This window comes from Xanthomonas sp. BRIP62409, assembly GCF_003992965.1.
Classification (GTDB): domain Bacteria; phylum Pseudomonadota; class Gammaproteobacteria; order Xanthomonadales; family Xanthomonadaceae; genus Xanthomonas; species Xanthomonas euroxanthea.
Window position 1 is genome coordinate 1 of the sequence record NZ_QEZJ01000006.1, and the last position, 40,942, is coordinate 40,942.

35 protein-coding genes, 2 other RNA genes and 1 riboswitch are annotated in these 40,942 nt (G+C 67.0%); of the genes, 21 read left to right on the forward strand and 16 right to left on the reverse strand.

Going from position 1 to position 40,942, the window contains the following annotated elements:
- The first annotated feature begins 88 nt into the window (after positions 1-88).
- The gene (def, locus tag EO170_RS00335; protein ID WP_104585546.1) at positions 89-604 is read left to right on the forward strand and encodes a peptide deformylase; all 516 of its coding nucleotides are present in this window, start codon (positions 89-91) and stop codon (positions 602-604) included.
- Between the two features lie 53 nt (positions 605-657).
- On the opposite strand, the gene ettA is transcribed toward def, so the two are convergent.
- Positions 658-2,319: an energy-dependent translational throttle protein EttA gene (gene ettA, locus EO170_RS00340; RefSeq protein WP_016904669.1), complete on the reverse strand. Its 1,662-nt coding sequence runs from the start codon at positions 2,317-2,319 to the stop codon at positions 658-660.
- 226 nt (positions 2,320-2,545) lie between these two features.
- Between ettA and EO170_RS00345 the strand changes: the two genes are divergently transcribed.
- The 5 genes from EO170_RS00345 to ribD all read left to right on the forward strand — a co-directional run bounded on the left by EO170_RS00345 (position 2,546) and on the right by ribD (position 6,717).
- Positions 2,546-3,070 carry an RcnB family protein gene (locus tag EO170_RS00345; RefSeq protein ID WP_104585544.1) on the forward strand — a complete coding sequence of 175 codons (525 nt, stop codon included), beginning with the start codon at positions 2,546-2,548 and terminating at the stop codon, positions 3,068-3,070.
- Between the two features lie 199 nt (positions 3,071-3,269).
- Complete coding sequence (gene glyA / locus EO170_RS00350) at positions 3,270-4,523, forward strand: serine hydroxymethyltransferase (RefSeq protein WP_104649428.1); 1,254 nt, start codon at positions 3,270-3,272, stop codon at positions 4,521-4,523.
- Positions 4,524-4,625: 102 nt separating this feature from the next.
- The gene (gene nrdR / locus EO170_RS00355; RefSeq protein ID WP_006453216.1) at positions 4,626-5,150 is read left to right on the forward strand and encodes a transcriptional regulator NrdR; all 525 of its coding nucleotides are present in this window, start codon (positions 4,626-4,628) and stop codon (positions 5,148-5,150) included.
- Positions 5,147-5,632, forward strand: coding sequence for a GNAT family N-acetyltransferase (locus EO170_RS00360; protein WP_164739254.1), 486 nt, complete (start codon positions 5,147-5,149; stop codon positions 5,630-5,632). The genes nrdR and EO170_RS00360 overlap by 4 nt, the downstream gene beginning before the upstream one ends.
- A complete protein-coding gene (gene ribD, locus EO170_RS00365) occupies positions 5,623-6,717 on the forward strand; it encodes a bifunctional diaminohydroxyphosphoribosylaminopyrimidine deaminase/5-amino-6-(5-phosphoribosylamino)uracil reductase RibD (RefSeq protein ID WP_126941714.1) in 1,095 nt (364 codons plus the stop codon). The genes EO170_RS00360 and ribD overlap by 10 nt, the downstream gene beginning before the upstream one ends.
- 96 nt (positions 6,718-6,813) lie before the next feature.
- Here ribD and EO170_RS00370 read toward each other — a convergent pair whose 3' ends face one another.
- Entirely contained in the window at positions 6,814-7,437 is a 624-nt protein-coding gene (locus tag EO170_RS00370; RefSeq protein WP_119131829.1) for a hypothetical protein, read from the reverse strand.
- A 218-nt stretch (positions 7,438-7,655) separates the two neighbouring features.
- A riboswitch (FMN riboswitch) is annotated at positions 7,656-7,832 on the forward strand.
- A gap of 162 nt (positions 7,833-7,994) precedes the next feature.
- On the opposite strand from EO170_RS00370, the gene EO170_RS00375 reads away from it, so the two are divergent.
- The 6 genes from EO170_RS00375 (at position 7,995) to EO170_RS00405 (ending at position 13,915) form a co-directional block, all read left to right on the forward strand.
- Positions 7,995-8,597, forward strand: coding sequence for a riboflavin synthase (locus tag EO170_RS00375; protein ID WP_126941750.1), 603 nt, complete (start codon positions 7,995-7,997; stop codon positions 8,595-8,597).
- Complete coding sequence (ribB, locus tag EO170_RS00380) at positions 8,594-9,733, forward strand: 3,4-dihydroxy-2-butanone-4-phosphate synthase (protein ID WP_104585536.1); 1,140 nt, start codon at positions 8,594-8,596, stop codon at positions 9,731-9,733. The genes EO170_RS00375 and ribB overlap by 4 nt, the downstream gene beginning before the upstream one ends.
- Before the next feature lie 253 nt (positions 9,734-9,986).
- Complete coding sequence (ribH, locus tag EO170_RS00385) at positions 9,987-10,451, forward strand: 6,7-dimethyl-8-ribityllumazine synthase (RefSeq protein ID WP_126941716.1); 465 nt, start codon at positions 9,987-9,989, stop codon at positions 10,449-10,451.
- Positions 10,448-10,927 carry a transcription antitermination factor NusB gene (nusB, locus tag EO170_RS00390; RefSeq protein ID WP_104585534.1) on the forward strand — a complete coding sequence of 160 codons (480 nt, stop codon included), beginning with the start codon at positions 10,448-10,450 and terminating at the stop codon, positions 10,925-10,927. The genes ribH and nusB overlap by 4 nt, the downstream gene beginning before the upstream one ends.
- A 110-nt stretch (positions 10,928-11,037) precedes the next feature.
- Entirely contained in the window at positions 11,038-12,012 is a 975-nt protein-coding gene (thiL, locus tag EO170_RS00395; RefSeq protein ID WP_126941718.1) for a thiamine-phosphate kinase, read from the forward strand.
- 322 nt (positions 12,013-12,334) lie between these two features.
- The gene (locus tag EO170_RS00405; protein WP_126941720.1) at positions 12,335-13,915 is read left to right on the forward strand and encodes a CocE/NonD family hydrolase; all 1,581 of its coding nucleotides are present in this window, start codon (positions 12,335-12,337) and stop codon (positions 13,913-13,915) included.
- Positions 13,916-14,625: 710 nt separating this feature from the next.
- On the opposite strand, the gene EO170_RS00415 is transcribed toward EO170_RS00405, so the two are convergent.
- Positions 14,626-15,570, reverse strand: coding sequence for a DegV family protein (locus EO170_RS00415; protein ID WP_126941722.1), 945 nt, complete (start codon positions 15,568-15,570; stop codon positions 14,626-14,628).
- Between the two features lie 469 nt (positions 15,571-16,039).
- Between EO170_RS00415 and EO170_RS00420 the strand changes: the two genes are divergently transcribed.
- A complete protein-coding gene (locus EO170_RS00420; protein WP_126941724.1) occupies positions 16,040-16,855 on the forward strand; it encodes a cellulase in 816 nt (271 codons plus the stop codon).
- Between the two features lie 517 nt (positions 16,856-17,372).
- Here EO170_RS00420 and EO170_RS00425 read toward each other — a convergent pair.
- The 5 genes from EO170_RS00425 to EO170_RS00445 all read right to left on the reverse strand — a co-directional run bounded on the left by EO170_RS00425 (position 17,373) and on the right by EO170_RS00445 (position 21,332).
- Positions 17,373-17,699: a hypothetical protein gene (locus EO170_RS00425; protein WP_180708166.1), complete on the reverse strand. Its 327-nt coding sequence runs from the start codon at positions 17,697-17,699 to the stop codon at positions 17,373-17,375.
- A 144-nt stretch (positions 17,700-17,843) separates the two neighbouring features.
- Complete coding sequence (locus EO170_RS00430; RefSeq protein WP_104583985.1) at positions 17,844-18,260, reverse strand: DUF2809 domain-containing protein; 417 nt, start codon at positions 18,258-18,260, stop codon at positions 17,844-17,846.
- Positions 18,257-18,514: a hypothetical protein gene (locus EO170_RS00435; RefSeq protein WP_126941726.1), complete on the reverse strand. Its 258-nt coding sequence runs from the start codon at positions 18,512-18,514 to the stop codon at positions 18,257-18,259. The genes EO170_RS00430 and EO170_RS00435 overlap by 4 nt, the downstream gene beginning before the upstream one ends.
- Before the next feature lie 140 nt (positions 18,515-18,654).
- Positions 18,655-19,935: an amidohydrolase family protein gene (locus EO170_RS00440; protein ID WP_126941728.1), complete on the reverse strand. Its 1,281-nt coding sequence runs from the start codon at positions 19,933-19,935 to the stop codon at positions 18,655-18,657.
- Entirely contained in the window at positions 19,932-21,332 is a 1,401-nt protein-coding gene (locus EO170_RS00445; protein ID WP_126941730.1) for an amidohydrolase, read from the reverse strand. Before EO170_RS00445 ends, EO170_RS00440 begins: the two co-directional genes overlap by 4 nt.
- Positions 21,333-21,472: 140 nt before the next feature.
- Here EO170_RS00445 and EO170_RS00450 point away from each other — a divergent pair, with 140 nt between their 5' ends.
- Positions 21,473-22,033, forward strand: a complete 561-nt coding sequence (locus EO170_RS00450) for a DUF924 family protein (protein ID WP_126941732.1) — start codon at positions 21,473-21,475, stop codon at positions 22,031-22,033.
- Positions 22,034-22,328: 295 nt separating this feature from the next.
- Here the strand turns inward: EO170_RS00450 and EO170_RS00455 are convergent, their stop codons facing one another.
- Complete coding sequence (locus tag EO170_RS00455; protein ID WP_126941734.1) at positions 22,329-23,198, reverse strand: hypothetical protein; 870 nt, start codon at positions 23,196-23,198, stop codon at positions 22,329-22,331.
- Between the two features lie 219 nt (positions 23,199-23,417).
- The gene (gene grxD / locus EO170_RS00460; RefSeq protein ID WP_115677945.1) at positions 23,418-24,344 is read right to left on the reverse strand and encodes a Grx4 family monothiol glutaredoxin; all 927 of its coding nucleotides are present in this window, start codon (positions 24,342-24,344) and stop codon (positions 23,418-23,420) included.
- 45 nt (positions 24,345-24,389) lie between these two features.
- On the opposite strand from grxD, the gene EO170_RS00465 reads away from it, so the two are divergent.
- From EO170_RS00465 to EO170_RS00475, 3 genes are all read left to right on the forward strand, one after another.
- The gene (locus EO170_RS00465; protein WP_206513955.1) at positions 24,390-25,181 is read left to right on the forward strand and encodes a polysaccharide deacetylase family protein; all 792 of its coding nucleotides are present in this window, start codon (positions 24,390-24,392) and stop codon (positions 25,179-25,181) included.
- A gap of 287 nt (positions 25,182-25,468) precedes the next feature.
- The gene (locus EO170_RS00470) at positions 25,469-27,658 is read left to right on the forward strand and encodes a TonB-dependent siderophore receptor (protein WP_126941738.1); all 2,190 of its coding nucleotides are present in this window, start codon (positions 25,469-25,471) and stop codon (positions 27,656-27,658) included.
- Between the two features lie 486 nt (positions 27,659-28,144).
- Positions 28,145-28,220: non-coding RNA, sX9 sRNA (locus EO170_RS00475), on the forward strand.
- Positions 28,221-28,254: 34 nt separating this feature from the next.
- On the opposite strand, the gene EO170_RS00480 is transcribed toward EO170_RS00475, so the two are convergent.
- The 3 genes from EO170_RS00480 to EO170_RS00490 are packed head-to-tail and all read right to left on the reverse strand — an operon-like array spanning position 28,255 to position 30,878.
- Entirely contained in the window at positions 28,255-28,926 is a 672-nt protein-coding gene (locus EO170_RS00480) for a methyltransferase (RefSeq protein ID WP_104648793.1), read from the reverse strand.
- A gap of 57 nt (positions 28,927-28,983) precedes the next feature.
- On the reverse strand, positions 28,984-29,604 hold the full coding sequence (locus tag EO170_RS00485) for an SGNH/GDSL hydrolase family protein (protein ID WP_126941752.1): 621 nt from the start codon (positions 29,602-29,604) through the stop codon (positions 28,984-28,986).
- 2 nt (positions 29,605-29,606) lie between these two features.
- Positions 29,607-30,878 (reverse strand): pyridoxal phosphate-dependent aminotransferase, encoded by a 1,272-nt coding sequence (locus tag EO170_RS00490; protein WP_126941740.1) that lies wholly within the window; start codon positions 30,876-30,878, stop codon positions 29,607-29,609.
- Between the two features lie 152 nt (positions 30,879-31,030).
- On the opposite strand from EO170_RS00490, the gene rsgA reads away from it, so the two are divergent.
- The 3 genes from rsgA (at position 31,031) to EO170_RS00505 (ending at position 34,306) form a co-directional block, all read left to right on the forward strand.
- Positions 31,031-32,122 (forward strand): ribosome small subunit-dependent GTPase A, encoded by a 1,092-nt coding sequence (rsgA, locus tag EO170_RS00495; RefSeq protein WP_104648796.1) that lies wholly within the window; start codon positions 31,031-31,033, stop codon positions 32,120-32,122.
- Between the two features lie 2 nt (positions 32,123-32,124).
- The gene (locus EO170_RS00500) at positions 32,125-33,387 is read left to right on the forward strand and encodes a flavohemoglobin expression-modulating QEGLA motif protein (protein WP_126941742.1); all 1,263 of its coding nucleotides are present in this window, start codon (positions 32,125-32,127) and stop codon (positions 33,385-33,387) included.
- Positions 33,388-33,625: 238 nt separating this feature from the next.
- Positions 33,626-34,306, forward strand: a complete 681-nt coding sequence (locus EO170_RS00505) for a type 1 glutamine amidotransferase domain-containing protein (RefSeq protein WP_104584000.1) — start codon at positions 33,626-33,628, stop codon at positions 34,304-34,306.
- Positions 34,307-34,374: 68 nt separating this feature from the next.
- Here the strand turns inward: EO170_RS00505 and EO170_RS00510 are convergent.
- The 3 genes from EO170_RS00510 to EO170_RS00525 form a co-directional block, all read right to left on the reverse strand.
- A non-coding RNA gene (locus tag EO170_RS00510) (sX9 sRNA) lies at positions 34,375-34,449 on the reverse strand.
- Between the two features lie 348 nt (positions 34,450-34,797).
- Positions 34,798-36,717, reverse strand: coding sequence for an amylosucrase (locus EO170_RS00520; RefSeq protein ID WP_126941744.1), 1,920 nt, complete (start codon positions 36,715-36,717; stop codon positions 34,798-34,800).
- Between the two features lie 34 nt (positions 36,718-36,751).
- Positions 36,752-39,208 (reverse strand): TonB-dependent receptor, encoded by a 2,457-nt coding sequence (locus EO170_RS00525; RefSeq protein ID WP_164740849.1) that lies wholly within the window; start codon positions 39,206-39,208, stop codon positions 36,752-36,754.
- A 267-nt stretch (positions 39,209-39,475) separates the two neighbouring features.
- Here EO170_RS00525 and EO170_RS00530 point away from each other — a divergent pair, with 267 nt between their 5' ends.
- Entirely contained in the window at positions 39,476-40,795 is a 1,320-nt protein-coding gene (locus EO170_RS00530) for an MFS transporter (protein ID WP_126941748.1), read from the forward strand.
- The last annotated feature ends 147 nt before the right edge of the window (positions 40,796-40,942 follow it).

Below are 40,942 nucleotides of genomic sequence, written 5' to 3' on the forward strand. Positions count from 1 at the left end.
CCCCAATCCCCATTCCCCAATCCCCAACCTCACCTGCCCCTACCGCACAGGTCCTAGAATCGCCACAACGTTTCCCCGGAGCAGCCAGATGATTCGCGAGATTATCCGCATGGGCGACAAACGCCTGCTGCGCGTGGCGCCACCGGTGACCAACCTGGGCAGCGCCGAGCTGCGCACGCTGGTGGCCGACATGTTCGAGACCATGGACGATGCGCGCGGCGTCGGCCTGGCCGCACCGCAGATCGCCGTGGATCTGCAGTTGATGGTGTTCGGCTTCGAAGCCAGCGATCGCTATCCCGAGGCGCCGGCAGTGCCGCGCACCGCATTGGCCAATGCACAGATCGAACCGCTGTCGGAGGAGATGGAAAACGGCTGGGAGGGATGCCTGTCCATTCCCGGCCTGCGTGCCGTCATTCCGCGCTATCGCGTCATTCGCTACCGCGGCTTCGCGCCGGACGGCAGCCCGATCGAGCGCGAGGCCGAAGGCTTCCACGCACGCGTGGTGCAGCACGAATACGACCATCTGGTCGGCCGCCTGTACCCCTCGCGGATCGAGAACTTCGCCACCTTCGGTTTCGAGGACGTGCTGTCCTACGAGCTGTGATCGCACCGCGGCATCGCATGTGACAAGGGCGCCTTGCGGCGCCCTTGTCGTGCTTACTTGAGCGCCTTGAAGCGCAGACGCTTGGGACCGGCGTCATCGCCCATGCGGCGGCGCTTGTCTTCTTCGTACTCGCGGTAGTTGCCCTGGAAGAACTCCACGTGCGACTCGCCTTCGAACGACAGGATGTGCGTGGCGATGCGATCCAGGAACCAGCGATCATGCGAGATCACGAAGGTATTGCCCGGGAACTCCAGCAATGCATCTTCCAGCGCACGCAGCGTTTCGATGTCCAGGTCGTTGGACGGTTCGTCGAGCAGCAGCACGTTGCCGCCCTGCAGCAGCGTCTTGGCCATGTGCAGACGACCGCGCTCACCACCGGAGAGCGAGCCCACCATCTTCTGCTGGTCCTGGCCCTTGAAGTTGAAGCGGCCGATGTAGGCGCGCGACTGGATCTCCACGCCGTTGATGTTGAGGATGTCCAGGCCGCCTGCGATTTCCTGGAACACGTTGTGGTTGCCCTCCAGCGCATCGCGGCTCTGGTCCACGTACGACAGCTGCACGGTCGGGCCCATCACGATCTCGCCGGAATCGGGTTTTTCCTGGCCGGTGATCATCTTGAACAGGGTCGACTTACCGGCACCGTTGGGGCCGATGATGCCGACGATGGCGCCAGGCGGCACGATCATCGACAGGTTGTCGATCAGCAGGCGGTCGCCGAACTTCTTGGACACGTTCTTGAACTCCATCACCGAGTTGCCCAGGCGCTCGCCCGGCGGGATGAAGATTTCATTGGTTTCGTTGCGGCGCTGGTAATCCACCGACTGCAGCTCTTCCAGGCGGGCCAGACGCGCCTTGCCCTTGGTGCGCCCGCCCTTGGCATTCTGGCGCGACCATTCCAGTTCCTTCTGGATCGCCTTCTGGCGTGACTTTTCCTGGTTGTCTTCCTGCTTGAGGCGCTCGTCCTTCTGGGTCAGCCAGTCGGTGTAGTTGCCCTTCCACGGAATGCCGCGGCCGCGGTCCAGCTCCAGGATCCACTCGGCGGCGTTGTCGAGGAAGTAGCGATCATGCGTGACCGCCACCACGGTGCCGGTGTAGCGCGCCAGGAACTGTTCCAGCCACTCCACCGACTCGGCGTCCAGGTGGTTGGTCGGTTCGTCCAGCAGCAGCATGTCCGGCTTCTGCAGCAGCAGGCGGCACAGCGCCACGCGGCGCTTTTCACCACCGGACAGCTTGCCGACGATGGCGTCCCACGGCGGCAGGCGCAGCGCATCGGCGGCCACGTCCAGCTGGTTCTCCAGGGTGTGCGCGTCACCGGCGGCCAGGATCGCCTCCAGGCGTTCCTGTTCCTTGGCCAGCGCGTCGAAATCGGCGCCTTCTTCGGCATAGGCCAGGTACACCGCATCCAGCGCGGCCTGTGCCTGCAGCACGTCGCCCACGCCTTCCTCGACCGCTTCGCGCACGGTGTGCTCGGGGTTGAGCTGCGGCTCCTGCGCCAGGTAGCCGACCTTGATGCCGGCCTGCGGACGGGCTTCGCCCTCGAAATCGGTATCCACGCCGGCCATGATCTTCAGCACCGTGGACTTGCCGGCGCCGTTCAGGCCCAGCAGGCCGATCTTGGCGCCCGGGAAAAAGCTCAGCGAGATGTCCTTGATGATCTGCCGCTTGGGCGGGACCACCTTGCTGACGCGGTTCATGGTGTAGATGTATTGCGACATGGGTGCTCCGTGGACGCAGGCAGCCCACCGGCCGGGGCCGGAGGCAGCGGAAAAGGGATTGCGCCGATTATACGGGCAAGCGGCCTGGCTCGCGGCGGCAATGCGGCAGCTAAACGGCAGCTTACCTGTCACCTGAATGGGCGTTTTCGTAATCGATTCCAGCAAGAATGCGTTAAGGCGGTTGGCGCCTTAATGAAATTGCGACATCGCAGACAGGAGCAATCCCATGAACCGCAAACGCATCGTGACTGTTGTGCTTTCCTCCATCTTGGCGCTGGGCTTCGCCGCACCGGCCGCATTTGCCGGGGATTGGGACCGCGACGACCGCCGTGGGCATGACCACGGCCACCGCGATCATCGCGGCGACTGGCGCAATGACCGCCGGGATGACCGCCGCGAATGGCGTGACGACCGCCGCGCCGACCGCCGCGAGTGGCGCCAGGACCGCCGTTACTACAGCAACGGCTACCGCGAGGGCTATCGCGACGCGCGCTATCAGGACCGTCGCTACGACCGCAATCGGGTCTATGTCTACGATCGCCCCAACTACTACCGCGCCGGTCCGCCGCCGCGCCCGTACTGGGCCCGCGGTCAGCGCTACCACGGCCCGGTCTACGTGATCAACGACTACGACCGCTACAACCTGCGCCGCCCGCCGTATGGCTACCGTTGGCAGCGCGACAACACCGGCAATCTGCTGCTTGTGGCCATTGCAACCGGTGTGATTGCCGACCTGGTGCTCAACAACTAAGTTCAGCAGTGGCCTGGCCGGCCTGACCCGGCGAGCGGGCAGGGCCTTACACGAGGGCGCACTCCGGTGCGCCCTCGTCGTTCAAGGGCCGGGCGCGCCAAGGCCCGCGTGGCCCGCGCCGGCGCCGCAATTGGTCACCTGTCCACGCGGGGGCTTACAATCGGCGCCCCTACTGGCAACAGCTGCCCCGGAGCTCTGCATGTTCTCGCGCGACGTCCGACTGGAAACCTACGACCCCGAACTGGCCCAGGCCATCGCTGCCGAAGCCGGCCGCCAGGAGGATCACGTCGAGCTGATCGCCAGCGAAAACTACTGCAGCCCGCTGGTGATGGAAGCCCAGGGCAGCCAGTTGACCAACAAGTACGCCGAAGGCTATCCGGGCAAGCGCTACTACGGCGGTTGCGAATTCGTCGACATTGCCGAGCAGCTGGCGATCGAGCGCATCAAGCAGGTGTTCGGCGCCGACTATGCAAACGTGCAGCCGCACAGCGGCTCGCAGGCCAACCAGGCGGTCTATCTGGCGTTGCTGCAGCCGGGCGACACCATCCTGGGCATGAGCCTGGCCCACGGCGGTCACCTGACCCACGGCGCCAAGGTCAACGTCTCCGGCAAGCTGTTCAACGCGGTGCAGTACGGTGTCAACGAGCAGGGCCTGATCGATTACGACGAGGTCCAGCGTCTGGCCACCGAGCACACGCCGAAGATGGTCGTGGCCGGCTTCTCGGCATATTCGCAGAAGATCGACTGGGCGCGCTTCCGCGCCATCGCCGACAGCGTCGGTGCGTATCTGTTCGTGGACATGGCGCACGTGGCCGGCCTGGTCGCCGCCGGTGTGTATCCGAGCCCGCTGGAGCATGCGCACGTGGTCACCTCGACCACCCACAAGACCCTGCGCGGCCCGCGTGGCGGCATCATCGTGGCCAAGGGCGCGAGTGAGGAGCTGCAGAAGAAGCTGCAGTCGATCGTGTTCCCCGGCATCCAGGGCGGCCCGCTGATGCACGTGATCGCGGCCAAGGCGGTGGCGTTCAAGGAAGCACTGGAGCCGGACTTCAAGACCTACCAGCAGCAGGTGGTCAAGAACGCGCAGGCGATGGCCAACACGCTGATCGCGCGCGGCTACAAGATCGTGTCCGGCGGCACCGAGAATCACCTGATGCTGGTGGACATGATCGGCCGCGACGTTTCCGGCAAGGACGCCGAAGCCGCGCTCGGCAAGGCCCACATCACCGTCAACAAGAACTCGGTGCCCAACGACCCGCGCTCGCCGTTCGTCACCTCCGGCCTGCGCCTGGGCACCCCGGCGATCACCACCCGCGGCTACAAGGAGCAGGACAGCATCGACCTGGCCAACTGGATCGCCGACGTGCTCGACGCCCCCAGCGACGAAGCAGTGCTGGCCAAGGTCCGCGACGCGGTGACGGCGCAGTGCAAGAAGTATCCGGTGTATGGCTGAGATGCCGGGATTGGTGATTCGGGATTGGGGATGCGCGGCAAGCGCGTCTTTGCACCTGCTGTTGCCAATCCCTAATCCCCACTCTCCAATCCCGGCGCCCTGATGCACTGCCCCTTTTGCCAGCACAACGACACCCGCGTGATCGATTCGCGCGTGTCCGAAGACGGCACGACAATTCGTCGGCGCCGTGAGTGCGAGGCGTGCGGCGAGCGTTTCAGCACCCTGGAAACGATCGAACTCAAGCTGCCGACCGTGGTCAAGAGCGACGGCGGGCGCGAGGCCTTCGACGCGCGCAAGCTGCGCACCAGTTTCGACCGCGCGCTGCAAAAGCGCCCGGTGTCCGAAGAACAGATCGAAGCGGCGGTGCGCGCGGTGGTGCATCAGTTGCGCATGTCCGGCGAACGCGAGGTCGGCTCGTTGCGGGTGGGCGAGTACGTGATGGTCGAGCTGCGCAAGCTCGATCATGTGGGCTATGTACGCTTTGCCTCGGTGTACCGCAGCTTCCAGGACGTTGCCGATTTTCGCGAGGAAATCGAAAAGCTCGAGCGCGAGCTGCCGGTCGGCATCGAGCAACTGCCGCTGCTGGAAGCGGCGCTGGAACGCGCCGGCAAGCCCGGCAAGCGGTGAGCGCGATGCGCATCGCCTGCGTGGCCGACACGCCGGAGCTGTTGCCCGCCCTCGCGCAGGCGCATCTGCAGGCCTTCGGCAGCCTGTTGCCGGACTGGAATTTCGATGAGGCCTTGCGCGAGTTGCGCAGCCACAGCCGCGACGGCGTGATCCCGACCACCTGGGTTGCGCTCGATCAGGCACAGTGGCTCGGGTCGGTCAGCCTGCTGGAAAACGACGATGCGCGTATCCGCCAGTGGTCGCCCTGGCTGGCGTCGCTGTACGTGCAGCCGCAGGCGCGCGGGCAGGGCATCGGCGAGGCGCTGGTGACGCACTGCGTGCAGGCCGCCGCGCGCATGGGCGTGCCGGCCTTGTATCTGTATTGCCAGCCAGCACTGGCGCCGTACTACCAGCGGCTGGGCTGGCATACGCATGCAGAATTGCTGCTGGGGCCGATGCAGATCGTGGTGATGCAGATCGCGCCGGTGCTGCAGTGCGCGTGACAGCCGACGATCACCGCTGGATGGCCCAGGCATTGCGTCTGGCCGAGCGCGGTGCCTACACCACGCGCCCCAATCCGATGGTTGGCTGCGTGATCGTGCGCGATGGCGTGTGCGTGGGCGAAGGTTTTCATCAACGTGCCGGCGGCCCGCATGCGGAAGTGTTCGCGCTGCGCGCGGCCGGCGCGCTGGCGCGGGGCGCCACCGCTTACGTCACGCTGGAGCCGTGCGCGCACTACGGACGCACGCCGCCCTGTGCCCTGGCCTTGATCGATGCCGGAGTGGCGCGTGTGGTCGCGGCGATGGCCGACCCGTTTCCGCAGGTCAACGGTGGCGGGTTTGCGTTGCTGCGTGAGGCCGGGATCGAGGTGCTCAGCGGGGTCCTGCAGGCACAGGCGCGCGCGCTCAACCGGGGCTTCCTGTCGCGGGTGGAGCGCGGGCGGCCGTGGCTGCGGGTCAAGCTCGGCGCCAGCCTGGATGGACGGACTGCGCTGGCCAGCGGTGAATCCAAGTGGATCACCGGCGCCGATGCGCGCGCGGATGTGCAGCGCTGGCGTGCGCGTGCCGGCGCGATCCTCACTGGCGCCGGTACGGTGCTGGCCGACGACCCATCGATGACGGTGCGCCTGGGCGATGACACGCCGTTCGTGCCGCCGCTGCGCGTGGTGCTCGACGCCGGGTTGCGGACGTTGGCATGCAACACCATTCGCCAGGGCGATGCGCCCACGTTGTATCTGCATGGCGAGGATGTGGCCGCGCCGTCGCTGGACGATGCGCAGTTCATTGCGATGCCGTTGCATGCCGGCCGTTTCGAGCTGGGTGCCGTGTTGGCCCTGCTTGCCGAGCGCGGCATCAACGAGGTGCATGTGGAAGCCGGCGCAACAGTGAGCGGTGCGCTGCTGCAAGCCGGGCTGGTCGACGAATTGCTGGTCTACGTGGCGCCGGTACTGCTGGGCGATACCGCCAGGCCGCTGCTGGCCGGGCTAGGCATCGAGACGATGGCACAGCGCGCTGCGTTGCAGCTGCTGGATGTGCGTCAGCTGGGGCAGGATCTGCGTCTGCGTTATGCGCCGGTTGTTGCCGGGTAAGCGCTGCACGGCCTTGCCCGATGCCGCGCGGGCGTGTGGTTGCGCGCATGAAAAAGGCCCCGCATGCGGGGCCTTCGTGCATCTGCGACGCGCCGATCAGAAGCTTGCGCGCACGCCCACCTTGTACTGGTTGGCGTTGTCGACGAACTGCGCTTCGGCAACCAGGCCCCAGGTGCGGGTGAAGTTGACCTGGCCACCCAGGGTGCCGACGAACTCGCCTTCGTCCACGTCGCTGCCGTCGATGTAGCCGGCCTTGATCCAGGCTTCGGTGCGCGGCGAGGGCTTGCCGCGCAGGCCCAGGTTGGCAAAGCCCAGGTTGGTCGAGTCGGACGCGTTGTCGATCGAGCGACCGCGCAGGCGAAGGTCGGATTCGACCTTGGTGCGCAGCACGCTGATGTCGGCGGTGAACTCGACGCGCTCGGTCATTTCCTGGCGGTAGCCGATCCCCAGCGTGGCCTGCTGCAGGGTGCCGTCGATCACGAAGCCGCTGCCGAGGTTGTAATCCTTGGTGGCACGTTCGTAGCTGGCCAGCAGGTAGGCCGGCTGGGCAATCTGCCAGGAACCGCGGATGTAGCCACCGTCGATATCGTCGGACGCGTCGTTGACGTTGATTTCGGTCCGGTTCCAGCCGCCTTCGACGTAGGAATAGCTCAGGCCTTCGGCCGATGCGGCAAACGGTGCGGCGGCCAGCACGGCAGCCAGGATCAGGGTGTTACGCATTGGATGTCTCTCTCCGAATTGATGTCCGTGTCTCCGTCCCGTTGCGGGAGGGAAAAAGCGACGTCTCCCGTCGCGGCGGGTAAATTAACAGATCCTTCACAATCCTGGCTATGGGGGATTTCCCCACATGACGCAGTGTCCTGCCAGCCGTCGCTGACGCTCAGCCATCGCGCCGATCGGCCCTGTTAGACTTTGCGCACCGGTTCGCCGGTACTCACGAACGTCTTCAGGGCGGGGTGCGATTCCCCACCGGCGGTAGGCATGCGCAAGCATGCGAGCCCGCGAGCGCTTGCACATCGGAGTTGAGCGGATCCACGCGAAACCCGCTGCGCAAGGTCAGCAGATCCGGTGCGATGCCGGGGCCGACGGTATAGTCCGGATGAAAGAAGACGGCCAACGCGCAGCCTTGCGGCTGTGCGCGCGCCTGTTTGCCTTGTGGCGTTTTTCGCTCAACTCCTGCGAGAAACGACTATGTCCCTGCCTCACCCGTCGCGCTGCGTCGCGATCTTCCACCGCACTGCGTGCGCTCCGTTGTCGTCAACGACGGGGGCATGCTGATGTTTACCGGAATCATTGAAGGCGTCGGCCATCTGGCAGCGCGCCAGCCGCACGGCGGCGATGTGCGTTTCACCTTCGCCACCGGCAACCTGCCATTCGACGCGGTGCAACTGGGCGAGAGCATCGCGGTCAACGGCGTGTGCCTGACCGTGATTGCGTTCGATGCCGGCAGCTTCCAGGCCGACGCCTCTACCGAAACCCTGTCGCTGACCACGTTGGGCAGCTTGCCGGAAGGCGCGCTGCTGAATCTGGAGCGTGCGATGCGCCCGACCGACCGCCTCGGCGGGCATCTGGTCAGCGGCCATGTCGATGGCCTGGGCCAGGTGCAGTCGGTGCATGACGATGCACGGGCGCAGCGCTGGCGGTTTGCCGCCCCGTCGTCGGTATTGCGCTATGTCGCCAAGAAGGGCTCGATCTGCGTGGACGGAGTCAGCCTGACCGTCAACGAGGTCGACGAGGACGGCTTCGAGGTGGCGTTGATTCCGCACACGGTGGCCAACACCGCGTTTGCGCGGACGGCGGTTGGCGCGGCAGTGAATCTGGAGATCGATCTGGTGGCGCGCTACGTCGAACGCCTGCTCGGCACGCGGGGTGCGGCATGAATTTCGCACCCGTTCCGGAACTGATCGAGGAACTGCGCGCAGGCCGCATGGTGGTGATCGTCGATGACGAAGACCGCGAGAACGAAGGCGACCTGATCATGGCCGCCGAGCTGGTCAAGCCGTCGGACATCAACTTCATGGTGACCCACGCGCGCGGGCTGGTGTGCCTGTCGCTGACCCGCGAGCGCTGCGCGCAGCTGGGCCTGGCGCCGATGGTGCGCAACAACACCGCGCAGTTCCAGACCAACTTCACCGTCAGCATCGAGGCGGCCGAGGGCGTGACCACCGGCATCTCCGCCTACGACCGTGCGCACACGGTACGCACCGCGGTGCGGCCGGATGCCAGGCCGCAGGACCTGAGCCAGCCGGGGCATATCTTCCCGCTGATCTCCCAGCCCGGTGGCGTGCTGACCCGCGCCGGCCACACCGAAGCGGCCAGCGACCTGCCGATGCTGGCCGGGCTGGAACCGGCCGGCGTGCTGGTGGAAGTGCTCAACCCGGACGGCAGCATGGCGCGGCGCCCGCAGCTGGAAGTGTTCGCGCGCGAGCACGGGCTGAAGATGGGTTCGATCGCCGACCTGATCGCCTATCGCCTGGCCAACGAGCACACCGTCGAGCGTGTGGACGCGCGCGAGATCAGCACCGAATTCGGCCCGTTCACGCTGGTGACCTACCGCGACCGCATCGCGCACGACCTGCATTTTGCGCTGGTGCGCGGCACGCCCGATCCGGCCACCCCGACGCTGGTGCGCGTGCAGGTGGAAAACCCGCTGGCCGATCTGCTGCACTGGCAGCGCGATGACTTCGGCGTGGCGGCCACCGATGCGCTGCGTGCGATCGCCGCCGAAGGGCAGGGCGTGATGGTGGTGCTGTCGGCGCCGCGCGACAGCGAATCCCTGCTGGCGCGGCTGCGCCAGCAACCGGAAGCGGCCACCAACGCCAAGGACGTCAGCCAGTGGCGGCGTAATGGCGCAGGCGCGCAGATCCTGGCCGAGCTGGGCCTGGGCAAGCTGCGCGTGCTGGGCACGCCGCGCCGTCAGGTGGGCCTGGCCGGGTTCGGGCTGGAGGTGGTGGAGTACCTGGAATGCCATCCCGGCGAAGGCGTGCGTGCGGTGCCGGTCGCCGCGCTGCCCTGACGCAGGGCCGGCGGCCTGGAGTCGGCGCTGCGGTCGTTGCCACACGCGCCGCTGGAACCGTGTCGGTGGAGTGGTTCCTGCGGTGGGTGCGCAACGACCACGCCGGCCTGCGGTTGCGCCAGCCGGTGCTGCGCCCGCGCGCCGCCTGCTGCAGACATGGCCGGGCCTGCTTCGGCGCCCCGGCCGGCACCCATCGGCCGGGCCAGGCCCCGGCAGCTGTTAAACTTGCCGCCCCCTCGAGTTGCCGACCCGCATGACCCACTACGAAGGCGATCTCCGCCCCACCACCGCGCGCTTTGCGATCATCGCCAGCCGCTGGAATGCCCGCATCACCGACGCGCTGGTCACCGGTGCGCGCCAGAGCCTGGCCGGCAACGGCATCGGCGAGGACGCCATCGACGTGGTCCGCGTGCCGGGCGCCTGGGAAATTCCGATCGCGGCCAACCGCCTGGGACAATCCGGCCAGCATGCGGCGATCATCGCGCTGGGCTGCGTGATCCGCGGCGACACCCGCCACTACGAACACGTGGCCGACCTGTGTGCCGAAGGCCTGATGAGCGTGCAGTTGCAGACCGGCGTGCCGGTGCTCAACGGCGTGCTGGCGGTCGAGCACGTGGAAGATGCCGAGGCGCGTGCCGGCGGCAGCCATGGCAACAAGGGCGAGGAATGCGCGCTTGCGGCATTGGAACTGGTCAATTTGATGGAGTTGTTGCCATGAGCAAGTCCGGTGGACATGCCCGCCACGTCCGTCGCGACGGCATCGACCCGGTGCTGCGTTCGCGCGCGCGCCGGCGCGCCTTGCAGGCGGTGTATGCCTGGCAGATTTCCGGCGGGTTCGCCAAGCAGGTGATCTCCCAGTTTGCGCACGAGCAGGCGCACGAAGTGGCCGATCTGGCCTATTTCGAAAACCTGGTCGAAGGCGTGCTGACCAACCGCGCCGAGCTGGATACCGCGCTGACCCCGTATCTGGATCGCGGCGTGGAAGAGGTCGACGCGATCGAACGTGCGGTGCTGCGCCTGGCGGCCTATGAACTGCTGTATCGCCAGGACGTGCCGTACCGCGTGGTCATCAACGAAGCGATCGAAACCGCCAAGCGCTTCGGCTCCGAGCACGGCCACACCTACGTCAACGGCGTGCTGGATCGCGCCTCGGTGGAGTGGCGCAAGGTGGAGTCGGGCACCGGCGGCGCCTGAGGCGCCGCGGGATTGGGCATTTGGGATTGGGGATTGGCCGTGGCGCTGGTCCCTGCCAATGTGCGCCGTGACGAATCCCTAATGCCAAATCCCCAATCCCGGCCCGTCAAATGCCCGAATTCGATCTAATTGCCCGCTTGTGCGCACGCATTGCGGCGCGTGCGGATGTGCCGTTGGGCATTGGCGACGATGCGGCGCTGCTGCAGCCGCCGCCGGGCGAGCAGCTGGCGATCACCGCCGATACGCTCAATGCGGGCGTGCATTTTCCGCACGAGACGCGCGCCGAGGATCTGGGCTGGAAGACGCTGGCGGTCAATCTGTCCGATCTGGCCGCGATGGGTGCGCAGCCGCGCTGGTGCACCTTGTCGCTGTCGTTGCCGCACGACGATGCCGACTGGGTCGATGCGTTCGCCGATGGCTTCCTTGCACTGGCCGACGCGCACGATATTGCGCTGGTCGGTGGCGACACCACACGCGGGCCGTTGTCGTGTGCGGTGACCGCGATCGGCAGCCTGCCGCCGGGTGCGGCGTTGCGTCGCGATGGGGCGCGTGTGGGCGACGATGTGTGGGTGACCGGTGCGCCGGGCGAGGCGGCCGCGGCCTTGTCGCTGTGGCAGGCTGGCCAGCTGGACGTGACCTGCGCGGCGGCCGATCCGGTGCACGAGCAGTGGCGCGGCCGCCTGCTGCGCCCGCAGCCGCGCGTGCAGGCCGGGCTGCGCCTGCGTGGGCTTGCGCATGCCTGTGTGGATGTCTCCGATGGGTTGCTGGCCGATCTGGGGCATCTGTGCGAACGCAGCGGCGTGGGCGCGCAGCTGGCGCTGACGGCGTTGCCGGCGATGCCGCGCAGCGCCGGGATCAGCGCGCTGCAGTGCATCGGCTGGCAACTCGGCGGCGGCGACGACTACGAGCTGTGCTTCACCGCCGCCGTGCAACACCGCGAGGCGGTGCTGCAGGCGATGGACTTCGCCGCAGTCGCGGTGACACGCATCGGCCGGATCGTCGCCACGCCGGGCGTGGTGGTCCACGACGCCGACGGCAAGCCATGGCAGCCGCCGCAGCGCGGGTATCAGCACTTCGTGGGCTGAGCGGTTCGCGCGGGAGGCGTTGCGCGGGCCTGCTGCATTGCAGCCAACGTCTGCGGGTCGGGATCGGCATACGATGGCGCCGGCCGGCTTGCACTTCAGCACGTGTCACCCGATTGCGGCGCCTACGCTCCGCCTCCCGATTCCCGATTCCCGATTCCCGATTCCCGATTCCCGATTCCCGATTCCCGATTCCCGATTCCCGATTCCCGGCCCTTGAGCCATACCGTACCGTCTGGTACGTTCGCGACGTTCTCCCCCGAACCACGGATGCATGGCAGCTGCCGCTGGGCTATCCCGGCCCGGCCTTGCGTGGGAGAAAACCATGAACAAGCCTTGGATCGGAGGCATCGCCGCACTGGCGTTGCTGGTGGCATCGGCGTCGGCAATGGCGGGCGCCTTCAGCAAGACCTATGAACGCATTCCCGGCTGGGATGGCGCGCCGATGGGCGCGCTGGTCCTGGTGCCGCAGGGGCAGGGCAGCGGGCCGTTTCCGCTGGTCGTGATGCCGGCCAGCTGGTCGTTGCCGAACCTGGAATACCTCGGCCGCGCCACCCAACTGGCCAGCGACGGCTACGTGGTCGTCAGCTATACCTCGCGCGGGTTCTGGGATTCGGCCGGGCAGATCGACATCGCCGGCGCCGACACGGTGGAAGACGTCAGCGCGGTGATCGACTGGGCGCTGGCGCATACACCGGCCAACCCGAATGCGATCGGTGCATCGGGCATCTCGTACGGAGCGGGCATCAGCCTGTTGGCGGCCGGGCGCGATCCGCGCATCAAGGCCGTGGCCGCGCTCAGCGGCTGGGCGGATCTGGAAGCGTCGCTGTATTCCAATCGCACCGTCAGCCAGCAAGGCGTTGGACTCCTGGTCGGTGCCGGCGCGCTGACCGGACGGCCCGGTCCGGATCTGGCGCAGATCAGCACACGGGTTGCCGTTGGCGATTACGACGGCGCAGTGCAGGGCTTCCTGCCGCAGGCCGCGTCGCGCAGCCCGGCAAGCGAGGTGGCTGCGCTCAATGCGCGGGGTACCGCGGTGCTGCTGGGCAATGCCTTCAACGATGGCCTGTTTCCGCCGAATCAGACCATCGCGTTCTTCAACCAGCTGCGCGGGCCCAAGCAATTGCTGCTCAGCCAGGGCGATCACGCCACCGCGGAACTGCCGGGCGCGCTGGGCCTGCCCAACGAGGTCTACACGGCGACCACGCGCTGGTTCGATCGTCATCTCAAGCAGGTGCGTAACGGGGTGGATGCGGAAGCGCCGGTGCGGCTGTCGCCGCGCGCAGGACAATGGCTGGAGTACCCGGATTGGGCATCGGTGCAGCAGGGCACCACGCGCCTGGGGCTATCCGCACCGGCCGGGTTGCTCAGCCCCACCGGCGGCTTGATCGGCGGTACCGCCAGCGGATGGCAATCGCGCATCGCCACCGATGTGCCGACGTTGGCCGACTCGGGCGTGGTGCTGGTCAGCGGTCTGTTGCAAGGCATCGGCGTGCCGGTCACCACGTCGATTCCGTTGGTCAATCGCATCGGCGCGGCAGTGTGGGTGGGTGCGCCGTCAAGCACGGTACGCCGGCTGGCCGGCAGTCCGTCGCTGCGCGTGACCGTGGTGCCCAGTCAGTCGAAGGTGAGCCTGTTCGCGTATCTGTACCGCATGGATGCAGTGGGCGTGGCGCAATTGGTCACGCATGCGCCGTATTCGCTACGCGGGGCCACGCCGGGCCGCGCAGTGACGCTGGATTGGCCGCTGCAAGCGGCTGCTGCGGAGATTCCGGCAGGGCAGCGCCTGGTGCTGGTGATCGACACGCACGACGCGCGTTATACCGATGCCAGCGATGGTGGCGGCACAGTGACGTTTACCTCGCCGGTGGTAACGCCTTCGGTATTGAATGTGCCGCTGCGGTAACGCTGCGCCGAGCTAATGGCGCGGTGAGTTGTCGGCCGCGTACACCCGATCAGGTGCACGCGTGGATCAATCGCCCTTTATTGAATGCGTAACGGCAACCCACCCGGACATGACCGAGCTGATCGGCGGGGTGTCCTTTCCGGCGCCGGCAGTGTTGCAGAGCGTCAGGGCGGTTGCCTGGCTGCAGGGATCAGCGGTAGAGCAGTCGATCTGGCGCTTGGCTGCAGGGCCCTTGCCCGCCCACCATCGCAGGACACGCCGCAAGTACGTCCATGTAGGCTCTTACGCGGCATCCATGCCGCGTAAGGTCCCGCGACGGTGAGCGGGCAAGGACCAGGCGGGATGGTCGGTACGCAAAGTTAAGAGCAGTGCCGGATGCGCCTTGTTCGATCGTGAAGCATCTGCACACCGCCGCATTACAGGCAGCTTTCAGATGAGCGCCGACCCACTGTCTGGTGCGGTGTCCTTGCCGGTTGCGGGACCGTGTGGCGGTATGGATGCCGCCACCGAGCCCCCATGGACGGGTTTACGGCGTGTCCCGCAAGCGGTGAGGGCACCGCGCACTCGACGCACCAGGTCTTTTGATTGCATCTAACAAGTGATGCCGCGACTCAGGCTGTCGGTTGCGTTTGTGTCGGTCCACGGCGTATCCCGCGAGCAGTGAGGACGCCACCCTCGACCATGTTTTTCATGGCCAAGAATGCATGCGGTCAAGCCGAGAATGTATGCGCTTCGGCCGCAAATGCCACTGCCAGTGCGCCCTTGCCGACGTTGACCATGCCGGTCAGGCTCATCACGCTTTCGAATAGGTCCACGTTGTGTGTCTGGCAGGCGTTCTGCAAGGCGGCGTAACCGGGAAGCGCGTGCAACTCGGCCAGTTCGCCGCCGTAGCCCACGCACACGGTCGGCGTCATCAAGCCCGCGCGGATCCTGCGCACGGCAAAGCCGAACAGCTTCTCTGCCGACGGCTCGAAGCCCTTCAGCTTGGCCACCGGCTCGGTGATGCCGCGGTAGGCGCGCAGCACCGGCTTGATATCCAGCGCGCTGCCGAGCGCGGCACCGATCAGGCCCACGCTGCGATCGCCCTTGCTGCGCGCACGCGCGCGCAGGTAGTAGAGATCGCGCGGAATCATGTAGCCATAGGTATGCTCGGCCAGTTGTTCGAGCCGGCTGCGGATTGCCGCCACGCCCTGACCCTGTTCGCGCAGGCGCACCGCTTCCACTGCCGTGATGCCCTGGCCGGCGAACAGGTTGAGGGTATCGATCACGCGCAGCGCGAATGGCGAGGTGTGGCCGGCGGCCTGCCGGATCGGCTTGTAATCGTTGAGGATCGCGAAGCTTGCCTGCATCGCGTTGTCGAAGATCTGGCTGCGCAGCTTGGAGATGGTCAGGCAGAACACCTGGTCGTAGTCGATGACCAGCCGTTGCAGGAACAGGTCGCGAATCTGATTGACCGAAAATGGCGTGGTTTCCGCCTCGTGTCCGCGCTCGGCCACATGCGCCTGCAGAAAGCTCAGCGTCGCTTCCTCATCGCGGTGGTCGGCCAGTACCGCTTCGCCGATGCGTACGCTGATCGGCAACACGATGACGCTGTTGCGTTGAATAAAGTCTTGCGGCAAATCGCAGGCACTGTCCACCACGATTCCGATGCGCATCGTCGCCCCCTCCGGCTGTTGCGTTATCTGTGCTTGCGAACGCTATCGCAAAACAGGAGAGGCGAGTAGGGCTGACAGCTCGGTGCTTGTACGCCAAGGGCCGCGTGGTGGAAGCCTGACTGCCGACAGGCAAGCTCGGCGCGTACGACAGACCTGGAGCAAGCAGCCGCGGGGCGGCCAGAAGACGGACCACGCCTCATGTGGCTCTGCACCATTCGCCTGCACTGCGCCGTCATGCAGATGACCGATACATGCGGTGACGCTGCCATTTGCACTGCGAACTGCGGATCGGCGCACGCTTCGGCTGTCAGCTAGCGCCCGCTATCGCAGATGACGAGCGAGGCCTGCCGCAATTGCTATAGCTCCCGTCACAACCCCGCTGCTAGGGTCCAACGCGACCGCTGCAAGGCGGCTTCTCGACGCTGCCGCACCGGCATCGCCGCGCTGAACCTACACGGAGAGAGTCGACATGCAAAACAGCCAATCCAGCATCCCTACGCAGACCGTCACACAGGCGCCGACCACACGGCGGCGCGCATCGCGCTGGTGGAAGGCTGCGCTCGCCGTAGGTCTGGTGGCCCTGGCGCCAGCGGCGCTGGCCGGTCCCTACAAGATCTTTGGCAACCACTACGCGTGGGTCAACAATTTCAATGATCCCAACAACATCATCCAGGGCACGTTCGGCACCGGCAGTACGCCGGAGCTGACCGTCACCTTCAACTTCGCCGACTACAACCTCTACGGCTACCCGGCGATCGTGCGTGGTTGGCACTACGACTGGAACCCGACCACCGACACGTTGTTTCCGCGGCAGATTTCCTCATTGAGCAAGATCCCGCTCAAGTTCACCTACAGCGCGGGTGGCACCAATCTCGCGGGCGACTTTGCCTACGACATCTTCTTCCGCTGGGATACCGCCAAGGGCAACCCGCAGCTGGAAGTGATGATCTGGGGCGACCACAACTCCTGGCCGATCGGCACCCTGACTGCCAGCAATGTGATCACCGCAGGCGGGCGCACGTTCGACCTGTGGGAGGGCTTCAACTCCGGTGCCGGCTATTATGTCTACACCTTCATCCCGACCGGCACCGCCGGGCAGGCCACGCTCAAGACCAGCGGCAGTCTCAACGTGGACGCCAAGCCCTTCCTCAACTGGTTGCAGACCAACCGGTCCAAGGATGGGCGCTACAACAACAGCATGTACCTGCACGCAGTCGAAGCCGGTTTCGAAGTGGTGCGCGGCAACGGCTGGGCCAAGGTCAGCGCGACGCTGGATGCACAGTAAGCACGGCGCCCGTCGGCCGCATGGCTGAGGGTGCAGCTGGTTTGATCACGGCGTGCAGCACACCACGCGCCGGTTCCCGTATCGCGTACGCCGGCCTGGCATTCATCGAAGAGAGCCGGCCGCGTGGGAACCAACCAGCTGGCAAGGTGCGCGGCGCATGCAGTGCATGCGTCGCGCTCCGGGTGAGGCAATGGTGACCGGGCCGCATGATTTCGCCTGCGCTCTGTTTTTCTGCAACGATCGGCAAGGGCAATCCGCAGCTGGACGCGATGCGCCGGGGTGCCGGCAATGCGTCTGCGCCGGGCGCTCAATGGCCGCCACAGCACTGCGCTGTATCTGCGGCTGGCCAATGCCACGCCGTCTGATATCTACCGCGTACAACATGTGTCGCTGCAACGCTGTGCCGGTCACCTTCGTCTGCGATGCGGATGCACGCGGGAACACGCCGGGGCATTGCGATGCGGCAGCCGGGCACTGCACTCCTGTGGTTCAGCGCACTGCCGTTGTCGGCGCAGCGTCAGCGCAGGGCGTCGCGCGCCGAGGCGATGGCCGCCATCCACTGCTCGCGTTTGCCGAGCACGAAACGGTGCTCGCCACCCTCATGCAACTGCAGTGCCAGCGATGTGGGTGCCACCGGCAGCAGGCCGAACAGGCGCGTCCAGCGTGGTTGCATTGTTGCGATCTGGGTCAGGTGCACGGTCAGCGACCGGGTCTGTATGTTGTAGGGGTGCGGCTGGAAATGCAGCGCATCGGCGGTCAGGATCAGCCGCCCGCCGACCGCTTCCAGGCCGCGTTGCAGATTGGCCGGCGCCTGGCGCAACACGACGCGGTCGATCGAGCGCAAGCCGCCGCCTTGAAACAGCGAGCTCACTGTGACGCAGCGGCGGCGCAGCGACGCCGTTGCTGCCGCTGTACAGACAGGACGCCGGTGCTGTCGATCAGTGCCGATGAGGAGAAGACAAACATGCGCTAGGCCCGAAGGAGTGCATCAATGCGGCATTTGCCGCCGGGAAGACGCGGCGACACGGCATGACGCCACATCGCCGATGTAGGCCACGCCGCCGCCGACCAGATACATCAGCAGATCGTGCACGGTGGCGGTGTTGCCGAGCGCGATGTAGGCCGCGCTGCCCGGGCGCAGCCCGAGCCGGTCGGCCAGGTGCATCGCCTGCAGCCCTTCGATCAGGCACCCGATCGCGACCGCCAGCACGCTCGCCCAGCGGGGCGATAACGCAAGCACGCCGCGCAACCCGCAATACACCAGGATCACCGCCAGCACATCGCCCAGGCTGCCGCGCACCCAGGGCCCGCCAAGTGTGCCCGCGCCGATCGCCACTTCGATGACAAACACGGCGAGTGCGATCAGCAGGTAGACCCAGCGCACGCCCGGTGCCATGCGTGTCATTGTGCGAACAGCGCATTGCCGGGGCCGACATGATCGACCGCCGTGACCTGCGCCACGCGGTCGCCGGGCGGATTGCGGTGTTGCTCCCGGTCCGCATCGGAGGTCACCGCGAGGCTGGCGCCCACGTCCTGCACGGTGCTGCGGCTGGGCGAGGCGGGAACCGACGGGTCCTGCCGGTCGACCCGGCCCTGCTGGGCGAGGGCAGCGAATGGCAGCAGCGTCAGCGATGACATCAGGATGCAGCACACACGCATGGGCAATCCTTATGCGGACGATGCCGCCGGCACGCTGCCGGCGGAGAGGGCATGCAGTGTGCCAGCCCGCGCGGCAACGGCGGCTGTCGCAATGTGGCGGTATCGCCCCGGCGGCGCGCGCAAACGCGCGCCGCCTGCGCTCACTTCAGATAGGCGCGCGGCAACGCGCCGGCCGGTTGCATGTAACGGTCGCGCAGCTCGGTCTGGCGTGAACGCATCGGCATGTCGCGACCGCCCAGCCAGACCTGCTCGGCATAGTGGGCGACATCCAGCGGGTCACCTTCCCACAGCACCAGGTCGGCCTGCTTGCCGACCGCGATGCTGCCGATGCGATCGGCCACGCCGAAGATCTCTGCCGGCACCCGGGTCAGGCCGGCCAGGCCCGCTTCCCACGGCAAGCCGTTGGCCACCGCATTGCCGGCCAGCTGGCGCTGTTTGCGTGCGTTGTGCGAGGCATCGCCGCTCTGGGCAAAGCTGACCTCCACGCCGGCCGCGCGCAGACGTGCGGCGTTTTCCAGCGTCGCGCCGATCTGGTCGAAGGTGGACGGCAGGTCCGCCAGCGCGTCCACCAGCACCGGGACGTTGGCCTGCGCCAGCTGCGGTGCGAGCTTCCAGGCCTCGGTGCCGCCGGCAATGGCGATGCGTACCTTTTCGCGCTGCGCCCAACGCAGCAGCTGGCGGATGTCGGCGGCGCGCTCCACCTGCACCACGATGCGGCCCTGCCCGGCCAGGTATTTGGCCAGCACGCTGCGGCCGACCGGGGTCAGCAACGCGTGCGGCGAATCGGCCGGCACGCGTCCGCGCGCTTCGGCCACCAGCTGGTCGAGCAGCATCCATTGCGCGGCACGCGAGCTGCCGGTCAGATCGGATGCCGCCGCACCGATGCGGATGAACAAGGCATGCGGGCCGACCGGGTCCGGGCTGCCGTCCAGCCGCACCACGCCGCCTTGCCCGGCGATGAAGGCACCGCTGGTGGTCGCGCCCAATGCAGTGAAGCCGATGCCTTCCACGCGCGCCACCGGAACCAGTACCGAGTCGGGGTTGTAGGCCAGGGTGACGTCGAATTCCGGGCGCATCGGCTGGTCGCTGAGTTTGACGCCGCTGTCCACGGTGCTGTCTTCGCCGGAGACTTCCTCGACGCCGATCTCGGTGATGCCGCCGAACAAGGCCGGCGTCAGCGGGCGGCCCCTGGCCTCGACCACGCGGCCATCGGTGGGCACGGCCAGGTTGCGGCCGATCGCGCGGATCACCCCGCCCTGCACCAGCACATCGGTATCGCGCAGCGTGCCTTGTGCGGTGGCGGTATGCACGGTGGCGCCACGGATCAGCACCTGCTGGCCGAATGCGGGCAGTGCCAGCACTGCCAGGACCATTGCGGAGATCGCGCGCAGACGCGGGCGAACGAAGGTTGCGCGGCTCATCGTGCCACCTCCTGGCCGAGCATGAAGTCCGAGACCGGCTGCAGTGCGCGGTTGCGGCGGTCGTAGACCTGCGCGCCGTCGATGTAGACCTGTTCGGCCAGTGCGTAGGAGCTAAAGGGATTGCCGTTCCACACCACCACATCGCCCATCTTGCCCGGCTCCAGTGCGCCGGTCTGCTGCTCGATGCCCAGCGCCTTGGCGGCGTTGCTGGTGAGCCAGCGGATCGCACGTTCGGGCGGGATCTCCATGCCGCTGCGGCGCGCGTTGGCGAGCACCTTGGCCGCTTCCTGGTTCAGGCGCTGGATGCCTTCTTCCGAATCCGAATGCACGATGGCGCAGCTGTTGGCCGGGCGGTCGACCAGCGCGATGTTTTCCTGGATGCCGTCGAAGGCTTCCATCTTGAAGCCCCACCAGTCGGCCCACAGCGCGCCGCAGACGTTGTCCTGCGCCAGCCGGTCGGCCAGCTTGTAGGCTTCCACGCCGTGGTGGAAGGCGGCGATGTGGAAGCCGAATTCCTTGGACAGGTCCAGCATGGTCGCCATCTCGTCGGCGCGGTAGCAGTGGATATGCACGCGGATGTCGCCGTTGATCGCGCCGGCCAGCGTATCGAGCTTGAGATCGCGCTTGCCGCCGGCATCGCCGCTGCTGTCGTTGTCGCCGCCGCGGCTCCACCAGTGGCGCTTCTTTTCGGCCTTCTTCTTCGGTGCGTTCTTCTGCAGGTACTCGGCCGCATCGATGAAGGCGGCGCGGTAGCCGGCCACGTTGCCCATGCGGGTGGCGGGGCCGCCCTTCTCGCCGTACACGCGCTTGGGGTTCTCGCCGCAGGCCATCTTCAGGCCCCAGGGCGCACCGGGAAACTTCATGCCCTGGTAGGTCGTGGAGGCCACGTTCTTGAGGGTGACGCCGCGCCCGCCGATCAGGTTGGCCGAGCCCGGCAGGACCTGCAGCGAGGTGACGCCGCCGGCCAGGGCGGTGCCGAAGCCGGGGTCCTGCGGCCAGATCGAATGCTCGGCCCACACGTTCGGGGTGACCGGTGCGGTCATCTCGTTGCCATCGCTGTGCGCACTGACGCCGGGGCTGGGATACACGCCCAGATGCGAGTGCACGTCGATGATGCCGGGGGTGACCCACTTGCCGGTGCCGTCGATGCGGCGCACATCGGACGGCGCCTCCAGCCCGCGCCCGACCGCAGCCACCTTGCCGTCGCGCAGCAGTACGTCGGCGTCGTCCAGCCGCTGGCCGGTGCCGGTGAGCACCGTGGCGTGCTGGATCAGCACCGGACCGGACGCGAGCGCGTGGTAGGTGCTGGGATAGGGGTCTTGCACGAAACGCGATGCCGCAGACGCAGGCCCGCACAGCAGCGCCGCGCCAAGGGCGGCGAACAGGATGGAACGCATGGATTTCCCCGGTGTAACGAAAACGTCAGCCGCAAACCTAGCGGCCGGCGGCGTGCTTGCCAAGTGCTGCATTGCCGGTGGCGGCGGCCTCATCACATGCGCATGGGCATGCTATGCCGTATTCGTCAGGGGAAACGTCGATGATCGTCAAATCAGAACGCAACAAACAGGCCGATGTGGTGCTGGCTTTCTGGGAGCTGGCCGGCTCGGCCCGCTGGTTCACCCACAACGATGCGTTCGATGCCAACTTCCGCCAGCATTTCAGCGAACAGCACTTTGCGGCGGCGCGTGGCGAGTATGCGCACTGGATGGAACGCGCGGAGGATGCATTGGCCTTGCTGATCCTGCTCGACCAATTCCCGCGCAACGCGTTCCGCGGCAGCGCGCATGCCTACGCCACCGACGGCCTGGCGCTGTCCTGCGCGCGGCAGGCGCTCGCCAGCGGCTTCGATCAGCAGGTCTCGGCGCAGTTGCGGCTGTTTTTCTATCTGCCGTTCGAGCATGCCGAAGACCTGCAGGCGCAGGCGCGTTCGGTGCAGCTGATCACCGCGCTGGACGATGCGGAAACCACGCGCTGGGCGGTGGAGCACCAGCAGATCATCCAGCGCTTCGGACGCTTCCCGCATCGCAATGCGGTGCTGGGGCGTGAAACCACCGCCGAAGAGCAGCGGTTTCTCGACGACGGTGGATTTGCCGGCTGAGGGACGGCGGCTGTGGCCTGCGCGCTTGCACGCCGCTGCGGCTTTCCCGCACTGCGCACGTGCGTCTGGGCAGGCGGATCGGGTGCAGTGATCGATGCGGATCGATCGATGACTCACCTGCGCGCGATGTCAACCGCCGATCGATATCGTGCAGTCACGCCGTGACATCAATGGCTTGGCGCCGCCGATGCGCGGATGACTTGCACGAGGACGAGCAGCGTTTTTTCTGGATCCCGCCGGTCATGCAGCGCGGCGCCGATACCGATACGGGCATCGGCCATCGTGCTGCAGCTGATCAACAGCCGCCCATCAGGCCTTCCGAACGCCAGTTGGTGCCTTCGCCCAGCAGCAGATAGAAGCCATAGCTCTCGTAGCCGCTTTCCGACAGCACGAAGTCGAGCGTGCCGTTGCCGTCGATATCGCCGAACTGCAGCAGATGCGTGCGCAGTGGCAGGTCTTCGCAATCGTCGCAGCCGCTGGCCGCGCTGCCCTTGCGGAACTGCCAGCGGCTGCCGTCGTGTTCGAAGATCGCAAGCACCACGAGGACGCCGGTCGGGTTGTCCGGGTTGCCGGTTCTGGTCGGGTGATTGGAGGTCAGCACGGCCACACGTCGCTGTGGCTGCCCGGCGTCGGTAAAGACCTGCAGCGCCGCCAGATCCTGTGCACGATCTGCAGTGAATGCCGTCAACGCCTGGGCCATCGCCGCAGGCGTGACGCTCTTGCGCAGCTGCGCGGTCTCCCCGACCTGGCGCAACAGCTCGGTCTGTTCGGCAGCGGTGGCATTGCGGGTCGCAAAGCGCTTGCCGGGATTGAGATCCACCGTCGCCAACAACGGCGAATTGGACAGCGTTGCGGTGCCCTTCAAACGCAGTTTTGCGGTGCCGCCGCACATGCTGTTGTCATCGACGGTCAGCGACGCAAGCTGCACGCTGCCGGTGGACACGCCCGCATCGAAGACCTGCAGCGGCTGGCTCAGCAGCGACCTGGGCATGCTGGACTCCTTCGCGACGCCGCGACCCAGCCACACCGGAACGTATTCCAGCGGGTCTTCGGTCGGCTGGCTGTCGTAGGTCTGTACCAGCATGACCGCGCGCGCCGGTTCGGCGGCCTGTGCGGCCAGCGGCAACAGCGCGGCCATTACGAGAGCGGGCAGGCGGGTGTGCATTGCAGCAAGTCCTTGTGGGTGGCGATCCATGAAAAAACGGACGCTCCGTGGAGCGCCCGTTTCGGGGTATGCAACGTAGCAAACGCGGCTTAAGAAACTGGCGGGCGATTCCAGCCGGCTGCCGTCGGGCGTGGATGCCGTGCGGTGACCATCGTGCCTGCGGACTGCATGCAGCTGAAGGGCACCGGCCGTGCCCTCCTGGCGATCCGCCGTCTGGCCTCAGTACTTGGCCACGCCGTTGTCCACTTCGTCCGACCATGCGTCGATGCCGCCGGTGACGTTGTAGACGTTGCTGAAGCCCAGGCCACGGAAGTGCTCGGCCGCCTGCAGGCTGCGCCCGCCGCGGTGGCACAGGAACGCCAGCGGGGTGTCCTTGGGCAACTGCTCGATGGCGGCGCGCTCGTGCGCATCCAGCGTGCGGAACGGCGCGGCAACCGTGGCCAGGGCGCGTTCGTCGGCCGGGCGCACGTCCACCAGGGTCAGCGTACCGGCCTTCAGGCGGTCGTCGGCATCGCGCACCGACAGCTCCTGCACCGGCTTGGGTGCATTGGGATTGTCGATGGCCAGGCCACGACCACGGATGTCGTCCACCCAGTCGATGGTGATGCCGTCGGCGCGGCGGGCGCTGGCCAGGTCGAACTGCACGCGCAGGCCGTTGGACTCGGCAGCGATGGCGTTCGGGTTGGTCGGCGCCAGCTGGAAGTTGGGCTGGAAGTTGGCATCGATGGCCAGCGTCAGCGAGGCATCCGGCGCATCGGCCAGCGCGCCCTTGAGCATCTCGACCGCGGCCGGGGTGATGGTGATCCTGGGCGGAGTCCGGTCTGGCGCCTGCAGGCCGAGCATGCTGCTCAACTCGCCGCTGTCGGCCATCTGCAGGATGATGTCGCTGCCGCCGATCAACTCGCCGTCCACATACAGCTGCGGAATGGTCGGCCAGTCGCCATAGGCCTTGATGCCTTCGCGGATCTCCTGGTCGGCCAGCACGTTGACGTGGGCATAGTCGATGCCCAGGCCGTCCAGCACGCCGACCGCCTTGGCCGAAAAACCGCACTGCGGCATGCCGGGCTGGCCTTTCATGAAGAGCACCACGCGGCTGGATTGCAGCAGCGTATCGATGCGGGAACGCAGGGCGGGATCGAGGGACATGGCAGCACTTCGGTCAGATCGTGGAGTCCGGGCATTCTACGCCGCATGGCATCATGCGGCATGACCACGCTTCAAACGCTGTATCGCATCCCCTCGCACCCCTACCGCTGGGTCGGCCTGCTGGCCCTCTCGCAGGCAGCGGTGGCGCTGCTGTGGTGGCATCTGGGCTGGGTCTGGGGCGTGCCGGCGTTGCTGCTGTCGCATGCGGCGTTCGTGGTGCCGGTGTTCCTGCCGCGCGCGCGTCTGTACGCGCCGGTGCTGGCGCGCCTGCCGGGCCGCGCCCCGCAGGTATGGCTGACCATCGACGACGGCCCCTCCGACGACACCCCGGCGATGCTGGAACTGCTGGACGCCTTCGATGCCAAGGCCACCTTCTTCGTGGTCGGCGCCCGCGCCGAGCAGCGGCCTGAACTGGTGCGCGAGATCGTGCGTCGCGGGCACGGCATCGGCAACCACAGCCATACCCATCCGCAGGCCTGGTTCTGGGCGCTGGGACCGCATCGCATGGCGCAGGAAATCGGCCAGGCGCAGCGCGTGCTGGCCACCATCACCGGGCAGGCGCCACGGCTGTACCGCTCGGTGGTGGGCATGACCAATCCCTTCGTCGCCTCGCCGCTGCGGGCGCATGGGCTGACCCGCGTGGCCTGGAGCGCGCGCGGTTTCGACGGGGTGCGTTGCGAGCCGGATGCCACCGTGGCCCGCATCGTGCGCGACCTGCGCCCCGGCGCCATCGTGCTGCTGCACGAGGGCGCCGCGCACGGACACAACCTCACCATCCTGCGCGGCGTACTGGAGGCGATGCGCGCGCGCGGCCTGGCCGGGCGGCGTCCGGACTGAGGTCCTGCGAACCGCGGCGCGATGAGGTGACGCGGGCCCACGCAGGGATGATCCATCGTCCGTGTCTGCCGGACCTGCTCCGGTATGGTGCATCGTCTGTAGTGGCGGAGCCGCCCGGAGCCAGCGGCGTCGAAACCCGGCGCTGATCCACGCATGTATTGACAGCGATTTAACGTGGATCGACCATGCGCCCCCCAGCCAGCAAACGGTGCGCGCCTTTCGAGGGCGCTGCCGACGCCAGCCTCAAGCCGTCATCGACGGCCATATCCGCTCTTGAGGCTGACCCCATGTCCCATCGCATCGTCTCTGCGCGCACGCCCATGCGTGCGGATCTCCGTTCGCCGCAGCTCCCGCTGGCGTCCTCCCTGCTGGCGCTGGCCTGCGCATGGCCATTGGCGGCTGCGGCGCAATCGAGCACGCGCGACCCGGTCGATCTGGACCGCCTGCAGATCCAGGCCCATCGCGGTGCCGCGACCGAAGGCACCGATTCCTACACTGCCGATGTCGCGCGTAGTTCGACCCGGCTGGAGCTGTCGCTGCGCGAGACGCCGCAGTCGGTGGTGGTGGTGACCCGCCAGCAGATCGTCGACCGCAACCTGCAATCGCTGCAGGACGTCACCGACACCGTCGCCGGCTTCAACTCGCCGACCTGGGACACCGAGCGCACCTACATCAACGCGCGCGGCTTCGAAGTGGACTACTACCGCATCGACGGCATTCCCACCGACTACACCGGCGATGTGCAGCAGAACATGGCGATCTACGACCGGGTGGAAATCGTCCGCGGCGCCAACGGCCTGACCTCCGGTGCGGGCAACCCGGCAGCATCGATCGACCTTGTGCGCAAGCATGCCGACAGCGACGTGCTCACCGGCCGCGTCGATCTGTCGGCAGGGCGCTGGGACCGCTATCGCGGCACGCTCGACCTGCAATCGCCCTTGAACGCCGCCGGCAACGTGCGTGGACGGGTGGTGACCAGCTATGAAGACAAGCAGTCGTTCCGCGATTACTACAGCAAGCAATCGTCGCTGTTCTACGGCATCGTCGATGCCGATTTCAGCGACGCCACCCGCGGCTATGCCGGCGTCAACAAGCAGCGCAACGACGGCCGCGGGACCACCTGGGGCGGCGTGCCGGCGTACTTCAGCGACGGCAGCCGCACCGACTTTGCACGCTCGGATTCGTTCACGCCGCGCTGGGCGCGCGGCGTAGCCGACACCACCAATGCCTTCGCCGGCCTGACCCATCGCTTCGACAACGGTGCGCAGCTGCACGTGGAGTACTCGCATCAGCGTTTCGAAGCCGATTGGAAGTCGGTGCTGTTCGGCTACTTCGATTACCCGGACCGCGCTACCGGCCTGGGCCTTGCCACCAACTTTGGCGGGCGCTATCCCACACTCACTGCGCAGAACAGCCTGGATGCCTACCTCAGCGTGCCGCTGACCTGGTGGGGCCGCAACCACGAGCTGATCGCCGGTGCCACCTGGATGAACCGCAACGTGCGCAGCTGGTCCAACGGGCCCGAGCCGTCACAGTTACTGACGGCCGAAAGCGTCTACGCCTGGACCGGCAGCATGGCGCAGCCGCAATGGACGCCGCTGGTGAAGGGCGAAGAACGCGATGTGCGCCAGGTGGCCGCCTATGCCGCCGGCCGTTTCAGCCTGACCGACGCGCTTACCGCCATCGTCGGCGCGCGCGTCACCGACTGGAAGAACAGCGATCAACTAGTGCCGGCCAACACCTACGAGCGCCGTGGCCGCACCACGCCGTACGCCGGCCTGATCCTGGATGTGGACGAGCACCATTCGCTCTATGCCAGCTATACCGGCATCTTCAAGCCGCAAAACAACCGCGATCGCGGCGGGCGCTATCTCGCCCCGCTGGAAGGCAACAGCTACGAGGTCGGTGCCAAGGGCGAATACCTCGGCGGCCAGCTCAATGCGGCACTGGCGTTGTTCCGGATCGAGCAGGACAACCTGGCGGTCAACGATCCCGGGCAACTGGTGCCGGGCACCACCACTCAGGCCTTCCTCGCGGCGAAGGGCACGGTCAGCCAGGGCGTGGAGTTCCAGCTCGATGGGCAGCTGTCCGAGCAATGGCGGATTGCATTCGGCTTTGCCCAGTTCGATGCCAATGATGCCAGCGGCGTCGATGTCAATCCGACCAGCCCGCGTCGCGAGGCCACCCTGTTCACCAGCTGGCAGACCGGCCCGTGGCGCGTGGGCGGTGGCCTGAGCTGGCAGTCGGCCATCCACGACTTGATGTCCGCGCCACAGGGCGGCACGCAGCGGCTGACCCAGGGCAGCGTGGTGCTGGCCAACGCAATGGCGCGCTACGACATCAACCAGGCATGGTCGGCGCAGCTCAACGTGCGCAACCTGTTCGACCGCACCTACTACGCCAACATCGTCTACCAGAGCCAGTTGATCTACGGCGACCCGCGCGATGTGGAGCTGACGCTGTCCTGGAAGTTCTGACCTTGCTCCAGACGACAGGCTTTGACGGTATCCATGCCGCTACCCAGCCTCCACGGACGGGTTCACGGCGTGTCCCATGAGCGATGAGGGCACCGCGCACTCGGCGAACCAGGCATTTGCCTGCGTCTAAACGGCGCGGCGACTCGGTGACCTGGTTGTCTCGAAGTGATTGGTCATCGCGGATGGATCAGTTGTAGAGCGGATGATCTGCGGCTTGGCTGCTGGGCCCTTGCCTGCCCACCATCGCAGGACACGCCGCAAGTACGTCCTTGTAGGCTCTTACGCGGCATCCATGCCGCGTAAGGTCCCGCGACGGTGGGCGGGCAAGGACCCGTCGGGATGGTCCGTGTGCACAGCTTTCAACAAGGCAACCAGCGGATTCTCTGGGGCGGTGGTGCACCGCCCTCGAACAACGTGGCCCAGGATCATCCGCATGACGTCAACAGCGGCTGTCAAAACGGCTGCGCGGCCGGTGCCCGTTGCGGCATGTGCTACGCGTACACCCCGGTTTCTGCGTGCCGTCCACATCCGTCCGGCGAACGTGCGTTACGTTTCATCAGCCGTTCTGAATCGAGCCAGGCACGTTGTGCACGGCCTCAGCGCGGCTCGGCCACGATCAGCCAGTTGTTGAACGGGGTGTTGCCGTACAACGGCGCAAAGGTGGCACGCAGACCGGCGGCATCCAGCTGCGCCTGCAGGCTGTCGCGGGTGGGATAGCTGCGCGGCATGCGCTGCATCCAGCCGCTCAGATGCGCCAGCACGTCGGTCACGCGGCTGGTGCGGCCACGGCTGCTGGCATCGCCCAATGCGCTGCGGATCACCAGCTTCGCGCCCGGCGTCAGCATCTGCGCCACGCTGCGCAGCAGGCTGGCTTGCATGTCGGCCTGCAGATACTGCAGCACATCCAGAATGGTCACGCTGCCGCGGTGTTGCGGCCAGGCCACGCTCAGGTCGACCACGGCGAACTGCGTAGTGCCCAGTGCCGAGCGCTGCGCGATGTGCTGCGCGCGGCGGATCTTGGACGCGTCCACATCCACTCCGTGATACGCCAGTGCCTGGCCGTCGGCGCGCAACGCGTGCGCGAGCAGGCCCAGCCCGCAGCCCAGATCCAGCACCGGCGCAGTGGTGCTGCGCAATTCGGCCAGCACGCCCGGATACAGCGGATCGGTGCGCAGCTTGGCCTGCGTGTAGTAGTAGTCGTAGCGATTGCCCAGCGGATGCGGCGGCAGAAATGCGCGCGCGATCGCCAGCGCCTGTGTGCGGCTCATGGGTTGGGTGGCGGTGCTGTGCAATGGCGTTCCTTGGCAGTGAGGCGTGTTGCGCGGCTAGCTTAGGGCATCGCGCGCTGCAGGCAGTGCCAATACGGTCCAGCGCGCATACATGGCGCCGGAGGGATGCAGGCCATCGTCGACCAGCATGTCGGCAGCAGCGCCGTCATCGCGGCTGGTGGCGGTGATGTCGACAAAGCGTACCGAGCGTGCGGCGCAACGTTCGGCGGCCACGCTGTTGAAGGCATCGATCTGGGCACCGATCAGCGCCGCATCGCCGCCTTGCGCATGCGCAAACGGGGTCAGCCCCCAGTCCGGAATCGACAGCACGAACACGCGCGGCGCAATACCGCCGGCCAAGTCGATTGCACGCAGCAACAACGCATCGAACTGGCTGCGGTACTCGTCCAGCGAACGCCCGCGGTACTGATTGTTGACGCCGATCAGCAGGCTCACCAGATCGAACGGCCCCTGCGGCGCAGCGGCATCCAGACCGGCCTGCAATTCGTCGGTGGTCCAGCCGGTGGTGGCGATGATCTGCGGCGGCGCCACGTTCCAGCCGTAGGCACGCAAACCGTCCACCAGTTGCAGCGGCCAGCGCTGCCCGGGGGCGACCCCTTCGCCGATGGTGTAGGAATCGCCGAGCGCCAGATAGCGCAACGGCGTGCCGGCCACCACCGTCACGCCACGCTGCGCGACTTGAGCGGCACCACCTTGGTCACCGCCTCGGCGCGGCGCGCCAGCGCACGGTCGATGCGTGCGAACACATCGCGCATCACCGCCGCCTCCGGCATCAATGTGACGCGGAAGTGGTGGCGGTAGGGCACGTTGAAGCTGGACCCCGGCACCACCAGCACGCCTTCCTCGTTCATCAGGTCGAGCGCGAATGCGTGGTCGTCGAAGTTGCGCGCGGCCGGCCCGACCACTGCCGGAAATGCATACAGCGCACCGGCCGGCGCCACCAGCGACAGGTGCTCGCTGGCCGCGCAGGCCTCGATCACCGCGCGGCGGGTTTCGTACAGACGGCCGCCCGGCGCACACAGCGCCGAGATGGTGTCGGGCCCGTTGACGGCCGCATCGATGGCGTACTGGCCCGGCACGTTGGCGCACAGCCGCAGCGCGCCGAGCAGGTCCATCGCGTTGCGCAGGTCATTGATGCGCGACTGCTCGCCCGACAACAGCGCCCAGCCCACCCGCCAGCCGCAGGCGCGGTGCACCTTGCTCAGGCCGCTGAAGGTGATGCACGGGTGCGCACCGGCCAGTGGCGCCACCGGCACGAAGGCGGCGCCGTCGTAGAGCACCTGGTCGTAGATTTCATCGACCATCAGCAGCAGGTTGTGCTTGCTGGCGATGGCCACGATGCGCTCCAGCAACTCACGCGAATAACTGGCGCCGCTGGGGTTGTTCGGATTGATCAGCACGATGGCGCGGGTGCGCGAGGACACCAGCGTCTCGATCTCCACCGGGTCCGGCTGGAAGCCGTTTTCCGGCGCGCAGCGGTAGTACACCGGACGGCCATCGTTGAGGATGGTGGCGGCCGACCACAGCGGATAGTCGGGCGAGGGCACCAGCACTTCGTCGCCGGGATTGAGCAGCGCACGCAGCGACAGGTCGATCAGCTCGCTGACGCCGTTGCCGACGAAGATGCGGTCCGGATGCGCATCCGGATGCTGGCGCCGCGCATATGCGGTGGCGATGGCCTCGCGCGCTTCCGGCAGGCCTTGCTGATGGGTGTACGGATCGGTGCGGCCCATGTCGTCGGCGATCGCGCGCTGCAGATGCTCGGGCGCACGGAACCCGAACGCGCCTGGGTTACCGATATTGAGCTTGATCAGCTTGCGGCCCTGCGCCTCCAGCTCCCGCGCTCGTCGCGCCAGCTCGCCCCGGATTTCGTAGCGGACTTCGGACAGACGCTCGCGGATGGCGAGCGGCTTTTGCGGGGCAGTGGACATGCGACGGGCCGGTTGTAGGCGTGAGGCTTGGCATGGTAGCGGAAATAGGACAGGCGGACATGCTTGCATCGGCAACGATGTCAAGGGGCGCTTCAGGGCCGGCGCAGGGCCGATTGCACAAGCCGCTGCGGCCAGCCAGCTAGAATCGCCCCATGAGCAACGCACCCCCCGATTACCCCACCCTCCAATCCATTGGCTGGCCCTGGCCTGGCCCTGCCGAGGACCCGGCCTGGCAGGCACTGTTCGCCGCGCATCCGCAGGCGCTGCCGGCGCGGGTGGTGGAACAGCACCGCACCGGCTATGTGGTGGCCGATACGCCGGAGGCCAGCCTCAAGGCCGAGTCGTTGCCTGAGTGGCAGCGGCCGCGGTTTCCCAGCCATGAGCGGGCGTCGGTGGGCGATTGGGTGCTGATGGAGGGCAAGCGCATCGTGGCCTTGCTGCCACGGCGCACCTCGATCAAGCGCGGTGCGGCCGGCGAGCATTACCACCAGCAGGTGATCGCGGCCAACATCGATACGGTGTTCATCGTGTGCGGGCTGGATGCGGACTTCAATCCGCGCCGCATCGAACGCTATCTGCTGCTGGTCGGCGGCGGCGGTGCCGAGCCGGTGGTGGTGCTGACCAAGGCCGACCAGACCGAGTACGCCGAGGATGCACTGGCGGTGCTGGAAGAGCTGGAGGCGCAGAACATCCCGTTGCGCGCGGTCAATGCCAAGGATCCCGAGAGCGTGGCGGCACTGCGGCCGTGGCTGGGCGATGGCCGTACCGCGGTGCTGGTGGGCTCGTCGGGCGCCGGCAAGTCGACGCTAACCAATACCCTGCTCGGGTCGCAGAAGATGAAGACCAATGCGGTGCGCGAGAACGATTCGCGTGGCCGGCATACCACCACCCATCGCGCCTTGATTCCGTTGCCGTCCGGCGCCTGCCTGATCGACACGCCCGGCATGCGCGAGCTCAAGCCCACCGGCGAAGAGGATCTGGCCGAGGGTGGCTTCTCCGATGTGGAGGCGCTGGCGGCGCAGTGCCGTTTCAACGATTGCGCGCATATCGCCGAGCCCGGTTGTGCGGTGCGTGCGGCGATCGAGGCCGATACGCTGGATCCGGAGCGGGTGGCCAACTACATGAAGCTGCGCGTGGAAGTGGCCGCTGCGGCCGAAAAGCTCGCTACGCGCCTGGCACAGAACAACCGGGGCAAGGGATCGGGCCGGCGGCCCGCCAGCGTCGATCGCACCGGGCGACGCTGAACATGCCATCGCGCAAGGGCCCGCCGGACATCGTCCACCACGCGGCGCTGGATGCGCGCCTGGTCAAGGCCGTGCGTGGCGTGCGCCTGCTGGCGCTGGCGAGCTGGCCGCGCTCGCTGCAGGAGCCGTTCCTGCAGAGCGTGGCGCGCGGGCAACCGGAGCTGCCGCAGGTGGAGTACCCGGCGCTGGACTTTGGCGACACCCGGCGCGAACTGTCCGCGATCGCCAGGGCGGCCGACCCGCACCATCCGATCGGCGCCTACCTGATCGATTCGACCCATAGCTGGGATCTGGCCGCCGGCCTGCTGGAGTCGCTGGGCACTTCCGCAGTCAGCGACTACTCGGCGCAGCTGTTCGGCGTGCCGGACGACCCGATGCCGGGCAACGGCCCGAGCACGCGCGAGGCGGCGCGGCATTTCATCCAGATCGCGCAGGAGCTGGACCGCGAGCTGCTGGCGCCCGAAGAGCAGGTGCCGGTGTCGGCCACCGCCTTGCGCATGCAACTGCAGAACGATCTGGACGCGTTCTTCGAAGGGCGCATCATCACCGTCACGCTGGATCCGGATCTGCTGGCCAAGGCCGCCGCAGGTGCACACCGCATCCGCCTGCGCACGGGCGCCACCTTCAGCGATTACGACCGCGCGCAGTTGTTCCATCACGAGGCGCTGGTGCATTCGCTCACCGCGCTCAACGGGCGCGCGCAGCTGCACCTGCCCAGCCTGGGCATTTCCTCGCCGCGCACCACCGCCACGCAGGAAGGCCTGGCCACCTTTGCCGAGCAGATCACCGGCAGCATCGACATCGAACGCATGAAGCGCATCAGCCTGCGCATCGAGGCGATTGCGATGGCGCGCTCGGGCGCGGATTTCATCGAGGTGTTCCGTTACTTCACTGCCGGCGGGCAGAGCGCGGCGGAGAGCTTTTCCTCGGCGCAGCGGGTATTCCGCGGCGTGCCGACCTCCGGCGGCGGCGCCTTCACCAAGGACACGGTGTACCTGCGCGGGCTGGTCGCGGTGCATACGTTCTTCCGGCATGCCTTGCAGCGCGACCAGCTGCAGCTATGCCGCTACCTGTTCGCCGGCAAGATGGCGCTGGGCGATGTGGCGCGCCTTGCGCCCTTGTTCGACAGCGGCGTGCTGGTCGCACCGCGCTGGTTGCCGCCGTGGGTGAGCCGGGTCAGCGGGCTGGCCGGCATGCTGGCGTTTTCGTTGTTCGCCAACCGCATCCGCATGGATCAGCTGCAGCCGCCGGCAATGAATGTCTGACCATCGTTACGCCAGCTTGCGAACAGGCGCCGGGCAGGTGCAAGCGCGCAGCGCGCTGCCGCTAGTCGCACCTCACTCGTGGATGCTGGGCGGCGCAGCCGCCCGCCTTGATTGCATCGCCGCCCCACGTGGCGCTGAACCGCATGCGTCGCGCAGACGCGTTCTACACGATGTTGCAACGGGCTGATCCGGACACTGGTTGCCTCGCCCGAGACGGGCCATGATGCGAGGCAATGCGATGAAGATCCTGATGGTGCTCACGTCCCACGACCAGCTCGGCGATACCGGCAAGAAGACCGGCTTCTGGCTGGAAGAGTTCGCCGCGCCGTACTACGTGTTCAAGGATGCCGGCGCCGACATCACCCTGGTCTCGCCCAAGGGCGGCCAACCGCCGCTGGATCCCAAGAGCGACGAGCCCGACGCGCAGACCGAAGCGACCAAGCGCTTCAAGCAGGACGCCGACGCGCAAAAGGCCCTGGCAAGTACGCATCGCCTGGCAGACGTGAAGGCAGAGGACTTCGATGCGGTGTTCTACCCGGGCGGCCATGGTCCGTTGTGGGATCTGGCCGAAGACGCGGATTCGATCGCGCTGATCGAAGCGTTCGCCGTGGCCAACAAGCCGCATGGCCTGGTGTGCCACGCACCGGGCGCGCTGCGCCGCGTCAAGGGCAGCGATGGCAAGCCGCTGGTCAACGGCCGCCGCGTCACCGGCTTCACCAATGGCGAGGAAGAGGGCGTGGGCCTGACCAAGATCGTGCCTTTCCTGGTCGAAGACGTGCTGACCGAGCTCGGCGGCCGCTACGAGAAGGGCGCCGACTGGGGCGTGCATGTGGTCACTGACGGCATGCTGGTCACCGGCCAGAACCCCGCGTCTTCGGAAAAGGCGGCCGAAGCGTTGCTCGAGTTGTCGAAGCGCTGATTCTTCGGTTGTCCCATGGTGGCGCAAGGACGGCCACCGGAAAGACAGTGCGGCGTTTGATCTGGAGCGGCGAACAAAGCGTAGCGATCATTCGTCGGTGGGCGCGGAAGGTGCGGAGCAACCGGCGTGTACGCGTGGGATACACCGGTGCCGAGCGGCGGCCGCATCCTTCCAACGCTGAGCGCAGGAGTTCTTAGCGATTCTATCGTGCGCCTTCAAAATGCAGCGGCATCCGAATGCAGCGGCATCCGACAGCCCGATGCAATCCGGTGTTTGTCATCAAGCGCACCGACCATCCAGATTGGCTCTTGCCCGCGGACCGTCGCGGGCTCTTACGCGGCATGGATGCCGCGTAAGAGCCTACACGGACGTACTTGCGGCGTGTTCCGCGATGGTGGGCGGGCAAGGGCCCGGCAGCTAGGTCACAGATCGTCCGCTCTGGCCGCAGATCGTCCGCCCTGCAGTAGCGCTACGAACCTGCACCATATCGTTCAAGCAATGCGCTCCAGCCAGCGCACCGCATAAGCCGGCAGCATCAGCTGCATGGCATCGCCCAGCGATTCGGTAGCCGCCTCGCTGCCATCAGCCAACACAGTCCACCGGCCGCCCCCAAGTGCGGCAAGCTCCACCGTCAGCGGTTGCTCGCCGAAGTTGTGTACGGCCACAAAGTCATCGCCACGGGTCAACGCAAACAGACGTGAATCGCCCAGCGCAATGCTGCCCAGCGCCTGACTGGCAGCCAGTGCGGGCAGCGCGGCACGCTGCCGGATCAATCCACGTAGCCGGCGATACACCGTGCCGCTCACGCTGGCTGCAACATCGCGCTGTGCTGCACGCTGCCAATCCATTGCCGGGCGATGCAGCCAGCGGCCTTCGTGCCGACGCTGCGGATCGTCGCGGTAGCCGATATCGTTGGACAAGGCGAGTTCGTCGCCCATATAGATCAACGGCACGCCCGGCATCGCCAGTGCGATGGCATAGAGCAACACCAGCCGATCCACCGCCATGCGCAACGCCGCCGCGTCACCGGATTCCTGCGCGGCCTGGATGCCGGCCAGTGCCGCGGCCATGCCATTGGTGCCGTGCACGCCATCGCCGCTGCTCTGGAAGCTCTCGCCACGCGCATAACTGCCCGGCACCTGGTTGGCATAGAAACGCGCGACATCGCGCAGCGCGAATGGCTGCTGCGCGGCGTTGCCGGCGGCTTCGTGTTGCAGCACGTTCCAGCCGATGTCGTCGTGGCAGCGCACATAGCTCAGCCATGCACAGTTGGCCGGCAGCGGCGGGCTATGCGCGATGACATCGTGCAGGATGTCGCCGCGTTGCAAGGCCAGCGCCGACCAGCCGGCCGCCATCAGCGTGCTGTGATAGGCCAGGTGGCATTCGTGGCCCTGGTCCGCACCGCTGCCGAAGTAGGGCGGCAATTGCGTCATCGGCACGATGGCTTCGGCCTTCATCACCACCGACGGCGCAACGATGTCGGTGACCGCGCGTAGCGCCACCAGCAGGGTATGCGCCTCGGGTTGATTCATGCAGTCGGTGCCGGTGCGCTTCCAAAGATACGCGGTGGAATCCAGACGGAAGGCTTCCACACCCAGATTGGCCAGCTGCAGCATCGCCAGCGCCATCTCGCCGAACACCGCCGGGTTGCTCCAGTTCAGATCCCATTGATACGGATAGAACGTGGTCCACATCCACCGGCCGGTGGCGTCCACCCAGGTGAAGTTGCCGGGTGCGGTGTGCGGGAAGACCTGTCCCAGCGTGGTTTCGTACTGGTCGGGCAGGCTGCGGTCGGCAAAGTGATGGTAGTAGTCGAGATAGCGCGCATCGCCGGCCCGCGCCGCCTGTGCCCAGGCGTGGTCGTCGGCGGTGTGGTTGAGCACGAAATCGGCGCACAGGCTGATGCCGGCCTCGCGCAGGCGCGTGGTCAGCGCGACCAGGTCGTCGTTGCTGCCCAGGCTCGGTTCGACCTGGCCGTAATCGCTGACCGCAAAGCCGCCGTCGTTATCGCCGGCGCGTGCGCGCAGGAACGGCAGCAGGTGCAGATAGCGCACGCCCAGCTCCTGCAGGTACGGCACGCGTTCGGCCACCCCTTGCAGCGTGCCGGCGAAGCGGTCCACGTAGGCGCTGTAGCCCAGCATGTGCTGCTCGCCGAACCAGCCGGGCTGGCGCGCGGTGTCGAGCTGTTGCAGCGGTTGCGGGCGCTGCTGTGCGAGGCTGCCCAACGCAGCCATCCACTGCGTCAGCCAGCCCGCCGTGTCGGGGCGTGCGCCGTACAGGGTGTGCAGGGCATCCAGCAGGCGCGGCGCGTGCCGGTCGAAGCGTGGCAACAGCGTGCTCGCACGCTGCGGGTCCAGCGGCGCGGCAAAGGCCGCGCGCACTGCAGTGAGATCGGTGGGGGAGGTGCTCATTGGCAGGCGCCGGGACGAACCCGGCGAGGGGTCCTTAGAAGTCGTAGCGCAGGCTGATGCTGGTGGTGCGGCCGGCAATCGAACGCGCGCGGATGATGCCGTTGGCCGGGATGCTGGCTTCCTCGGCCTCGGTCAGGCCGAAGGTGTTGAACAGGTTGTTGACGTTGAGCGCGACGGTGAGTGCGTCTGTCACGCGGTAGTCGCCGAACAGGTTCACCTGCGTATAGCCGGGCATCTTCAGCTGGTTGGAATCCTGGGTGTAGGCATCGGTGGTGCCGATCAGGTTGACGCCGAACTGGTAGCCGTCGCCGCGGTAGCTGGGGGTGAGCTGCCACACCACATCGGCCTGGCGACGCGGCACGTTGCCGGTGTTTTCCGGGGTGATCTGGTCCCTGGAAATCTCCGCATCGGTCCAGGTCAGGCCGCCGTTGACGGTGAAGCCCTCGTAGCGGTAGCTGGCTTCCAGCTCCACGCCGTGCGCTTCGTAGCTGCGGTTGAAGAAGCGCTGGCTGGTGACTTCGAAGTTCTGCTCCTCGGTGCGCGCCGAGAACGCGGTGGCGAACAGGCTCAGCCCGTCGCGGCGCCACTTCAGGCCGGCTTCGGCCTGGCGGACCACGTTGACGCCTTCGTCGGAGGAGACCGAGCCATCGTCGCGGATCACCCCGAACAGCAGGCGGTCGGCATTGGCGCGGGCGCCGCGGCTGATGCGCGCGAACGCGCCCAGGTCCTCGTTGATCAGGTAGTTGCTGCCCAGCGAATACGACAGGTAATTCCAGTCGTAATCCACCGGCCGCGCGTTGGCGGTGTCGACCGTGGCCACGCGCTGTTCCACCGGCTGGATCACGCCGTCGCCGTTGACGTCCAGGTTCTGTGCGATCGCGGTGCCGGCATAGTTGCCGCGTGCATCGCCCATGTCGTAACGCAGGCTGCCGTCGATGCTGAACTTGCCGCTGTCGAAGGTGAGCGCGAGATAGGGTGCGTTGACGTCGTAGCGCACGTCGTAGCTGCGCGTGTTGCAGCAATCGCCCCAGAACGGAGTGCCGTACGCATACAAACCGTTCTGCGAGCGCGACACGCCGCCGGCATCGACCACGTTGAGCAGGCGCGAATCGCGGCCCAGGCTCTGCACGTAGGAGTTCCAGGTCCAGTCCATGTCGATGGTCTGGCGCGAGCTGTAGTAGCCCATGCGCAGGTTGAGCGTGCGGCCGTCGCTGCCGAACTCGCGCGAGACGCTGAGGTCGTTGGTGACGTTGCCCAGGTCGTTGATCGCCACGTTGAACAGATGCGTGCGGATCGCGTTGCCGGTGTAGGCCTGGCCGGCGTCCGGGCCGCTGGCCTGCACCAGTTGCGCGCCGGCGCCGCCGATGGAGGCGGCGAGCGTGGCGGCATCGGTGACCTCGGCCGGGAACGGGCTGACGAAGCGGCCGCTGTTGTCGGCGATGCGGAACTTCTCGCTCAGGTTCCAGCCGTTGCCCAGGTCGAACCAGGCCTCGGCGCCGATGGTGCGCGAGATCGGATGCATGCCGTCGCCCAGGTCGGTGCGGCGCGGCCGATTGTTGCCGTCCAGGCCGACATCGCTGCGGAAATTGCGGCTGTACAAGGTGTCGTTGCCCGGATCGAAACCGGCGAAACCACCCAGGTCCGGCGAACCGTCGCGGCCACGCACGGAGGTCGGCACCGGCAGATAACCGGCGGCGCGATCGTTGAGGTATTTGCCGTAGACACGCACGTAGCCGTTCTCGAACAGCCGGGTCAGGTTGGCCTTGAGCTGGCCGCCCTTGTCGGTGGTGTAGCCGGCATCGCGCACGCCATCGCCCTGGCGGAAGAAGCCGCCGATGTTGAACTGCCAGTTTTCCGCGAACGGCGCGCCATAGTCGAAGTCCACGCGGGTGTTGTCGTAATCCAGGCCGCGGCTCACGCCGACGCTGCCACCTGCGGTGTCGCCGGTCTTGCTGATGAAGTTGATGATGCCGCCGGGCGCATTGCTGGTGAACGTCGATGCCGAGCCGCCGCGGATGGCTTCGATGCGGTCCAGGGTGAAATCCGAGCGCAGGAAGATGTCCGCGTTGCCGAAGGCGATATCGCCGAATTCCATCACCGGCAGGCCGTCTTCCTGCAGCTGCAGGAACTTGGCGCCGCCGGAGGCGACCGGCAGGCCGCGCACGGCGATGTTGGCATTGCCTTCGCCACCGCTGGATTCGGAGCGGATGCCGGGAATGTTGCGGAAGATTTCGGCGGTGCTTCGCGGCGCCGACTGTTCGATCGCCTCGGCGCCGACGGTGCTGACCGACACGCTGGACTTCAACTTGGTGGTGGCGGTGGAGGTGCCGGTGACGAACACCGAATCCAGGTTGACCGCGGCGCTGTCGGCGGCCGGCGGCGTGACGGGTGCGGCGGTGGCCGCGTCCTGCGCCAGCGCGGCGGGCGCGCACAGGCAGGAAACGACCGCGCAGGCCAGGGCATGCAGGCGCAGGGTGTGCAAGGTGGGCATTGCGGTTCTCTCTTTCACGGATGGTGGTAGGCCGACGCCTGCATCGTCCCCTCCCAGGGAGTGGCCGTGTGGCCTGCAGTGCGAGCGCAGTAATACGCTGCAATACAATCGATTGCAATCTTGCGCTGCAGCATCGTTTCGGTGCCTGCGAGCTTGTTTGTTTGAAAGCGAAAGCGTGTTGCGGCGCAGCGTTACAATCGATTGCAGAGGCGGCAGGGTACAGTGCGCTGCGGCCACTGGGAGCCGCACCGATGCCCAGGGCCTTGCATGTCGTCGACCGCCACCCCGTTCTCCTTCGCGCGCATCCTGGCGCTCAACGCCGGCTTCTTCGGCGTGCAATACAGCTTCGGCCTGCAGCAGAGCAACATGAGCCCGATCTACAACTATCTGGGCGCCGATCACGCCAGCCTGCCGTACCTGTGGCTGGCCGGGCCGATCACCGGGTTGGTCCTGCAACCGTTCGTCGGTGCGTGGAGCGACCGCTCGGTGACCCGCTGGGGCCGGCGCATGCCGTACATGGTGCTGGGGGCGCTGGTGTGCAGCCTGTGCCTGCTGGCGATGCCGTTCAGCACCGCGTTGTGGATGGCGGTATGCCTGCTGTGGATCCTGGATGCGGCCAACAACGTGGCAATGGAGCCATACCGCGCCTTGGTCAGCGATGTGCTGGCGCCACCGCAGCGGCCGCTGGGGTATCTGACCCAAAGCGCGTTCACCGGGCTTGCGCAGACGCTGGCCTATCTCACCCCGCCGATGCTGGTGTGGATGGGCATGAACCAGGACGCCGCCAATGCGCACCATATTCCCTACGTCACCATCGCCGCGTTCGTGATCGGTGCGGGGTTCTCCGCGGCCTCGATCCTGCTCACCGCGCGCAGCGTGCGCGAGCCGGCGATCGCGCCGGCAGAGATCGCGCGGATGCGCCAGACCGGTGCCGGCCTGGGCGCCACCGTGCGCGAAATCTACGGCGCCCTGCGCGCGATGCCGCCCACCATGCGCCAGCTCGCGCCGGTGATGCTGTTCCAGTGGTATGCGATCTTCTGCTACTGGCAATACATCGTGCTGTCGCTGTCGACCAGCTTGTTCGGCACCACCGACGCCAACTCGCATGGCTTCCGCGAGGCCGGCCTGGTCAATGGGCAGATCGGCGGGTTCTACAACTTCATCGCGTTTCTGGCCGCGTTTGCGATGGTGCCGGTGGTGCGCCGCATCGGCCCCAAGTACACGCACGCGGCCTGCCTGGTCGCGGCCGGGGTCGGCATGTGGGTGTTGCCGGGCATCCAGGACCGCTGGCTGATGTTGCTGCCGATGATCGGCATCGGCCTGGCCTGGGCCAGCATGATGGGCAACCCGTACCTGATGCTGGCCGACAGCATTCCGCCCGAGCGCACCGGTGTGTACATGGGCCTGTTCAACCTGTTCATCGTGCTGCCGATGCTGATCCAGATCGTCACCCTGCCGCTGTACTACGCGTGGCTGTTGCATGGCGACCCGCGCAACGTGATCCGCCTGGCCGGCGCGCTGATGCTGGCCGCCGCAGTGGCGATGCTGTGCGTACGCGTCCGCAAGCCCAGGGCCGTGGCGGCCTAGCCGCCGCGGCAGTGCCGTACTGCGGCACTAAGAAAAGCAGCGTGGCAGCAGCAACCGATTGCGTGCAACCCGCCGCCGACACACGCTCCTACGATTCCCGATTCCCGATTCCCGATTCCCGATTCCCCACTCCCCAATCCCCAATCC

Bases quoted from the DNA above. Each gene is read 5' to 3' on its own strand.
- def (WP_104585546.1), top strand. From the start codon at position 89: ATGATTCGCGAGATTATCCGCATGGGCGACAAACGCCTGCTGCGCGTG.
- ettA (WP_016904669.1), bottom strand. From the start codon at position 2,319: ATGTCGCAATACATCTACACCATGAACCGCGTCAGCAAGGTGGTCCCG.
- EO170_RS00345 (WP_104585544.1), top strand. From the start codon at position 2,546: ATGAACCGCAAACGCATCGTGACTGTTGTGCTTTCCTCCATCTTGGCG.
- glyA (WP_104649428.1), top strand. From the start codon at position 3,270: ATGTTCTCGCGCGACGTCCGACTGGAAACCTACGACCCCGAACTGGCC.
- nrdR (WP_006453216.1), top strand. From the start codon at position 4,626: ATGCACTGCCCCTTTTGCCAGCACAACGACACCCGCGTGATCGATTCG.
- EO170_RS00370 (WP_119131829.1), bottom strand. From the start codon at position 7,437: ATGCGTAACACCCTGATCCTGGCTGCCGTGCTGGCCGCCGCACCGTTT.
- EO170_RS00375 (WP_126941750.1), top strand. From the start codon at position 7,995: ATGTTTACCGGAATCATTGAAGGCGTCGGCCATCTGGCAGCGCGCCAG.
- ribB (WP_104585536.1), top strand. From the start codon at position 8,594: ATGAATTTCGCACCCGTTCCGGAACTGATCGAGGAACTGCGCGCAGGC.
- ribH (WP_126941716.1), top strand. From the start codon at position 9,987: ATGACCCACTACGAAGGCGATCTCCGCCCCACCACCGCGCGCTTTGCG.
- nusB (WP_104585534.1), top strand. From the start codon at position 10,448: ATGAGCAAGTCCGGTGGACATGCCCGCCACGTCCGTCGCGACGGCATC.
- thiL (WP_126941718.1), top strand. From the start codon at position 11,038: ATGCCCGAATTCGATCTAATTGCCCGCTTGTGCGCACGCATTGCGGCG.
- EO170_RS00405 (WP_126941720.1), top strand. From the start codon at position 12,335: ATGAACAAGCCTTGGATCGGAGGCATCGCCGCACTGGCGTTGCTGGTG.
- EO170_RS00415 (WP_126941722.1), bottom strand. From the start codon at position 15,570: ATGCGCATCGGAATCGTGGTGGACAGTGCCTGCGATTTGCCGCAAGAC.
- EO170_RS00420 (WP_126941724.1), top strand. From the start codon at position 16,040: ATGCAAAACAGCCAATCCAGCATCCCTACGCAGACCGTCACACAGGCG.
- EO170_RS00430 (WP_104583985.1), bottom strand. From the start codon at position 18,260: ATGACACGCATGGCACCGGGCGTGCGCTGGGTCTACCTGCTGATCGCA.
- EO170_RS00435 (WP_126941726.1), bottom strand. From the start codon at position 18,514: ATGCGTGTGTGCTGCATCCTGATGTCATCGCTGACGCTGCTGCCATTC.
- EO170_RS00440 (WP_126941728.1), bottom strand. From the start codon at position 19,935: ATGAGCCGCGCAACCTTCGTTCGCCCGCGTCTGCGCGCGATCTCCGCA.
- EO170_RS00445 (WP_126941730.1), bottom strand. From the start codon at position 21,332: ATGCGTTCCATCCTGTTCGCCGCCCTTGGCGCGGCGCTGCTGTGCGGG.
- EO170_RS00450 (WP_126941732.1), top strand. From the start codon at position 21,473: ATGATCGTCAAATCAGAACGCAACAAACAGGCCGATGTGGTGCTGGCT.
- EO170_RS00455 (WP_126941734.1), bottom strand. From the start codon at position 23,198: ATGCACACCCGCCTGCCCGCTCTCGTAATGGCCGCGCTGTTGCCGCTG.
- grxD (WP_115677945.1), bottom strand. From the start codon at position 24,344: ATGTCCCTCGATCCCGCCCTGCGTTCCCGCATCGATACGCTGCTGCAA.
- EO170_RS00465 (WP_206513955.1), top strand. From the start codon at position 24,390: ATGGCATCATGCGGCATGACCACGCTTCAAACGCTGTATCGCATCCCC.
- EO170_RS00470 (WP_126941738.1), top strand. From the start codon at position 25,469: ATGTCCCATCGCATCGTCTCTGCGCGCACGCCCATGCGTGCGGATCTC.
- EO170_RS00480 (WP_104648793.1), bottom strand. From the start codon at position 28,926: ATGAGCCGCACACAGGCGCTGGCGATCGCGCGCGCATTTCTGCCGCCG.
- EO170_RS00490 (WP_126941740.1), bottom strand. From the start codon at position 30,878: ATGTCCACTGCCCCGCAAAAGCCGCTCGCCATCCGCGAGCGTCTGTCC.
- rsgA (WP_104648796.1), top strand. From the start codon at position 31,031: ATGAGCAACGCACCCCCCGATTACCCCACCCTCCAATCCATTGGCTGG.
- EO170_RS00500 (WP_126941742.1), top strand. From the start codon at position 32,125: ATGCCATCGCGCAAGGGCCCGCCGGACATCGTCCACCACGCGGCGCTG.
- EO170_RS00505 (WP_104584000.1), top strand. From the start codon at position 33,626: ATGAAGATCCTGATGGTGCTCACGTCCCACGACCAGCTCGGCGATACC.
- EO170_RS00520 (WP_126941744.1), bottom strand. From the start codon at position 36,717: ATGAGCACCTCCCCCACCGATCTCACTGCAGTGCGCGCGGCCTTTGCC.
- EO170_RS00525 (WP_164740849.1), bottom strand. From the start codon at position 39,208: ATGCCCACCTTGCACACCCTGCGCCTGCATGCCCTGGCCTGCGCGGTC.
- EO170_RS00530 (WP_126941748.1), top strand. From the start codon at position 39,476: ATGTCGTCGACCGCCACCCCGTTCTCCTTCGCGCGCATCCTGGCGCTC.